The organism is Agrobacterium tumefaciens, from assembly GCF_031801495.1.
GTDB classification, from domain to species: domain Bacteria; phylum Pseudomonadota; class Alphaproteobacteria; order Rhizobiales; family Rhizobiaceae; genus Agrobacterium; species Agrobacterium tumefaciens_K.
Genome location: NZ_JAOEGC010000001.1, coordinates 628,464 through 686,134 on the forward strand (window position 1 = coordinate 628,464; position 57,671 = coordinate 686,134).

At 58.5% G+C, this 57,671-nt stretch carries 49 protein-coding genes (2 of these 49 cut by a window edge); 21 read left to right on the forward strand and 28 right to left on the reverse strand.

The annotated features are described in order from the left end of the window. Positions 1–398 carry the 3' end of an isocitrate lyase gene (locus N7578_RS03015; RefSeq protein WP_311108824.1) on the forward strand. It extends 1,195 nt beyond the left edge of the window, so the window shows 398 of its 1,593 coding nt (coding positions 1,196–1,593); its start codon lies beyond the left edge, outside the window; its stop codon occupies positions 396–398. 77 nt (positions 399–475) lie between these two features. Here N7578_RS03015 and N7578_RS03020 read toward each other — a convergent pair whose 3' ends face one another. Further along, the gene (locus N7578_RS03020; protein ID WP_311108825.1) at positions 476–928 is read right to left on the reverse strand and encodes a MarR family transcriptional regulator; all 453 of its coding nucleotides are present in this window, start codon (positions 926–928) and stop codon (positions 476–478) included. Positions 929–1,244: 316 nt separating this feature from the next. Here N7578_RS03020 and N7578_RS03025 point away from each other — a divergent pair, with 316 nt between their 5' ends. From N7578_RS03025 to N7578_RS03040, 4 genes are all read left to right on the forward strand, one after another. Then, entirely contained in the window at positions 1,245–1,793 is a 549-nt protein-coding gene (locus N7578_RS03025) for a sugar dehydrogenase complex small subunit (RefSeq protein WP_311108826.1), read from the forward strand. Between the two features lie 29 nt (positions 1,794–1,822). Next, complete coding sequence (locus N7578_RS03030; protein WP_311108827.1) at positions 1,823–3,454, forward strand: GMC family oxidoreductase; 1,632 nt, start codon at positions 1,823–1,825, stop codon at positions 3,452–3,454. Between the two features lie 2 nt (positions 3,455–3,456). After that, positions 3,457–4,896, forward strand: a complete 1,440-nt coding sequence (locus tag N7578_RS03035; RefSeq protein ID WP_311108828.1) for a cytochrome c — start codon at positions 3,457–3,459, stop codon at positions 4,894–4,896. 204 nt (positions 4,897–5,100) lie between these two features. Next, a complete protein-coding gene (locus N7578_RS03040; RefSeq protein WP_311108829.1) occupies positions 5,101–6,834 on the forward strand; it encodes a chemotaxis protein in 1,734 nt (577 codons plus the stop codon). A gap of 12 nt (positions 6,835–6,846) precedes the next feature. On the opposite strand, the gene N7578_RS03045 is transcribed toward N7578_RS03040, so the two are convergent. The 11 genes from N7578_RS03045 to N7578_RS03095 all read right to left on the reverse strand — a co-directional run bounded on the left by N7578_RS03045 (position 6,847) and on the right by N7578_RS03095 (position 18,255). Beyond that, complete coding sequence (locus N7578_RS03045) at positions 6,847–7,548, reverse strand: ParA family protein (protein ID WP_311108830.1); 702 nt, start codon at positions 7,546–7,548, stop codon at positions 6,847–6,849. Positions 7,549–7,662: 114 nt separating this feature from the next. Next, positions 7,663–8,751: a chemotaxis response regulator protein-glutamate methylesterase gene (locus tag N7578_RS03050; protein ID WP_311108831.1), complete on the reverse strand. Its 1,089-nt coding sequence runs from the start codon at positions 8,749–8,751 to the stop codon at positions 7,663–7,665. An 11-nt stretch (positions 8,752–8,762) separates the two neighbouring features. Beyond that, positions 8,763–9,632: a CheR family methyltransferase gene (locus tag N7578_RS03055; protein ID WP_311108832.1), complete on the reverse strand. Its 870-nt coding sequence runs from the start codon at positions 9,630–9,632 to the stop codon at positions 8,763–8,765. Further along, a complete protein-coding gene (locus tag N7578_RS03060; RefSeq protein WP_311108833.1) occupies positions 9,629–10,123 on the reverse strand; it encodes a chemotaxis protein CheW in 495 nt (164 codons plus the stop codon). Before N7578_RS03060 ends, N7578_RS03055 begins: the two co-directional genes overlap by 4 nt. Positions 10,124–10,125: 2 nt before the next feature. After that, positions 10,126–11,946, reverse strand: a complete 1,821-nt coding sequence (locus tag N7578_RS03065) for a methyl-accepting chemotaxis protein (protein ID WP_311108834.1) — start codon at positions 11,944–11,946, stop codon at positions 10,126–10,128. Position 11,947: 1 nt separating this feature from the next. Further along, the gene (locus N7578_RS03070; protein WP_311108835.1) at positions 11,948–12,493 is read right to left on the reverse strand and encodes a chemotaxis protein CheW; all 546 of its coding nucleotides are present in this window, start codon (positions 12,491–12,493) and stop codon (positions 11,948–11,950) included. Further along, positions 12,490–14,457 carry a chemotaxis protein CheA gene (locus tag N7578_RS03075; RefSeq protein ID WP_311108836.1) on the reverse strand — a complete coding sequence of 656 codons (1,968 nt, stop codon included), beginning with the start codon at positions 14,455–14,457 and terminating at the stop codon, positions 12,490–12,492. Before N7578_RS03075 ends, N7578_RS03070 begins: the two co-directional genes overlap by 4 nt. Then, positions 14,454–14,822 (reverse strand): response regulator, encoded by a 369-nt coding sequence (locus N7578_RS03080; protein WP_311108837.1) that lies wholly within the window; start codon positions 14,820–14,822, stop codon positions 14,454–14,456. The genes N7578_RS03075 and N7578_RS03080 overlap by 4 nt, the downstream gene beginning before the upstream one ends. Before the next feature lie 4 nt (positions 14,823–14,826). Beyond that, a complete protein-coding gene (locus N7578_RS03085) occupies positions 14,827–15,150 on the reverse strand; it encodes a hypothetical protein (RefSeq protein WP_311108838.1) in 324 nt (107 codons plus the stop codon). Then, entirely contained in the window at positions 15,140–16,261 is a 1,122-nt protein-coding gene (locus N7578_RS03090; RefSeq protein ID WP_311108839.1) for an HD domain-containing phosphohydrolase, read from the reverse strand. The genes N7578_RS03085 and N7578_RS03090 overlap by 11 nt, the downstream gene beginning before the upstream one ends. 1,094 nt (positions 16,262–17,355) lie before the next feature. Further along, the gene (locus N7578_RS03095) at positions 17,356–18,255 is read right to left on the reverse strand and encodes a LysR substrate-binding domain-containing protein (protein ID WP_311108840.1); all 900 of its coding nucleotides are present in this window, start codon (positions 18,253–18,255) and stop codon (positions 17,356–17,358) included. Between the two features lie 117 nt (positions 18,256–18,372). Between N7578_RS03095 and N7578_RS03100 the strand changes: the two genes are divergently transcribed. Both N7578_RS03100 and ppk2 read left to right on the forward strand, forming a co-directional pair. Further along, entirely contained in the window at positions 18,373–19,305 is a 933-nt protein-coding gene (locus N7578_RS03100) for a ring-cleaving dioxygenase (protein WP_311108841.1), read from the forward strand. Between the two features lie 183 nt (positions 19,306–19,488). Beyond that, on the forward strand, positions 19,489–20,397 hold the full coding sequence (gene ppk2 / locus N7578_RS03105; RefSeq protein ID WP_311108842.1) for a polyphosphate kinase 2: 909 nt from the start codon (positions 19,489–19,491) through the stop codon (positions 20,395–20,397). A 93-nt stretch (positions 20,398–20,490) separates the two neighbouring features. On the opposite strand, the gene N7578_RS03110 is transcribed toward ppk2, so the two are convergent. The 5 genes from N7578_RS03110 to N7578_RS03130 all read right to left on the reverse strand — a co-directional run bounded on the left by N7578_RS03110 (position 20,491) and on the right by N7578_RS03130 (position 26,430). Continuing rightward, entirely contained in the window at positions 20,491–21,372 is an 882-nt protein-coding gene (locus N7578_RS03110; protein ID WP_311108843.1) for a dihydrodipicolinate synthase family protein, read from the reverse strand. A 20-nt stretch (positions 21,373–21,392) separates the two neighbouring features. Further along, positions 21,393–23,012: an ABC transporter ATP-binding protein gene (locus N7578_RS03115; protein ID WP_311108844.1), complete on the reverse strand. Its 1,620-nt coding sequence runs from the start codon at positions 23,010–23,012 to the stop codon at positions 21,393–21,395. Further along, positions 23,005–23,928, reverse strand: coding sequence for an ABC transporter permease (locus tag N7578_RS03120; RefSeq protein WP_311108845.1), 924 nt, complete (start codon positions 23,926–23,928; stop codon positions 23,005–23,007). Before N7578_RS03120 ends, N7578_RS03115 begins: the two co-directional genes overlap by 8 nt. Positions 23,929–23,940: 12 nt before the next feature. Next, complete coding sequence (locus tag N7578_RS03125; protein ID WP_311108846.1) at positions 23,941–24,855, reverse strand: ABC transporter permease; 915 nt, start codon at positions 24,853–24,855, stop codon at positions 23,941–23,943. A 66-nt stretch (positions 24,856–24,921) separates the two neighbouring features. Beyond that, entirely contained in the window at positions 24,922–26,430 is a 1,509-nt protein-coding gene (locus N7578_RS03130) for an ABC transporter substrate-binding protein (RefSeq protein ID WP_311108847.1), read from the reverse strand. A gap of 386 nt (positions 26,431–26,816) precedes the next feature. Here N7578_RS03130 and N7578_RS03135 point away from each other — a divergent pair, with 386 nt between their 5' ends. The 3 genes from N7578_RS03135 to N7578_RS03145 are packed head-to-tail and all read left to right on the forward strand — an operon-like array spanning position 26,817 to position 30,090. Continuing rightward, a complete protein-coding gene (locus N7578_RS03135; protein WP_311108848.1) occupies positions 26,817–27,995 on the forward strand; it encodes an exo-alpha-sialidase in 1,179 nt (392 codons plus the stop codon). 14 nt (positions 27,996–28,009) lie between these two features. Then, entirely contained in the window at positions 28,010–28,966 is a 957-nt protein-coding gene (gene pdxA / locus N7578_RS03140) for a 4-hydroxythreonine-4-phosphate dehydrogenase PdxA (protein ID WP_311108849.1), read from the forward strand. Then, entirely contained in the window at positions 28,963–30,090 is a 1,128-nt protein-coding gene (locus N7578_RS03145) for an iron-containing alcohol dehydrogenase (RefSeq protein WP_311108850.1), read from the forward strand. Before pdxA ends, N7578_RS03145 begins: the two co-directional genes overlap by 4 nt. Positions 30,091–30,135: 45 nt before the next feature. Here the strand turns inward: N7578_RS03145 and N7578_RS03150 are convergent, their stop codons facing one another. The 5 genes from N7578_RS03150 to N7578_RS03170 form a co-directional block, all read right to left on the reverse strand. Continuing rightward, a complete protein-coding gene (locus N7578_RS03150) occupies positions 30,136–30,843 on the reverse strand; it encodes a FadR/GntR family transcriptional regulator (protein WP_311108851.1) in 708 nt (235 codons plus the stop codon). Then, complete coding sequence (locus N7578_RS03155) at positions 30,844–31,869, reverse strand: four-carbon acid sugar kinase family protein (RefSeq protein WP_311108852.1); 1,026 nt, start codon at positions 31,867–31,869, stop codon at positions 30,844–30,846. It abuts the gene before it with no gap. Between the two features lie 321 nt (positions 31,870–32,190). Next, positions 32,191–33,342, reverse strand: coding sequence for a PatB family C-S lyase (locus N7578_RS03160; protein ID WP_311108853.1), 1,152 nt, complete (start codon positions 33,340–33,342; stop codon positions 32,191–32,193). Between the two features lie 32 nt (positions 33,343–33,374). After that, positions 33,375–34,739, reverse strand: coding sequence for an amidohydrolase family protein (locus N7578_RS03165; protein ID WP_311108854.1), 1,365 nt, complete (start codon positions 34,737–34,739; stop codon positions 33,375–33,377). Beyond that, complete coding sequence (locus N7578_RS03170) at positions 34,736–35,398, reverse strand: aspartate/glutamate racemase family protein (protein ID WP_311108855.1); 663 nt, start codon at positions 35,396–35,398, stop codon at positions 34,736–34,738. Before N7578_RS03170 ends, N7578_RS03165 begins: the two co-directional genes overlap by 4 nt. 213 nt (positions 35,399–35,611) lie before the next feature. Here N7578_RS03170 and N7578_RS03175 point away from each other — a divergent pair, with 213 nt between their 5' ends. After that, positions 35,612–36,313 carry a GntR family transcriptional regulator gene (locus tag N7578_RS03175; protein ID WP_311108856.1) on the forward strand — a complete coding sequence of 234 codons (702 nt, stop codon included), beginning with the start codon at positions 35,612–35,614 and terminating at the stop codon, positions 36,311–36,313. Between the two features lie 19 nt (positions 36,314–36,332). On the opposite strand, the gene N7578_RS03180 is transcribed toward N7578_RS03175, so the two are convergent. Further along, positions 36,333–38,126: an ABC transporter ATP-binding protein gene (locus N7578_RS03180; protein WP_311108857.1), complete on the reverse strand. Its 1,794-nt coding sequence runs from the start codon at positions 38,124–38,126 to the stop codon at positions 36,333–36,335. A 154-nt stretch (positions 38,127–38,280) separates the two neighbouring features. On the opposite strand from N7578_RS03180, the gene N7578_RS03185 reads away from it, so the two are divergent. From N7578_RS03185 to N7578_RS03220, 8 genes are all read left to right on the forward strand, one after another. Next, a complete protein-coding gene (locus N7578_RS03185) occupies positions 38,281–39,138 on the forward strand; it encodes a rhodanese-like domain-containing protein (RefSeq protein WP_311108858.1) in 858 nt (285 codons plus the stop codon). A gap of 252 nt (positions 39,139–39,390) precedes the next feature. Next, entirely contained in the window at positions 39,391–40,953 is a 1,563-nt protein-coding gene (locus tag N7578_RS03190) for an ABC transporter substrate-binding protein (protein WP_311108859.1), read from the forward strand. Between the two features lie 93 nt (positions 40,954–41,046). Then, positions 41,047–42,057 (forward strand): ABC transporter permease, encoded by a 1,011-nt coding sequence (locus N7578_RS03195; RefSeq protein WP_311108860.1) that lies wholly within the window; start codon positions 41,047–41,049, stop codon positions 42,055–42,057. Positions 42,058–42,061: 4 nt separating this feature from the next. Further along, entirely contained in the window at positions 42,062–42,901 is an 840-nt protein-coding gene (locus N7578_RS03200; protein WP_311108861.1) for an ABC transporter permease, read from the forward strand. Between the two features lie 12 nt (positions 42,902–42,913). Then, the gene (locus tag N7578_RS03205; protein ID WP_311108862.1) at positions 42,914–44,299 is read left to right on the forward strand and encodes an ABC transporter substrate-binding protein; all 1,386 of its coding nucleotides are present in this window, start codon (positions 42,914–42,916) and stop codon (positions 44,297–44,299) included. A gap of 30 nt (positions 44,300–44,329) precedes the next feature. Next, positions 44,330–44,713 (forward strand): VOC family protein, encoded by a 384-nt coding sequence (locus tag N7578_RS03210; protein WP_311108863.1) that lies wholly within the window; start codon positions 44,330–44,332, stop codon positions 44,711–44,713. Continuing rightward, positions 44,710–46,773 carry an SUMF1/EgtB/PvdO family nonheme iron enzyme gene (locus N7578_RS03215; protein WP_311108864.1) on the forward strand — a complete coding sequence of 688 codons (2,064 nt, stop codon included), beginning with the start codon at positions 44,710–44,712 and terminating at the stop codon, positions 46,771–46,773. Before N7578_RS03210 ends, N7578_RS03215 begins: the two co-directional genes overlap by 4 nt. An 84-nt stretch (positions 46,774–46,857) precedes the next feature. After that, positions 46,858–47,886, forward strand: a complete 1,029-nt coding sequence (locus N7578_RS03220) for a CorA family divalent cation transporter (RefSeq protein WP_311108865.1) — start codon at positions 46,858–46,860, stop codon at positions 47,884–47,886. A gap of 50 nt (positions 47,887–47,936) precedes the next feature. Here N7578_RS03220 and N7578_RS03225 read toward each other — a convergent pair whose 3' ends face one another. The 5 genes from N7578_RS03225 to N7578_RS03245 form a co-directional block, all read right to left on the reverse strand. Then, positions 47,937–49,034 (reverse strand): branched-chain amino acid aminotransferase, encoded by a 1,098-nt coding sequence (locus N7578_RS03225; protein ID WP_311108866.1) that lies wholly within the window; start codon positions 49,032–49,034, stop codon positions 47,937–47,939. A gap of 248 nt (positions 49,035–49,282) precedes the next feature. Beyond that, the gene (gene katG / locus N7578_RS03230; RefSeq protein WP_311108867.1) at positions 49,283–51,463 is read right to left on the reverse strand and encodes a catalase/peroxidase HPI; all 2,181 of its coding nucleotides are present in this window, start codon (positions 51,461–51,463) and stop codon (positions 49,283–49,285) included. After that, a complete protein-coding gene (locus N7578_RS03235; protein ID WP_311108868.1) occupies positions 51,460–51,930 on the reverse strand; it encodes a Fur family transcriptional regulator in 471 nt (156 codons plus the stop codon). Before N7578_RS03235 ends, katG begins: the two co-directional genes overlap by 4 nt. 232 nt (positions 51,931–52,162) lie before the next feature. Then, positions 52,163–53,455 (reverse strand): L-rhamnose catabolism isomerase, encoded by a 1,293-nt coding sequence (gene rhaI, locus N7578_RS03240; RefSeq protein WP_311108869.1) that lies wholly within the window; start codon positions 53,453–53,455, stop codon positions 52,163–52,165. A 51-nt stretch (positions 53,456–53,506) separates the two neighbouring features. Next, a complete protein-coding gene (locus N7578_RS03245; protein ID WP_311108870.1) occupies positions 53,507–55,603 on the reverse strand; it encodes a bifunctional rhamnulose-1-phosphate aldolase/short-chain dehydrogenase in 2,097 nt (698 codons plus the stop codon). Between the two features lie 198 nt (positions 55,604–55,801). On the opposite strand from N7578_RS03245, the gene N7578_RS03250 reads away from it, so the two are divergent. Next, entirely contained in the window at positions 55,802–56,632 is an 831-nt protein-coding gene (locus tag N7578_RS03250) for a DeoR/GlpR family DNA-binding transcription regulator (protein WP_311108871.1), read from the forward strand. Positions 56,633–56,678: 46 nt separating this feature from the next. Then, positions 56,679–57,671, forward strand: partial view of a rhamnose ABC transporter substrate-binding protein gene (gene rhaS / locus N7578_RS03255; RefSeq protein WP_311108872.1) — the 5' portion only. It continues 18 nt past the right edge of the window; the window shows 993 of its 1,011 coding nt (coding positions 1–993); the start codon lies at positions 56,679–56,681; its stop codon lies beyond the right edge, outside the window.

Genomic DNA, 57,671 nt, shown 5'->3' on the forward strand with positions numbered 1-57,671 from the left:
AGGAGGGAAGGGATGTATCCTCTTACGACAGGGCCAGGTTGATGAGTGTCGACTATGACGCGTCTGAACTGGGACTCGAGGCTGATGAACGGATCCGTACGTTCCAGCGTGATGCCGCTAAGCGCGCCGGTATCTTCCACCATCTGATTACGTTGCCGACCTATCACACGGCCGCGCTATCTACGGACAATCTTGCGAAGGAGTATTTCGGTGATGCCGGAATGCTGGGATATGTAAAGGGTGTCCAGCGGAAGGAAATTCGTGAGGGCATTGCCTGCGTCAAGCATCAGAACATGGCAGGCTCTGATCTTGGCGACGACCACAAGGAATATTTTGCGGGTGAAGCAGCTCTCAAGGCTGGTGGTGCTCATAACACCATGAACCAGTTCGCGGCGTAAGCCCCGGACAATCAGGCGGGGCGTATAGCAATACGTCCCGCCACTCCTGTTTCGCCGGACGTCAGGCATTCATAGGTTCAATCCGGCTCGTCTATCTGCTCGAGAACACGGCTGAAGGCGCTCAGCTGGTCCATCAGATGCACAAATTCTGTTTCTCCCAGCGCCGCATGGAACCGCTTGCGTGCGCGACGGGCTGCTGCGCAGACAAGCTTCAGCATTTCCTCCCCTTCGGGCGTAATGTAAAGCAGGCGCGCCCTTTTGTCTTTTGGATCGACATCACGACGGACAAATCCTCTGCTCTCCAGTCCCTCCAGACATTTTGTGACGGATGAGCGATCCAGCGCGATACGCTCTCCCAGGACATTCTGGTGGATGCCGGGCTCGATGTAGGCGAAAGCCAGCGCGCTATATTGCGTGGGCGTAAAGCCGAGGTCTCCAGCTTCTTCAGTAAATATGGCCAGAGCAACCTGCTGACAGCGGCGAAGGAGAATGCCGTGTGAATGCAGGATTTCTTGAGCGGTAACGATCAACGCGACGTGCCTCCCTTTGCGCAATTGACAAATATAAATTTGTGGCGTAGCTGATAATCAGCTATCCAACATTTTTTGATGTAGGGAAAAGCTTCGCCATCGGCTCGCCGGATGGACGATATTTTCCGTACGACGTTTGTGATTCAAAATGCCCGAAATGCTCCAATCCCGGCTTGTTGCCAGTCTTTTGCGCCTTGCGTTACGCGGCGCGCCCTAGTCGGTGGAATTTGCCCGACATGCCGTTTCCGCGCAACGCGACAAACAAGCCAAAACGCCCTTTCGCGGCAAAAGTTTTCCCTTCTCCACGGTAAAGAAAATGGCAGCTAAGCAATCTTATGCCTCTCAGGGCAAGTTCATGATATCGCGTCGCGGCATGTTGCTCGGCGGTGCCACCTTGTTTGCGGGCAGTGTCGCTGCATCGCTCTGTCCCGGCCTCTCGTTAGCAGCGACCGACGCTGGCGCACACGTCCAGTTCATGCAGCTGTCCAATCTGCTGATCCAGCACCAGCTCAATCCAGCTGTCGGCCAGCGTATAGCCGATACGGCAAGCAGCGCGTACACGAATTTTCCGCAGCTGCTCGATGCGATCATCGCAATCGCCGACAAAAAGAAGGCCACTCAGGTTGAGGACTTCTTCTCCGATATTCCGGAAGGCGAGTTGAGGGATTTCGCTCTCTGGGTGATCGCGGCGTGGTATTCCGGCTGTTCCTCCGAAAAGCGCAATGCGACCGTTTTCACCTATGAAGAGGCGCTGACGTTCAAGACCACCAGCGACATCCTCACCATTCCTTCCTACGGCATCTCCGGCCCCAATCTGTGGACCCGGCCCAACCTGCCGCTCTCGGCGCCGATGCCGAGCTTCTGACGAAACCCACCAAAGAAAAGACGTTTCCCATGGTTACCAAGAACAGCGCCGACGTCGTGATCGTCGGAACGGGCGTCGTCGGCGTCGTGATAGCCGAGCAGCTGCTGGATGCAGGCCATTCCGTCCTGATGATTGAAGCCGGTCCGCGGGTGACGCGCGCCGAAGTCGTTGAAAACTGGCGCAACGCCCCGCTTGGCGTGAAGGGCGATACCTCCGTCGCCTATCCGTCGCGTCCATGGGCGCCGCACCCGATGGGCGGTGAAAAGCCCGAAGATGCCTACCTTCAGCTTAGCGGCCCGGACAGCTACGCCCAGACCTTTATCCGTTATGCGGGTGGTTCCACCTGGCACTGGGCAGGTACGTCCTGGCGTCTGACGCCGGAGGATATGCGCCTCAAATCTCTATACGGCGTCGGTCGCGACTGGGCTTTCGACTACGATAAGCTGGAACCCTACTACGTTCGTACAGAAAACAAGCTCGGCATCTGCGGTCCGTCTGATCCCGCTCTGCAATGGCCGCGTGTTGCCCGTTCCGCTCCTTACCCGATGCCAGCCCTGCCGTTCTCGCCGGGCGAGGAACGCTTCACGGAAATCGTCAAGACGCTCGGCTACAACAATATTCCCGTTGCACAGGCGCGTAACAGCGGCATGCCATACGATGGCCGTCCGGCCTGTTGCGCCAACAACAACTGTGTTCCGGTCTGTCCCGTCGCCGCCAAATACGATGCCGAAACGGCATTGCTGCGCCTCGAGAAAAAGGGCGCGGCATTGCTGGTCGATTCCGTCGTCTACAAGGTCGAGACCGACGCCCGGAACAGGGTCGAAGCCGTTCATTATTATGACCAGCACAAACAGACGCATCGTATCAGTGGCAAGCTGTTCGTGCTCGCCTGTAACGGCTTGGAAAATCCGAAACTGCTTCTGATGTCGAAAGATGACCGCAATCCGAACGGCGTCGCAAATTCATCCGATCAGGTGGGCCGCAATATGATGGACCACCCGCAGCTGACATTGACGGTGACTACCAAGGAGCCTTTCTGGTCAGGCATCGGTCCGGTCGTCAATTCGGGCATTATGGAGACGTCGCAGGGTGATTTCCGCTCGGAACATGCCGGTGCCTATTTCCGCTACAACAACTTCGCCCGCAATCGTTTCGTCACGTTCGCCGCGCTGAAAAAGGGCTTGGTCGGCAAGGCGCTGGATGAGGAAATCCGCCGCATGACCGCCTGTACGGCCGATGTCGTCGCAGCCCACGAAGTTCTGCCAGATCCGAACAACCGGCTGACGCTTTCCGACAAGACCGACTGGCTCGGCCTGCCGAAGCCACACATTCACTACGATGTCGGCGATTACACCCGCAAATCCGCGGAGGTCTATTCGCTGCCGATCGGCAAGCGCATTGCCGAAGCTATGGGTGCGACCGACGTCAAGATCAGCCCGAAATTCAATCAGAGCAAGCACATCATGGGTGGCACCATCATGGGCAACGATGCCGCGACCTCGGTGGTCGATGCGGACTGCCGTGCGCACGACCACGAAAACCTGTTCATTCCGGGCGGCGGCGCAATGGCGTCCACCGCCTGCGGCAACAGCACCATCACCATGGTCGCACTTGCCATCAAGGCGGGTGACGCCATCGTTGAACAGATGCGGGGCGCATGACAATGAAGACCGTAAAAACTCTCGCGCTTGCCGCACCGTTGGCGCTCGCCGCGTTTTCTCCCGTTGTCGCGACGGCTCAGGAATTCTCCAAGGAACTGATCGGCAAGGGGCGCTATCTCGCCACTGCGGCCGACTGCGTTGCCTGTCATACCAACCACCATGGCGGCAAGCCGATGGCGGGTGGCTTGCCGATGGCGTCTCCGGTCGGCACGATCATGTCGACCAACATCACGCCATCTAAGCAGTTCGGCATCGGCAACTACACCGAAACCCAGTTCTCCGATGCGGTGCGCAAGGGTGTTCGTGCCGATGGTGCGAACCTCTATCCCGCCATGCCCTACGTGTCCTATTCGATTATGACGGATGAGGACATTCACGCGCTCTACGCCTATTTCATGCAGGGCGTCGAGCCTGTGGAGGAAAAGGCTCCGGAAACCAGCCTTTCTTTCCCGATGAATATCCGCGCCTCGATGATGGGTTGGAACCTGCTGTTCCGCCCCAGTGAGATCCACTCGGATGATCCCAGCCAGTCGGCGGAATGGAACCGCGGTAAGTATCTGGCCGAAGGCGCAGCTCACTGCAGCACCTGCCACACCCCACGTGGCCTGTTCATGCAGGAAGAGAAAAGCGCCAACCTGACCGGCGCTCAAATCGGGTCCTGGTACGCTCCCAATATCACCAATGACAATGTGCATGGCATCGGCAGCTGGAGCCAGCAGGATCTGGTGACCTATCTGAAGACCGGCAAGCTGGACAACCGGGCGCAGGCTGCGGGCAGCATGGCTGAAGCTATCAGTTACAGCTTCCAGCACATGACCGACGCCGACCTCAACGCCATTGCGACCTATGTCCGTAGCGTTGCTTCCGTGAACGCATTGCAGCCTTCAGGCCCCACGCGCTTCGATCAGGGCAAGGCTGGTAACGATCTGGCCGGATTGCGTGGCAAGGATTATGCCGAAAGCCTGAAGGGCGATCACGCGGGCGCGCAGATCTTTGCCGCCAACTGCGCATCGTGCCACGGTTACAACGCTCAAGGCACGAAGGACGGCTATTACCCGAGCCTGTTCCACAATGCGGCCACGGCTGGCGACAACGCGACCAACGTGATTGCCGCCATCCTATATGGCGTCGACCGTCACACGGAGAGCGGTCATGTGTTCATGCCCCCCTTCGGGGATCAGACCAACGCCGTCGTATCGTTGGACAATACCGAAGTTGCATCGCTCGCAAATTATCTGCTGAAGGACTATGGCAATGCGAAGCTTTCTGTCACCCCAGATGATGTTCAGGTTATCCGGGAAGGTGGACCCAAGTCGAACATTGTGCAGCTTGCGAGGATCGGTATGGGGGCAGGCGTGGCTGTTGCCGTGATACTTGTAGCGGGCCTTCTGTTCTTCCGCCGCGGCAGAAAGTCTGCCATGCGGGCAGGTCTGTCGGGATAAGCAGCTCACAGGACCAATCCAGACATGCAACCGTGCCGCCGCGATCCGTGGATTGCGGTGGCAGAGATTTTGTCGGTGCACATCGTCCTGATAGGAATTGGTCAACCAATTGCACCGTTAACATGCGATCAACTTAAAATATTCACCGTCTGTTTCTGAGCTCGCCCTATCCTTGCAGTACTTAACGACAGGAAGCATGGCGACGTGAGACATTTATCAAAAGCTGAAACGCATGACCCGCACGCCTATTTGACCACGCGCCTGGCGCTTGCGCAGTCCCGTATCGAGCAGAGCTTTCTCGATGGCGGGTCTGTACTCGTTTCGGTGATGGATATCCTGACCGAGCTCATTGCGATCCTGGATCGCATGACAGGTTCGATGGATGGCGATACCGCCGACGTCGCAATGTCCAACATGCAGAAGACGATCGAGGATCTGCTTCGCCTGCCGGATACCGCGGCGGCGCGTCAGGCAGCATTTGTCGAGATGAGTGGCCTGTGCAAATCGGCCAACGTTCAGGTCAACGATATCCGCGAGACGATCCGCTATCTGAAAACCTTCGCCGTTACCGTGAAAATCACCGGAGCGGGTATCGCGGAGTTTTCCTCTTTCGCGGAAGAAATCCGCGAGCGTATTCACTTCGGTGGCGATGAAGTCGGCAAATTCGCGCAGTATCTCGATGTCATGGACAAGCAACTCGCCAAGGCGCGTGACGTTTCGTCAGCCATCGGTGTCGATTTCGATGCGACGATCCCGGAGATCGTCAATGGTTTGAGAACGAATTCGGGCCGTATCGGCGAGCAGCATCGCGACATGGCGGCGATGGCTTCGAAGGTGAAGTCTATTGCACGGGGCATTCAATCCAAGATCGCCTCGACGCTTTCCTCCCTCCAGATTGGTGACATCACCCGTCAGCGTATCGAGCATGTTCAGACGACACTGGCACTGCTTGAGGATTATCGGCAGTCCGAGGGGGCGACGGCTTTGACTGCTGGCGAGATGGACGCCCTCTATGATACGGTTTTTGAGCTGGTCAGCGCCCAGATCGACGAGATGGCGGCGACGTTCGGACAGGACTGCCGCAAGATTTTTACCGGAATCTCCAGTTTTGCCGACGATGCAGCCAACATTCTTTCTCTGCGTGACAGGCTGGTGGAAGATGCGGACACGGATGGCGGCAGCGCGCTGCAGCTTCTTGAGAAGGATATCACCAGAGCTTGCGATCTCGCGGGAAGGGTGCAGGAGAGCATGGCGGACGCCAACGCCGTCGTTTCGTCCGTCACCACTACGGCGCAGGATTTGTTGCAGGGAATTGAAGTCTTGCGCTCGATCAAGATGGAAATCCATTACATGGCTTTGAACTCGAACCTGCGATGCTCGAAGTTGGGCGACGAGGGGCGGTCGGTCAATGTCGTCAGCGGCGAACTGCGCGTTTTTGCCGACAAGCTCGAAGCGCCAGCCGACGCAATCGTCGCCGATCTTCATCGGATCGAGGGCGTGATTGGAAGCCTGATGACGAGCGAAAGCCAAAGCTCCGGCGATCTACGGGAGCCATTGAACGATGCGCTTCAGTCCGTAAGCCGAGCGAAAACGCAGATGGAAACCGGGCTTCATGATCTGGCGACGGAAGGGCAAGCGGTCTTCAGCCGTATCAGCGCCGCCGTCGTCAAGCTGGATTTCGAAAGTGAACTGGGCGACGTTCTGGAGGAGTGCCGTCAGGTGGCGTCGCAACTCACAACGGGCGGGTCGCGCGGCATTGCCTCGTTCGAAGAAAAGATCCTGCCGTTCTCATCGCGGCTCTACAAACTCTATACGATGGCGCAGGAACGAGAAATTCACACGCGCTATCTGCCTGTCGATCTCGCGCCGCAGCAGGTGGAACCAGCCGCTGCTGTAGTGGACGAAGACGACGATCTTTTCGCCGACGCGCTGTTCTGATGCCTGCCGAAATCAGGCAGCCTGCATCATCTTGCCTGCTGCCATTTTCTGCGAAGCTTCCAGCAGGCGGAGTACCTCGTCCGCAAACGCTTCCGCGTTCTGCATGGCTTTGTCGAGATTGCTGACTTGGCCTGACTTCATCATGTGCAGGCATCCCTGAAACTCGAACATGTCTCGGAACGCGGACCGCTCGAAGATCGGCGTGTCGAGAACGCGGACATTGCGTTGCGCCAGAAGTTCTCGCGCTGCCAGCAGCGCGCGTGTGGTGACGAGCGGATTGACGCGGGTCAGCACCACCGAGTGATCGATACGGATATTTGCCTTCTCATGGAGATAACGCAGCAATTCGAGGACCTGCGCGCCGCCCTGTGCATCCATGGTGCTGCCCTGCACGGGAATCAGCACATGGTTGGAAAGGCCGATTGCGGTCGCCAGCAGAGGCGACTGCGCGCCCGGAAGATCGATTATGACGTAATCGAACGCCCTGCGGCTGTCGATGACATGCTGTTGGAGCGTGTTTGCCGTTACATAGGTTATGACGGAGAAGTCCACCCGCATGTCGGCCTTTTCCCGCCAACGTGAAATCCAGCGCTGTGGATCTGTATCGATAACGCAGACCCGTGCTCCACGTCTTGCGAGTTCGGACGCCAGCAGAAGAACCGCAGTGGTTTTTCCTGCGCCGCCCTTGGTGTTAGCAAACGTGATGACTGGCATGGCATGATCCGGAAATCTGGATGGAGACAGTCATGCCTCGCGGAGCACACCTGTTGCATGGTGTTATCCCATCATTGGCGAGTTTGGTTAATGCCGGGTAAAAGGGCCAGGCAATCAGCGCCGGCGATCTTCGGCCAGAATTTCGAGGGCGATCTTGTCGAGCGGCACGATCTTGTCGACGCCGCCGTGGGCGATCGCTTCTTTTGGCATGCCGAAGACAACGGACGATGCCTCGTCCTGCGCAACGGTAAATGCGCCCGCCTGATGCATTTCCAGCATGCCCCGCGCGCCGTCATCACCCATGCCCGTCATGATGATGCCCATGGCGTTGCCGCCTGCGGCACGGGCTGCCGAGCGAAACAGCACATCGACGGACGGTCGGTGCCGCGACACCAGAGGGCCGGTGCGGACGGAAACGTGATAACGAGCGCCCTGCCGCTCCAGAAGCATATGCCTGTCGCCGGGCGCTATCAGCACGTGGCCACGCAACACTGGATCGCCGTCTTCCGCTTCCTTGACTTCGACATCACAGAGGCTGTTAAGGCGTTTTGCGAAAGCAGCGGTAAATCGTTCCGGCATGTGCTGGACGATGACGATACCGGGGGAGTTTGCCGGTAGTCTCACCAGCATTTCGCGCAGTGCTTCAGTGCCTCCGGTTGAGGCGCCTACACAGATCACCATTTCGGTGGTGCGCGCCATGGCCTTGCCGGAGGGGGGCGGCAATACCGCATCGGCAGTCAGTTTCGCCTGCGGACCGCTTGCGGCAGCCGAACGAATTATCGGCCGGGCATTGCCGACGCGGGCATGGGCAGCACTTTTGACAACTTCGCAGATACGCGCCGCCTGCTCCGCCAAATGATCGGCAGCCGCAATCTTTGGTTTCAGGATGATGTCGACGGCTCCCGCCTCCAGTGCCTGAAGCAATGTTTCCGATCCGGCTTCCGTGAGTGAAGAGCACATGACCACGGGGATCGGTTTTTGCGACATGATCTTGCGCAGGAAGGTAATGCCGTCCATGCGTGGCATCTCCACGTCAAGTGTAATGACGTCAGGGATTTCTTCCTGAATGCGTTTGGCGGCGACAAAGGGATCGGATGCGGCTCCGATCACTTCAATCCTCGGGTCACTCTCCAGAACCTGCGTCAAGGTCTGCCGGACGCTGGCGGAATCGTCGACAATGAGAACGCGGATCTTTTTCGACATGGCTCCTGCCGTCATTGCTTTTTGAAGACGGTATTGGCGACCTGATGTAACGGGAGGTCGATACCGGTTATTGTTTCGGAATGGCCGATGAAGAGGTAGCCGCCCGGCGCCAGACGCTTGCACAGTTCGGTCAGAACGTGCGTCTGTGTCTTTTTGTCGAAATAGATCAGGACGTTACGGCAGAACAGAAGATGCACGGCGTCGCCAATCTGGTACGTCTTGTCCATCAGGTTCATGCGCGCAAAACCGACTTTCGAACGCAGGCTCGGTACGATGCGCACGTCCCGGCGTTTGCGTTCAACCGGCTGCATGACATATTTCCGCATCATCTCGGCCGGAACCGGATCGAGAAGTTCACGCGGATAAATTCCGCTGTGGGCCTTCCTGAGCACGTCCGTCGATAGATCTGTAGCGAGAATGCTGAAATTGTTGATGACCTGTTTTTCCACAGCCTCGGCCAAGACCATCGCCATGGTATAGGGTTCCGCACCGGTCGAGCAGGCGGAACTCCAGGCCCGGATGCGTGTGTGGCCTTCAGCGGCGAGCGTGGGAAGCGCGAACTTCTCCATGTAGTCGAAATGGTTCGGCTCGCGGAAGAAATCCGTTTTGTTGGTCGTCACCACGTCGATCAGGTAGATCGCCTCTTCTTCCAGACCATCTTCCCGAAACAGGAAGTTGCAATATTGCCCAAAGGTGGCGTGACCGGTGGCGCGCAGCCGTTTGCGCAGTCGCCCTTCCAGCATGGTACGCTTCGTGTCCGGCATCTTGATGCCGCTGTAATTGTAGATGTATTCCGAGAGCAGCCGGAAATCCCGCTGGCTCAGGCCGTCGTGAGACGAGGCAGAGGCGATGGAGGCGTTCACGGCAGCGGCACCCCTCATGCCGCCTGAACCGGCTTGCCACCCTGCCGGGCGAGAGCGTTTTCTTCATTCGAAAACAGCTTGGCGAGGTCGATGATGACGACAAAATCACCCTCGCGGCGAACGACGCCCGCGATGTAGTCGGAATTCCAGTGGACGCCGATATCAGGAGCCGTTTCCATCTGATCCTGACGGAACGGCGTCACCTCGAAAACCTTGTCGGCAACCAAGCCGACAGCAAGTGTGCGAGACGGGAAGGGAATGTCCAGCACCAGCACGCGGGTGTGCGGTGTCCGCACGCCGCGGCTCATGCCGAGCCGCAGCCGCAGGTCGATGATGGGCACGCCCTGCCCACGCACGTCCCTCAGGCCCAGCAGATATTCAGGGCTATGGGGAATTTTGAAGGTGTCCTCATAGTCGAGGATTTCGCGCACGACTGTAACGGGAACCGCGAAAACCTCCTCACCGAGGCTGAATGTTACGAACTGGCCTTCTGGAGACGTGCTGGCCATGGTCAAGCGCTCTCGCGGAAATCCGCATCGTCAGCGTCGGGGCCACCCATGGACATGTCCAGTGCGAAGCCCTTGGCGCGCGCCTGCTGGCCCGAGATCGAATTGTCCGTATACGCGTGGCGAGCAGGTTGAGCTTTTGCCGCCGCGCGCACCGGCGCCGCAGGTTTTGCAACAGGGCGACGGACAGCCTGAGCCGGGCGGGCAGAGGAACCTGCGCTGTCGACCTTGAAGAAGGCGATGCTGCTCTGCAACTCTTCGGCCTGCGCTGCCAGTTCTTCCGACGTCGCCGACATTTCTTCCGACGCGCCGGAGTTCTGCTGTGTCACCTTGTCGAGCTGCTGGATCGCCTCGTTGATCTGTGCGGCACCGATATCCTGCTCGCGGCATGCGGCGGAGATCTCAGCGACCAGTTCGGCAGTCTTGCGGATATCCGGAACCAGACGGTTCAGCATATCTCCCGCATCTGTCGCGACCTTGACCGTCTCGCCGGAAAGCGAGCTGATCTCGGCTGCTGCGGCCTGGCTGCGCTCTGCGAGCTTGCGCACTTCCGACGCAACGACGGCGAAGCCCTTGCCGTGTTCACCTGCACGGGCTGCCTCGACAGCGGCGTTCAGAGCCAGAAGGTCGGTCTGACGGGCAATTTCCTGCACGATCGAAATCTTCTCTGCGATGGTACGCATCGCGACCACGGCGCGGTTGACGGCTTCGCCGCTGGCTTCGGCGTCCTTCGACGACTGGCGAGCGATTTTTTCCGTCTGTGCGGCGTTATCGGCGTTCTGTTTGATGTTGGCAGCCATCTCTTCCATCGAGGCCGAGGCTTCTTCGGCAGACGATGCCTGTTCGGTCGCGCCTTGGCTCAGCTGTTCGGAGCTGGCCGACAGTTCCTGGCTACCGGAGGAAACGTTGTCAGAGGCGGAAAGGGCATCGGCAACGATACCACGCAGACGTTCCACCATCCGCTCGAGAGCGAGGCCCAGCGTATCCCGTTCGGAAAGCGGCTTTGGCATGACCGTCAGGTCACCATCGGCGATGCGGTCAGCGATGCTTGCCGTATCACGGAGGTTGCCGGTCATGGCGTTGATACGGTTCACGAGATCCTTGATCTCGTCGTTCGTCTTGATCTCGACGTTCTGGTTCAGGTCGCCGACAGAGACGGCTTCAGCAACCGTCATGATCTTGCGCAGGCCGCTGCTTATACCGAGGGCGATCCACAGTGCTGTTGCCGCCGCAATGAGTACTGCAAGCGCCGATGCACCGATAAGAAGGGTCCGGGTCTGCTCGTAGTCATCGTTTGCTGCCTGCTTCGCCAATTCGAGACGATCGCGGTTCATCTTTACGCCTTCATCCAGTTTCTGGGTCATGGCGTTCGCTGCTACGCGGCCATCGCCCGACGAGAACGATGCTGCAAGCGACGCGTTGCCCTGCGCGACCAGTTCACGAACGTGATCGTCGCTGGCTTCGAAAGCCTTGGTGATTGTCTGAAGGTCTGTCCAGTAAGCGCGTGTTTCTGCGCTGGCGCTTGCCGCCATATCGGCGAGCATCGCGTTGATCTGATTGCGGCTCTCGTCTCCGGCTACCTTGTGGCGCTGGGTTTCTTCGGTGGACGTGGAAAGAATGACGTTCTTCTGCGAGCGGACCGTTGCCAGTGCCAGCGCATTCATCTGATGCACCTTGTCGAGACGGACGACCGTTCCTTCGACAACCTCGTCCATTGCATTCTTGGCAATGCCGAGACTGTAGATGCCATAGCCGGCCGTTCCGGCGAGCATCAATATCAGGAAGCCAAAGGCAGCTGCCAGCTTCATCTTGATCGTAAATCGCATATCAATGCTCCTTGGAAAGTTCGATGACGTTGCCGCGTACGCTGCTCGCGCCCGGTCCCGCGTCGCGGTGTGTTTTGAAAATTGCCGTCAGATTGGGAAGAATGACGAATTCACTGCCGCGCTTGATGAGGCAGTGGATGTAATCCGCGCGCCATCGCATCCCCACGCTGGGTGGCGGTTCGCTCGCGGCCCTGTTGAATGTGGTGACTTCGTTCACCTTGTCTGTTCGGATGCCGACAAGTGTCGTTTCGTCATCAAGCAGCAATTCCACAACGACGATACGGCTGTCGATGGTGCGTTCCGTGGCTTCCATACCAAACGCGAGACGGATATCCGCAAGCGGGATTACCTTGCCGCGAAAGTTGATGACGCTCGCCACGAAGGGCTTTGCTCCAGGAACTGCTGTTTCCGGCAGAAGGTCCAGGATTTCCTGCACTTTCACGGCTTCGATTGCGAAGGTTTCGCCGGCGATATTGAAGGTCAGAACCTCGACCTCGCTGAAATCGCCCCAGAATTCATCGGTTGTTCTCAAAAGAGGCTGGTTCATCCCGCCGCCCGCAATTGCGCCTCCTGGTGCTGCCCCGCTGCCACGAGGTGGGCGACATCGAGGATAAGTGCGACATTGCCATCACCGAGGATGGTTGCACCCGAGAAGGTCGCGACGTCATGGTGCAGTTTGGACATGGCCTTGATGACCGTCTGGTGATCGCCGATGATCTGGTCTACGACGAGCCCGACACGTTCGGAGCCCGTGGAAACCACCACGACTTTCTGGAATTCTCCCGGCGCCGTTCCAGTATTGAACAGTTCGCGCAGGCGAATGAACGGAACGAGACTTTCGCGCAGCGAAATGAAGGAGCGACCGCGTGAACGGATATCGTCGTCTGGCGAGAGTTCCAGGCATTCTTCCACCGCTGGCAGCGGAATGACGTAGCAACCGTTGCCCACACGCACCAGCAGGCCGTCGATGATCGCGAGCGTCAACGGGATCGACAGCGAAATTTCCGAGCCGGCGCCCGGCGTGCTGACGATGTTGATCGAACCGCGCAGCGCTTCGACGCTTTTTTTCACAACGTCCATGCCGACACCGCGGCCGGAGAGATTTGTGACCTCGGCAGCCGTTGAGAATCCGGGCTGGAAGATCATCTGTAGGAGTTCCTGATCGGTGACCTGCGCATTGGCGGCCAGAAGGCCGGAAGCCTCCGCCTTGGCCCGCACGCGTTGCCGGTCGATGCCCCTGCCATCGTCCCGGATCGTGATGGTAACGTCGCCGCCGGACTGGCGGGCAACAAGGGTAATGCGACCCGTGGCCGATTTGCCTGCAGCGATGCGCTCATCGCTTTTCTCCAGCCCGTGGTCGCAGGAGTTGCGGACGAGGTGCACGAGGGGATCGGCGAGGCGTTCGATGACGGCCTTGTCGACCTCGGTGCTTTCGCCTTCCGTCTCAAGCTCGATCAGCTTGCCCGTCTCCCGCGCCAGATCGTGAATCAGTCGGCGGAAGCGACCGAAAAGCTGGGATATGGGCACCATGCGAAGCACCATCATGGTGTCACGCAATTCGCCTGAGAGCCGTTCGACATCCTCGGAAACAGAGCGCAACAGGATATCGGCGCTGCCGCCGGCCAGCTGTGAGAGCCGCGACTGGGCGATGACGAGTTCGCCAACCCGGTCCATCAACTCATCCAGACGCTCTGCCGGCACACGAACGTTTTCAGCCGTCTTGCCGTTTTTGGGATCAGCCGTTGCCTTCTTGATTTCCGGTAGGACCTCCGCAACGACTGGAGCTTCTTCAACCTGCGCCGTGATCTCACGGATATCGATCTCCATATCGTCCATGACGAATATGAACACGTCATCGATTGCCGACTGAGGCTGTCCGGTCGTCAAACGGACCGTCCAGCCAAGATGTAGATCACTTGGGTTGAGGGTATCGAGCGCCGGTACTGTCGAGGTATCTGCGACGATCTCGCAGTCGCCGAGTTCCTCCAGCTCATCCAGGAGACCGAGCGGGTTTGTTCCGTTCGCCATCGCGTTGGCAGGCAAGCGGAACCGGATTTCCCACGTGGTGGTTTTCGGCTTTGCCGTTTCCGGTGTCGCGGTCTGGACGGGAACATGTGTGATGACGCCGCTTCTGTTGCCGTTGCCGACGGCGGCATGCAGCCTCGCAAGCAGCCGCTCACCGCCGTCACCCGGAACACCGTGCGGGTTCTCAACCAGCGCCTGCATGTGATCCTGCGCTTCAAGCACTGCCGCTACGAGTTCGCTGGTGGCGGGGACTTCGCCCTTGCGCACCCGGTCGAAGGCGGTTTCGCAATGATGGGTGAAGGCGGCAAGAGCCTCGAACCCGAACATCGCTCCGGACCCCTTCAGAGTGTGCAGTCCGCGAAAAACAGCATCGATCTGATCCTGATCGGTCAAATCATGCAAGAGGTCGAGCAGTCCACCCTCGATCTGCTCGAAGAGCTCCGCCGCTTCCGTCCTGAAAACCTGAATAGGGTCCAGCGTGGTCATTTTCCGAGAACCTTTTTCACGATCTTGACCAGATGTTCGGCGTCGAATGGTTTGGTGAGCCAGCCTGTCGCACCTGCCGCCTTGGCGCGGGCCTTCATGTCGGCGTCGGATTCGGTGGTGAGAAAGATGATCGGGATACCCGTATGGGCAGGCGACTGCCGAAGCGCCTCGATCATTTCCAGACCGTTCATGTTGGGCATGTTGAGGTCTGTAATGATCAGGTCGAAATTCGCCGACTTCGCTTTGCCCAGACCATCCTGGCCGTCCACCGCCTCGGTGATCTGATAGCCCGCGCCTGTGAGGGCGATCTTGGTCGTCATACGGATGCTGGCTGAATCGTCGACAGTGAGAATATGTGCGCTCATGATATTACGTGTCCTTTCCATGCAGCCAGAACTGGCGGGAGGCGTCATCCATCCGCGACAGGAAACCGCCCCGTCGCAATGTCTGCAGAACCTGGCCGTCTGCTGGGTCTTTCAATGTGATTGTCTTACGGTTTTGCGCCGCGAACTTGCGGGAGGCTTCCATCAGTTGCACGAAGCTCAGGTCCGCGTCGGCATCCGCCGGTATCTCGACCACCAGCGTATCGGTCTTGCCGAAGGCTTCCAGAAGCAGGCCATGTGCCGACGCAATCGAGCGGATGGAAAGCGACTGAGGCATCGTCAGCGTATTGTTCGCGATGCTAAAGGACATTGGGGAACTCCCGAGAGGTTTGGATCGTCAGGCTGTCGTCGTCGTCCGGCGTCTCGATGCCTGGAACATCGATACCCACGAGTTCCTGCCCTCTCATCAGCTTCTCGATGACTGGCCATTGCCGTTGGAATGCCGCCACACAGGCGGGATCGAAATGGCTGCCGCTCTGCGCGATGATGTGCGCATGTGCCTCTTCGTGCGACCATGCCTTCTTGTAGGGGCGCTCGGAGCACAAGGCCTCGAAAACATCCGCAATCGCAACGATGCGGGCTTCCAGGGGGATGAGCTCTCCGGCAACGCCTTCGGGATATCCGGTGCCGTCCCATTTCTCGTGGTGTCCGCTGGCAATCGCTTCCGCGATGCGCAGAAGATCGGAGGACCCGTTCTCGAGGATTTGTACGCCAATGCCGACATGTTTCCGCATTTCGGCGATCTCGTCCGGGGTCAGACGACCGGGCTTCAGCAAAACACTGTCGGAAATTCCGATCTTGCCGACGTCGTGCAATGGGGCCGCAAGATAGATCATGCGGCAATGCTCGTCATCGAGGCCCAGGTCCTTGGCCATCAGCATGCTGATGTGTGCCACGCGGGAAATGTGCTCACCGGTGTGGCCGTCGCGGAACTCGATCGCGCGCGCAAGACGCCATATGATTTCTTCTTCGCGGGCGGCGAGTTCACGGGTGGCTTTGCGTACCTCACCGACAAGCCTGATTGCCTGCCCGGCGAGATCACGCTGTGCACGTCGCAGATCCAGCAAATTGCGCACCCGCGCCTTCAGTTCTACGGGATCGAAAGGCTTGTTGATGAATTCCGTGATACCGGCTTCTATCGCCTCGATGAGGACCGGTCGGCCGGTTTGGGACGTTATCATGATAACCGGCACGTGCATGAAGTGTTCGTGCGCCTTGAGTGCCCTGACGAGCTCGATCCCATTATATTTGGGCATCGTGTAATCTGCCAGAAGCAGATCGACGGCGTTGTAGCTGCAATATTCCAGCGCCTCCGCAGGGTCGGTAAACGCTACGATTTTCCTCACGCCGGGAAGGCCCCGGATTGCGGCATCCAAGGCAACGACAATTGATTTGCTGTCATCGACCAATACGATTTGCACATGTCCTCGCTATCGCTGGATTGCGGACAGATTTGCGTGCGAAATCCTCCGCAGGCGCGGAAGAAATTCGACGGATTGATAAACATTCTTTGGAGAAGTGCTGATCGCTTCATGTGATCAGAAAAATGAAGCTGCTGCACGAAAGCAGTTAATTCGCGCAACCAATTGTTATGGATAAATTGACCATATGTTGATTAACAGTGAATTAAGTTCACGTCATAAACGTCGCCTGATGCGTGTAAAATTTGTATTGGACGCATCGGCCTTGGTCGAATGAAGGCATTTTTGTGGCGATTTGAAACGGCGAGACGACAGCCGGATGTTCGGCCTTGCGCGAGAAAAAGGCATCCCGCTACAGGTCCATTGAGGCATCCCTTGCATGTTATTTACGATGAAAATTTTGACGTTAAAAAGACTGAATATGATATAAAAATGCAGAAAATCAGGGCTTTATTCGATCATCGAGTGCTCTTGCGGTCTTGCCCATGGTTGTTGCCCGTTGCTGCGGGCTTTGATGATGAATACCAGTCTCGTCGATCTCCCGCACGCGGTCATGATACTATTTCAAAGATGCCGGTTCGCTGCGCATTGGAGGGATTTCGCCAATGTTGACATTTTTGTGATTGCACGCTTCGGGTGTTATTTTCCGGTGAGCGTATCGTTCAAAAATGCCGATTGACCTTGGTGATCATAGCAGTGAGTTTTTATCCGCGATTAAGGCAATAAAGCTTCAAACCGCATTGGCTGTCGCGCTGAACGGACGAGAATGGCCATCAAGGGTGTCGCGATGGAGAATGACGGACCACGACGACGGTTTTGCCGTCTTAGCTGCGCTTTGCTTGAACGAAACGAACATCAGACGGGCAATCGTGCATCGCCACAGACAGGCTCGGATCGTGCATCCTTCGAACAGTTGATGAAAGACCATCTGGACTCCGAAGGCGATAGCCGTGGTGTGGGCGCGGACGCATCCCTCGGTTACTTTGGCGCTCCGGTCGATACGGCGTCTCTCGTTCCAAACGGCGATGCCTTGAAGGGAGACGTCACACTTGCGGGCTGGCTCAGTCGCTTGCGTTTGTTATGTGGAGCAAGGGCTAGTCCAGCATCACCATGTGTGGCGGCAGTTGGTCTTCGAAAAACTTCGAGAACGTCGCGATACGAGGCGGTAGTGCCTGATAGGGCGGATAATAAAGGGTCAGCCAGAGTTCGGGTGGTGCCCAGCCGGGCAGAACATGCACCAGCCTTCCACTGCGGATATGTTCCGCGATGTTAAAGCCCGGGAGCATCGCCACGCCCATGCCATTGGCGGCCATATCGGCAAGAACCTCGCCACTATTGGCGCTGAACGAGCGACCGGCTGAAATGGTAAGGCTCGATCCACCGTCTGACAAAACCCAGTTTTCCCGCCTGCTTTCGCCACTATAGGCCAGGCAGTCGTCCGGCGTTAGCTCGCTTGGGTGCTGCATGTCCGCGAAGCGGCTACCCGGTGCCGCCACCAGGATTCTCGGCACGGCCCTGATCTTGCGCCAGATCGTGAACTTGTCCGAAGGTGCCGAAGAAATGCGGATCGCCAGATCGTAGTCGTCATCGACAATGTTCACCAGACCATCCGAGAGGGAAATCTCGAAAGCCATCTTGGGGTACAGGTCTTTGAAGCCAGACAGGATCGGCGGCAGCACCGTCTTGCCGAGCCACGTCGGTGCACTGATCCTCAGGCGGCCCTGATCTGCCTTGTGCGCATTCTTGACATCCCGTCGGGCATTTTCGAGTGCCTCGACGGCAGGCTGGATCTGCGCGGCAAAAACCGCGCCATCGGTTGTCAGGGAAACCTGCCGGGTGGTGCGGACGAACAGCTGTACGCCGAGATCGTCTTCCAGTGCGGCAATGGCGCGGGTGACGGCAGCGGCCGTCATGCCCAGTTCGCGGGCCACCTGCGCGAAATTGCGCTTTTCGGCGGCCATGAGAAATATCTTGAGAGCTTTCTGGTCGTTCATGACTATTGTTTCAAAAATAGCAATTCATTCGGGAATAATATTGCAATTCTCGAAATTAATCAAGTGGTCTAAATCATGTCCATCGAAACGGATATACGGACAAGGACCGCATCGGCCATGATCAAAGACATCAAGGGATTGCACCACGTCACCTCCATGGCGTCGGATGCCCAGCAGAACAACCGGTTTTTCACCGAAACGCTCGGCCTGCGCCGGGTAAAGAAGACAGTCAACTTTGACGAGCCAAGCGTCTATCACCTCTACTACGGTGATGAAAAGGGTACGCCCGGCACCGTAATGACCTATTTCCCCTTCGCCAATATGATGGGCGGTCGCCCGGGCGTCGGCGAAGTCGGGGAAACACAGTTTTCCATTCCCAAGGGGGCTGTCGGCTTCTGGAAGGACCGTCTCGTTGCCAGCGGAGCAGGCGGCATTCAGGCCGATACGGTCTTCGGGGCCAATCGCCTCCGCTTTACAGGTCCCGATGGCGATGGTCTTGCGCTGATCGAAACGGGTGACGACGCCCGCACGCCATGGGTTTCCGATGGCATTTCCGAGGATAACGCCATCCGCGGTTTCACCGGCGCGCGTTTCAATCTACACGACACGGCGGCGACTGCGGAGCTTCTCCGTTTCATGGGGTATGAAAAGGCGGAGGCTGAGGGCGATGTCACGCGGTTCATCATTCCGGGTGGTAATGGCGCGGATACGATCGACCTCGCAGCGCTTCCGAAAACGCCGTTCGCCCGACCGGGCGCAGGCTCGGTTCACCACATCGCTTTCGCGGTCGAAAACCGCGAGAAGCAGCTGGAAGTGCGCAAGGCTTTGATGGATACCGGCTATCAGGTAACGCCTGTCATCGACCGCGATTACTTCTGGGCGATCTATTTCCGGACGCCGGGTGGGGTCCTGTTCGAAATCGCCACCAACGAACCCGGGTTCGACCGTGATGAAGATACGGCGCATCTCGGCGAGGCTCTCAAGCTGCCGAGCCGGTATGAGCCGTTCCGCAATCAGATCGAAGCGGGGCTGGCTCCACTCGCCGCATAAGGCGTGTACCTGCTCTGCGTCGGCAGTCACTATCGCGAAAGTTCTCCCGCGATATGGCTTCCGGCGTCGAGCAGTTTTACATCGGTGACAGCGGGCGTCTTTCATGACGCCCGCCTTGTCATGTGATTGTCGCATGAGCGTGTTTGATGACAGGGTTCCAACCACACACGTGACGGAAGAACCATGATCGAAATCTCTCAGTTGAACCGCATCAAGGCAGAGATCGCCGACAGCTTTGACGAAGAGCTGGAAATGCAGATGGAAGAGGAAGAGCTTGATCGGCTGGTCGTCGAAGGACTGTCCGAACCGGCTGCGCAGACATTGGAGCGCAAGGTTTACTTCCGCGAACTTTTCCGCCTCCAGCATGAACTGGTGCGGTTGCAGGGCTGGGTGCAGCACAAGAAGCTCAAGGTGGTCGTGCTGTTCGAAGGACGCGATTCAGCAGGCAAGGGCGGCGCAATCAAGCGCGTGACCCAGCGTCTCAACCCGCGTGTCTGCCGCGTCGTGGCGCTTCCCGCACCGACCGAGCGCGAGCGCAATCAGTGGTACTTCCAGCGTTACGTCCCGCATCTGCCGAGCGCCGGCGAAATGGTGCTCTTTGACCGCTCATGGTACAACCGTGCCGGTGTCGAGCGCGTCATGGGATTCTGCACGCCCGACGAACTCGAAGAGTTCTTCCGCTCCGTTCCCGAATTCGAGCGCATGCTGGTGCGTTCCGGAATCGTGCTCGTCAAATACTGGTTCTCGATCACCGACGAGGAGCAGGAATTCCGTTTCCGCATGCGCATCCATGATCCGCTGAAGCAGTGGAAACTATCGCCCATGGATCTTGAGAGCCGCATTCATTGGGAAGAGTACACCAAGGCCAAGGAAGAAATGCTGGAGAGAACGCATATCGAGGAAGCTCCGTGGTGGGTGGTCCAGGCCGTCGACAAGAAGAAGGCACGCCTGAACTGCATTGCGCATCTTCTCAGCCAGATCCCATATGAGGACGTACCGAAACAGTCTATCGAGCTGCCGGACCGCGTTCGCAACGACGATTACATCCGCCATCAGGTTCCGGCAGACATGTACGTTCCTGAGGTCTACTGACCGCGGGCCGACCGAGGGATTGCCGGATAGAGCCGACCGCTGTCGCCCTATCTTCAGCAGGGCGCCAGCATCATACGGTGAAGCGTCGGTCGGTCAGAGCCGACCGTAGCGTTCCAGGATCGAGCGGATCCGATTGTCCTGTTCGTCATTCGGGAGCAGGGCAGGCTGGCGGCTGGCGCCGACGGAGCTATCCTGGAGGTAGAGCGCGCGTTTGACCATTGCCGGTGCAAAACCGAGCGCATACAGATCGGTACGAAATGCCGTATAGATCGCCTGCTGACGCTCGGCTTCAGCAATATCACCCCGATTGAAGGCGTTCAGGATATTGGCCAGAACGTCCGGCATGGCGTTGCCGAGGCCGGAAATGCAGCCAGCGGCACCATTCTGCAGCGACCAGAGGACGAGGTGGTCCGGCCCGGAATAGACTTCGAATCCTTGGACCTCCTTGGACACTTGCAGATAGGCTTCAAGCGTCTGCTGAGCGCCACCGGAGTCCTTGATGCCCGCAATGTTGCCATGGTCAGCAAGCTTGCGCGCCGTTTCAGGTTCGATGTGGTTCTGTGTGCGGGCGGGGATATCGTAGAGATAGACCGGCGTTTTTACCGCATCGGCCACCGTCGAGAAATGGCGGATCAGGCCATCCTGTGTGCAGGCGATGAAGAAGGGCGTGATGACGGCTATTCCGTCGACGCCGATGCGGTCGAACTCGCGGGCAAGTTTGATCGTCTCGAATGTCGCGGGCATTCCCGCGTTGACGATGACCTTGACGCGACCGCCCACCTCATCGACGACCTCTTCGGTCAGCCTTACCTTTTCCTCGAAGGTCAACGCTGTGAAATCGCCATTTGTACCGGCGCACATGATGTTGTTTCCGGCGGCCACCTGGCGGCTGACCTGCGCGCGCGTTGCCTCGTAGTTGATCGTTTCGTCCTCGTTGAAGCAGGTCACGAGGGCAACGAAAGCTTGCTTGGTCATGGATAGGCTCCGGAAATCTGTCAGTTGATGCTGGCAAGCCGCTCAGGGCGACCATTCGAATGGGTGTCTGGGTCTGGATCGAGGCTCGCAGCCAGAAGTGCACGGGTATATTCCTCGCGGGGGGCCTCGAAGACCTGCCTGACCGTACCGATCTCGACTGCCTGCCCCTTGCGCATGACCATCACATGGTCCGCGAAGTCGCGCACCACAGGCAGGTCGTGGGCGATGAAAATGAAGGAAATACCCATCTCCCGGCGGAGCTTGTCGAGAAGCGCTATCACCTGTGCCTGCACGGAAACATCGAGGGCGGAAACGGCCTCATCGCAGACGATAAGTTTCGGCTCCAGCGCAAGCGCGCGTGCGATGGCAATGCGCTGGCGTTGGCCGCCGGAGAACTGATGTGGATAACGGCCCATATGCTCAGGCAGAAGGTCCACCTGACGCAAGAGTTCACCAACACGCTCGCGCCATTTCGCTTTCGGCAGGATTTCCGGGTGGATCACCCAGGCCTCGGAAATGAGCTGGAAGACGGTCATACGCGGATTGAGGGATTGCGTGGGATCCTGAAACACCATCTGCAGATCGCGACGTAGCGCATAGAGGTCGGCGGGCGACAGCTGGAACAGGTCGCGGCCGTTCCACAGGGCGCTTCCCGAATCCGGTTCATCCAGCCGCAGGAGAATGCGCGCAAGTGTCGATTTTCCCGAGCCGCTCTCGCCGACGATCGCCAGCGTTTCACCTGGCATAAGGTCGAAAGAAACGCCTTTCAGCGCATCGAATGCGCCGTATCGCTTACGCACGTCACGCACGCGGAGAAGGGCCTCGCCGGTCGCCTGCGGCTCATGCATCTCGCCCTTGCCGGGCGCGGCGTTGATGAGTTTTTTCGTATAGGGGTGCTGCGGGTTCTTGTAGACATCTCGCACTGTTCCTGTTTCGACCAGTTGACCCTTTTCCATGACGACGACGCGATCCGCAATCTCGGCGACGACGCCGAGGTCATGGGTAATGATCATCACGGCCATGCCGGTTTCCTGCTGCAATTCCTTCAGTAGCGAAAGGACTTCGGCCTGAACCGTCACGTCGAGGGCGGTCGTCGGTTCGTCGGCGATCAGGAGGTCAGGCTTCAGCGCCAGCGCCATGGCGATCATCACACGCTGGCGCTGCCCGCCGGAAAACTCGTGCGGATACTTCTTCATCGCCACATCCGGTTCGGGAATGCCGACGCGTCCAAGCAATCGCAGGGCTTCGGCATCAGCCTTCGTGCGCGAAAGGCCGTGGGTCGTCATGGCCTCGGCTATTTGCCAGCCGACTGTATAGACAGGGTTGAGATGGCTGAGCGGATCCTGAAAGATCATAGCGATTCGCTTACCGTTGATCTCGCGGCGCGCGTGTTGGGAGATCGACAACAAGTCCTTGCCGTCGAGCAGGATTTCCCCGGAGGTTATCTTGCCGGGTGGCATGTCGATGAGGTTCATGATCGCCGATGACGATACCGATTTCCCCGAGCCGCTTTCGCCCAGAATGGCGAGGGTTTCCCCGCGGTCGACGTAATAGGAAATGTTCTTTACCGCATGAACGACGCCGGTGGCGGTATGGAAATCCACCGAGAGGTTGCGGACTTCGAGCAGATGGTCAGCCATCCTTGTGACCTTTCATTTCCAGGCGCCAGCGCTGAACCGGATCAAGTGCGATACGCAGCCAGTTCGAAAGCAGGTTGAGCGACATTGTGGTGAGAATAATCGCAAGGCCTGGCCAGAACGACAGCCACCATGCATTGGTCAGATACTGTCGACCTTGCGAAATCATCAGGCCCCAGGTGATATCCGGCGGCTGGATGCCGATGCCGAGGAAGGAAAGCGCGCTTTCGGCCAGCATGACATAGGCGAAATCCAGCGTGGCGAGCGTTGTCAGCGTCGGCAGAACCACCGGCAGGATATGGCGGAAGAGAATGCGCTTGTTCGATGCGCCCATGACGCGGGCGGCCTGCACGAACATGCGTTCGCGGACTTCCAGCACTTCTGCGCGTGTCGTGCGGATGTAAACGGGAATACGGGTGATCGCGAGCACCAGCATCAGGTTCAGGATCGAGGAGCCGAGCAGGTAGAGCACGATGACGGCAATCAGCAGCGACGGGAAGGACATGATGACGTCCGCCAGCCGCATGATGATCTGGCCGACGCGTGGCGAAGAAAAGCCGGCGACCAGGCCAAGCACCGTACCAGCGACCGACGACAGCAGAACGGCTCCGGCGGCTACCATCAGGGTGTTCTGTGCCGCCACGATGATGCGCGCCAGCAGAGGCCGGCCAAGGGCGTCGGCACCCATCCAGAAATACCATTCCCGCGCCCATTCAAAGGGCGGAAGGTTTCGGCCGCGCAGGTTCTGTTTTGTCGCCAGTTCTCCCAGCCACGAAGGACCGATGATGGCGAAGACAAGCAGGATCAGCAGGAAAATGACGGCACATAGGGCGAATTTGTCTGCCAGAAGCATGCGCCACATGCGGATCAGGAAAGACGGTTCGGCGGTGACCGGCGTTTCAGCGGTGGAAAGGCTCATACCGGTTCCTCCTCAGTGGCGAATTCGGGGATCGAGCAGGGCGTAGGCAAGGTCGATCAAGAAGTTCATGATGAAGATCGCAAGGGCCGTCACGAGAATAGCCGCGAGCACGACGTTGAAATCACGCTGGAGGATGGAATCGATCATCAGCTTTCCGACGCCGGGAAAGCCGAAAATCGTTTCCACGATGACAGCGCCGTTCAGCAGGCTTGCGGCTTGATCGCCGATGACGGTGATGACCGGCAGCATGGCGTTGCGCAGGGCGTGCACGAAGATGATCGGCCGCGACTTCACACCCTTTGCCCTGGCAGTTTTGACATAGGCAGAGGACAGCGCCGTAATCATCGAGCCGCGCACCACCTGAACGATGATGCCGAAGGGGCGGACGAACAGCACGGCAATCGGCAATATCCAGTGCAGCACGGAGCCGGTGCCTGAGGTGGGCAGCCAGGCAAGGTTGACCGAGAAAACAACGATTGCGACGATGGCAAGCCAGAAATCCGGGACGGAAGCGCCGACAAGTGAAATCATCGAGGCTATGCGGTCGAAAAAACCGCCGGAGCGGAACGCGGCGAGCGATCCGACGACGATTGCGGCACCCGTGACAAGCGACATTGTGATCGCTGCAAGCCACAGGGTCCAGACGAATGCTTCGAGAACGACATCGAGTGCGGGACGCGCCTTGCGCAGGGATTCACCGAGATCGCCGGTCACGACGCTGCCGACATAGCGCATGAATTGCACCATTAGCGGATCGTTCAGGCCGTGCAGTTCACGAAACTGCCGTTTCATCTCTTCGGATGCCTCGACGGGCAGGAACAGCGACGCTGGATCGCCGGTTAGCCGGGACAGGAAAAAAACGATCACCATGAGGCCAACCAGCGAGATCAGGCTCGCTATCGAGCGTTTCCGGATGAAGCTGAACATGTGCGCCCTCTTTCTGCTAAGACGGCGGGCAGTAGCCCGCCGTCATTTCTGTCTTGAGCGAATTGGTTACTTGATGCCGATTTCAGACAGTTGCAGCATCGAGTTCGTTGCGATGGTCGGTTTGAAATCCAGCCGTTCGGAAACTCGCGAGAAACCGACCATATGGAAGAGATCGACGTCTGCAACAACATCATCGTGCAAATAGGCAAACAGCTCGGACCAGAGTTTGGCGCGCTCGTCGCCGACGGCCGCTGACGCACGCTTGATAAGGTCATCCACCTTCGGATCGGAGAAGCCCGACTGAGTGCCGTCTGATGCATATTTGAAGAACATCGTGAACGACGGGTCGCCCTTGGAGTTGTCGTGCATTGCAGCGACGATGATCGGTCCGCGGCCTTCCTTGAAAGGCTTGGAATAATAGCTTTCGTGTTCAGCGACTTCAACGAACTTGAGATCGGTCTTGAAGCCGACTTCTTGAAGCTGGGATTGGATCGCTTCCATGATCTCGGTCACGTTCGGGAAGTTGGCCGTGCGGGCGATGATGGTGATCGGGGTGTCCACCTTTACTCCATCGGCCTTTGCCTCATCGAGAAGCTTCTTAGCGCCATCGGGGTCGTACGGGAAGACCTTGACGTCCGGGTTCCAGCCGAGTGTCGTTGGCGGCACAAGTGCGGTCGCCAGAACCGCGCCTTCGGGAACCAGCGTGCCGATGAATGCCTGACGGTCGATTGCAAGGTTCAGGGCGCGACGGACGCGAACATCGTTCAGCGGTGCGATATTGTGGTCGAGGCGAAGATAGACCGTTTCACTGTCGAGGTAGGAAAAATCGGTTTTCTTGTTTGTCGCGTCGAGCTGCGAGATGGACGGTGAAAGATCCGCCTCGCCCGCCTGCACCATCGCCGCACGAACCGAGGGATCGGCGCGGAACAGATAGGTGGCTTCTGTCACCGCCGGTTTGCTACCCCAGTAATCGTCGCGGGATGTCAGAACGATCTGTTGACCCGGCGTCCAGTTGCTCAGCTTGTAGGGACCGGTACCGACCGGCTCGCGGATGAATTCCAGAGGCGTTTCTTCCGGAACGATCGTGACCAGCGACATCAGCAGAGGCAGGATCGGTTGGGCCGGATCCGCCTTGAAATCGATGGTGTAGTCGTCGACGATCGTGGGCGTGATCGTCATGCCGCCGAAATAGCGGCGGGATTCGCAGGCGTTCTTGTCGCTCATGATGCGATCGAAGCTGTGCTTTACATCCTTGGCGTCGAAGCCGGTGCCGTCGGAGAACTTTACGCCCTGACGCAGATGGAAGCGCCAGCTGCCATCGGCATTCTGTTCCCATTTTTCGGCAAGGCGCGGCATGACGCCCTTGTTGTTGCGAACATCAAGCTCCGTGAGGGTTTCGCTCACATTCTGCATGATGATGCGACCGATATTGGAGCGCGTTGCCATGCACGGCTCAAGAAGGTCCGCTTCTTCGGCAAGCACGATCTTGATCGGCCCGGAGGCAGCATGCGCAGGTGTTATCGCAGATAGCGCGCTACCCATCAGAAGCGTCGCAAGCATGAGGGTTCGTTTCATTTCATTCTCCTCCCAGATCAGAAACTCGACTGCCGGTTTCGGTTGCTCCGCTAAGGTGACGACTGAATGTCAGCGCCCGCAGGCGTCACTTCAGGTCGCTAACAGCGGTGTTGCCTCCTCCCAGGCAGATATCCATCGGCTCTCGCCTTTAGCCCATCATGGTGTGGGCCGGCTTCGGGCCTTCGATGGCAAGCATTCACCGGAACGCAAAGTTTGTCAAATTAATTTCTTTATGGATTTAAAATCAAAAAGCTAAAAGAAATTTTTATTATTGAAAAACATATAGTTATGTGTAATTTCTTTGGTTTAATTGTTTGGTTTTCTATTTTATGAAACTTGACAACTTTTGCGTTCTGACGTTTCTGTCATGGCAGGAGGAGGCTAAAATGACCCCTGAAGACATCGCTAATGCCATGAATGGAGACGTTCGCCGGGTTTCGGATACCCGGCATGAGGCGTTTCTGAACTCCCCCATGATCCAGAATCATGCCAGTTTCCTGCATCTCCTCGAAGACGGTTCGCTGATCTGCGCCTGGTTTGGCGGTACGCTGGAAGGGAAATCCGACATTTCCATATTCGCATCCGTGCTGACGGCTGGATCGGAACATTGGGGGGAGCCGCAACGGCTGAGCTTCGATTCCGAGCATTCCGAGCAGAACCCGGTGTTTTTCACGGCCCCAGATGGCACCTTGTGGCTGTTCCACACGTCCCAGCCGTCCGGCAATCAGGATGAATGCCGAATTCGCATGGCGCGTGTTAGCAGAGACGTTTCGGCTCCCGCGGTACTGAAGGCGGAGGCGGGGCGTTTTCTGGATCTGCCACGCGGCAGCTTTGTCCGTGCACCGTTGAGAATTCGCGATGACGGCGCGTGGTTACTGCCGATTTTTCGCTGTATTCCGCGGCCGGGCCAGAAGTGGAACGGCAGTCATGACAATGCGGCCATCGGCATATCCACGGATGGAGGCCAGAGCTGGCACCTCGAGGATCTGCCGGAATCGACCGGATGCGTTCACATGAGTCCCGTCAAAACCGGTGACGAGAGCCTGGCTGCGTTCTTTCGCCGGCGTCAGGCGGATTTCGTCTATCGTACGGAGAGCGTGGACGGTGGACGTACATGGTCTGTCCCGCACGCGACCGACGTGCCGAACAACAATTCCTCCATTGCTGTCATTGGCCTGGCGGACGGGCGCCTCGCGATGATCTGCAATCCGACGAACGCGGAACAATCCAGCCAGCGGCGCGCCTCACTTTACGACGAACTCGGAGAGGATGATGACCGTCCGGATGCCGATCCGACGGGCGGATGCGTTCCGATCTGGGGCGTGCCACGTTCACCGGTCAGTGTCTGCCTGTCTGACGATGGCGGCCGGACGTTCGGGAAACGTATCGTCATCGAAGACGGCCCGGGCACCTGCCTTTCGAACGATTCAACGGACGGACGCAACAGGGAAATGTCCTATCCCTGGCTGCTCGAAGGCCGGGACGGCAGCCTTCACATCGCTTACACCTATTATCGACGCGCAATCAAATATGTTCGTCTGGCGCCCGGCTGGGCTGGAGCTTGAAGCAGGAGAGTTTGATGACCAACATCATCGGTATCACAATGGGCGATCCTTGCGGCGTCGGTCCCGAGATCATTGTCAGGGCGCTTGCCGAAATGTCTGCGGACGATCGTGCGGCAACACGGGTCTACGGCAATCTCGCCACGCTCGAAGCGGCGCGGCAGGCGCTCGGAGCTTCAATCGATCTGGCGCCTTTCGTCGTCGATCTGCCGATTGCGGGTGCTCCATTGCCGTGGGGCAAGCTGCTTCCCGAAGCCGGTGATGCGGCTTTCAGGTTCATCGAGCGCGCGGTTCGCGATGCCGAGGCCGGTAAGATCGGATGCATCGTGACGGCCCCGATCAACAAGGAAGCCCTGAACCTCGCAGGCCATCATTACGACGGCCACACCGGCATGTTGCGCAGTCTGACCGGCTCGTCGGCAGCCTACATGCTTCTGGCATCCGATCGCCTCAAGGTCATTCATGTGTCCACACATGTCTCGCTACAGGAAGCAATCCGTCGTGCGACCACCGAGAGGGTTCTGAAGACCATACGGGCCGGAAATGACCACCTCAAGCGCATCGGCTACGAGCGTCCGCGGATTGCCGTGGCTGGTATCAATCCGCATTGCGGTGAAAACGGGCTGTTCGGCACCGAGGATGACGACCAGATCGCTCCGGCAGTGGCTGCCGCACGGGCGGAAGGCATAGAGGTCAGTGGGCCGATCTCCGCCGATACGGTTTTCCACCGGGCCTATTCCGGGGCTTTCGATCTGGTGGTGGCGCAATACCACGATCAGGGTCACATTCCGATCAAGCTGGTAGCCTTCGATACGGCTGTGAATGTTTCGGTGGACCTGCCCATCGACCGCACGTCCGTGGATCATGGCACCGCCTTCGATATTGCCGGCAAGGGCATCGCCAATCACGGCAACATGAACTCGGCCATCGCCTACGCCCGCAAGCTCGTGGATGGCCCCAACAAGCAAGGATGAGTCCCATGACAATTGCTCCAATCGTCATTCATCAGCCCAGGCGGCTTGTTGTCGGGGCTGGCACCATCTCGAAGGTAGGGCCGTGGGCGGAGAACGTCGCCAGCACTCTGGTCATTGCAACCGGCATCACCTCTACCTTTGTCGAGCGGCTGGGTCTGTCTGGAAAGGTCGATGTCTTCGATGCCATTCCGGGCGAACCGGATATTGCAACTCTGGACGCTGCGCTGGAAAAGGCGCGCGACTGCAAGCCCGACCTGATCGTCGGGCTGGGTGGTGGCTCCGTCATGGATGTTGCCAAGCTCGTTGCCGTTCTCTGGGATAGCGACCAGACCCTTGCGGAGGTTGCTGGACCGGACAGGGTTGCCGGTCGCAATACAAGGCTGGTCCAGATCGCCACGACGGCCGGAACGGGGTCGGAAGCGGGTATCCGCTCACTGATCACCGATCCGGTGAAGGGCAGCAAGATCGCGGTCGAAAGCCCGTTCATGATTGCCGATTTGGCGGTTCTCGATCCCGAGCTGACCTATTCGGTTCCGCCCGCGGTCACTGCCGCGACGGGTATCGACGCCATGGCGCATTGCGTCGAAGCCTTCACCAACCGCAAGGCACATCCGATGATCGACGGCTTTGCGCGCATGGGGTTCGAACTCGTCGGCAAATATCTAGCGCGTGCCGTCCGGAATGGCGAGGATACCGAGGCGCGTGAGGGGCTGATGCTGGCGTCTTATTACGGCGGCATTTGCCTCGGCCCGGTCAATACGGCCGCAGGTCATGCCATCGCTTATCCGCTCGGAACCTTGCTGCATCTGCCGCACGGTCTGGCCAACGCGATCATCTTCCCGCATGTGCTGTCCTTCAATCAGCCCGTTGTGGCTGCCAAGACTGCGGAAGTGGCGCAAGCGCTCGGGCTGGGCGAAGGTCTGGATCAGATCAGCCTTCGGCAGTCGGCTGTTGCCTTCTGTGCCGATCTGGGTGTCGAAATGTCCCTGAAGGCGCACGGGGCAACGGAGGACGATTTATCGCGCTACGCCAAGGATGCGCATGCGATCCGCCGGCTGATGGATAACAATCCGGTCGACATGAGCGTTGAGGACGTTCACGCGATATACAGGCAGGCATTTTAACGCCTGATGCCGTATTGACCCGGTAGCGGTTCGCTGCCGGGTCGATCAATCCGTATGGGAAGACTGGAACAGGCGGTCACGCGATCCCACCAGATGGTCGTGCATGAGCTTTCTTGCCTCCTCGCTTTGTCCGGCCGCGATTGCGTTGGCGATCGCCTCATGTTCGGCAAATACCCGTGTCAGACCGGAAGCCTCGCGCTTGACCGATGCACCGTGGAATTTCATCCCGACGGCAATGTGCTCCTTCAAGGCTTCCATGGCTGTCGAGAAATAGCTGTTCTTGGCCGCGCGTGCGATGGCCAGATGAAACTGGTAGTCCGCATCGACGCGGTGCGATTGCCGGTTGGTGGCGTCGCGCAGAAGCTCGAGCGCTTTCTGGATGCTGGCAAGCTTTTCCGCATCGTGGCGCAAAGCTGCTGCAGCTGCTGCCGCCGGTTCGAGCGTAAGCCGGAATTCGTAGCAGTTGAGAAGATCGGCGACGTTCTCTAGCTGCCCGAAGCCGAGCGGCTCGCGAAGACCGAGCGCGCGCACGAAGCTTCCCGCGCCTCGACGGGAATAGATGAAACCCTGCTCGCGCAAACGCCGAAGCGCCTCTCGCACCACGGGACGCGAAACTTCAAATTCGACCGCGAGCTCATGTTCGGTTGGCAGCCGCTCATCAGGCTTGTAGGCGCCGGACTTGATGGCCCGATGCATGCGTTCGAAAACGAGATCGGGAAGGCCTTTGCGTGCCGTTCCGCTGACAATTCCCATCTAGCCGATCCTCCCGAGAATCGATTCTGCAATATTTTTCAGGGTATCCGGATGACCGAACCCGCCTGATTTCGTTATGACATATCGCCCATCAATCTGGCCAACGCCAAGTCCCGGCACGCATTCACCAAGAAGCCGGAAGCGCGAAACATTCATTTCATGCATCACGGCTTCCGCCGTTGCGCCACCCGACAGCAGGAGCGTCGTTGCCGGCCCAGGCATGTACGGCACGACACTTAGCGCCAGTTGTCTGGAAACCTCCTGTGACGAGCATTCTGTGCCACCGGGCGTTGCCTGGACAAGTGTAATCGGCAAGGTGTGTGGATAACTCCCCGTAACGCCGTTCGGAGCCTCGATATGGCTGATTCCGCCAAGTCCGCGCAAGGCATCGATCTGCGCGAGGGTAATAGGGTCACGGGATCCCACCACGAACAGGGCTTGCCCGGCGGGTAGCTCCGTCAGCGCCGCGCTGCTTCGTCCCGTCATGCTTTGGGCCAACGCTTCGGCAAGACCCCTGGCGCCGATCAGCAGATCGACCCCGGCCGTATCCGGAGATTCCAGTGCGCTCGTTATGTCCTGCTGGGTAATTGTATCGGGGATCAGGCTCTTTTCAGCATGCGGCCCCAGCTTTTCCCTGATCGAGATCGGTGTGGGGACACCGAAACCGCAGACATGGCCGTCAGCAACCACACGTTCGAATTCAGGTATGGCCGGGGCAACGAGTGCGAGATCGAAGGGCGTTTCGTCAAGCTCGGCAGCAATGTGCCCCTTCAACCGGGAGTCGATCTTCTTGAACAGACGGGCCGCCTTGGGCAGCAGAGCTATAACCTGCTTCGTGATCGCGCGGGCATTTTCCACGCTGCCGTCCCTGCATGCCAGATCGATGCTGAGGACGTCTGGGTGGTCCTGCAGGGCTGCGGCAATTCCATCGACTGTAATGGCAATTTCGGTCGAAAGGCCGCGGCCCGCAAAGGGTGCGGCGGCGTCCAGCGCGCCTGTCAAATCATCGGCCAGTATCGCCAGCATGCCAACCATTCTCCATATGTTGTAATCTTTATAATTATATAAAATCGTTTAAAGTCAATCTATAATAGGAGAGCGCAAACAACATGTGTGACATCTGCGCTGAACGCGCGACGCGCCGGCAGACGGGCGGAAATGTCAAGTCGGGTGAGAAGCAGCTGGAATGATGATGCTTTTGGCTGGCACAAGGCAGCAATGCACCGGTCTTGCTGACGGGTGCAGCCAGTTTCCTGATTGTGGAGGTTCAGGGCGCCAAAGCAAACATAATGCGGCGTCCGGCCAGTGCCGGACACCGCGGTTTCAGTGGAGAAGGGCTGTCAGCCCTTACTTTCCTGCAGAGGAGAGTGCCTGTTCCATGCGGTCTAGCCCTTCGGTCAGAAGGGTTCTGGGGCAGCCGAAGTTGACACGAAGATAGTGGCGGTAAGCTTCGCCAAATTCGTGCCCCGCGCTGAAGCCGACCTTCCCATGTTCCAGGAAAAAAGCCTGAGGATCCGGGCTGAGGTTAAGTTTGCTGCAATCGAGCCAGGCGAGGAATGTGCTTTCGGCTTTGATCAGGCGGATATCCGCGAACCGGCGCGCGACTTCCTGCGAGAGATAGTCGCGGTTCGCCTGGATGTAGCTCAGCATCCGCGTCTTCCATTCGCCTGCCTTTGCGTAGGCGGCAAGCGTGGCCTCAAGGCCAAGGATATTCACGCTATCGACCATGCCGAGGCGTGATGCGGCAAATTTCTCGCGTGTCGCCTTGTTCTTGATGATTGCGAAGGCGGTTTTGAGGCCAGCGATGTTGTAGGCCTTGCTGCCCGCCATCAGAGTGATCGTACGGTTGGCGGCGTCGTCGGAAAGGCTCGCAATCGGCGTATGGTGGCGACCGTCCAGCAGCAGTTCGCAATGGATTTCGTCAGATATGATCAGCGTGTCGTTCTTCCGGCACAGTTCGGCGATCGCCAGCAGTTCATCACGGGTAAAGACCTTGCCGGTCGGGTTTTGTGGATTGCAAAGCAGAAACGCCTTCGATTGCGCCAGTTCCTCGGCGAACGTGTCGAGGTCGATCTTCCAGCCGTTCTCGGTTGGGGTGAGCGGCGCTTCTTTACGAATCAGCCCCCAGTGACCTGCGGCATTCAGAATCGGGCGATACACGGGTGTCTGCACCAGCAGGCCATCGCCCGGCTGTAGCATAGCCTTCAATGCCATGTTGAAGCCCGGCTCCACACCAGGCAGGAAGACGATTTCTTCCGGCAGAACGTCCCAGCCGTATTTCACGCGCATATCGGCGACGATCTGGGCGCGCAGTTCATCCTTGGCGACGCCGTAGCCAAGGATCGGGTGCTCAAGCCGGGCACGAATGGCCTCGACGATTTCCGGCGCGACCTGAAAATCCATGTCCGCAACCCACATTGGCAGCACATCGGCGGAATATTTGCTCCACTTGGAGCTGCCGGAGCCCATGCGATCATATACGGTGTCGAAGTCGGTCATGCCTGTCAAAATCTCCTTGTCTCTTCCGTCGCCTATTCGAACCAATGGGAGTGGCCGCGACGGACATATTGTCCGGCGCCGGGCTGGTTGACGACGGCGCTGCCGTCGAAGGCAATGTTGCCGCCCAGATAGGTGCGCGAAACCGTTACGGAGAATTCCCGGCCATCGAAGGGGCTCCAGTTCAATTCGTCATGGGCTCTGGATGAATCCCAGACCTGCGGTGTTCTGGAAAGGACCGTGATGTCGGCGTCAGAGCCGATCCTGAGCGAACCTTTTTCCGGCCACAGACCGAAGAACCTGGCGGGGCGCTCGCAGAGCTGTTCCACCGTTATTGCAGCTGCATCCAGCCCCCGGCTTTCCGCGGCGGTATAGAAGGCGGGCAGCAGGGTTTCCAGTCCCGGCACCCCGGCGCCCGCGTCAAAGATCGACGGGGTGAGCTTGTTGTCGATCGGCCAGCTGGAATGGTCCGAGCTGACGAAGGCGACGCGCCCGGCAAGGATTTCTTCCCAAAGGGCATCGATCTGCCCTGGGCGGATCGGCGGATTGACCTTCATTCGCGCACCGAGTTCGGCGCCGTCTTTCGCCGGGTCGAACCAGAGATAATGCACGCAAAGCTCGCCCGTGGCGCGGAAACCGTCAGCAAGGTAATTGTCGACCAGCTGCAGACCCCGAGCGTTCGACAGATGAACGATGTGGGCATGAGCTCCAGCGCTTGCGCCGAGTTCGAGGAACTGGGCGGTGGCGGCAAGTTCGGCTGCTGGCGGGCGGCTGTCGGAATGTGCCTCGATGCCGTCGCGGCCTGCCGCTTTTGCCGCCGCGATGCGGGCGCGAACGATCTCCTGATCCTCGTTGTGCACACCAAGCGGGATGACCGTTTCCGCCAGTGCGCCGAAGGTTTCCAGAATCTGGTTGGTGGCAATCCTCGGGAAGCGGGTGGGGCTGCTTTCGAACGTCGAAATCTTGAAGGCCACGACGCCTTTTTCGATCAGAGGTTCGATCTCGGAGGTTGACTGATCCGGCATGATGGTGCCGTAAAGCGCCACGTTGGCGTGCGCGTGTTCGCGGATAGCCGCCACTTTGTCTTCAAGGCGGGCGATGGAGTTCAGCGGCGCAGGATTGTCGTAAGGCATGTCGACGATCGTGGTGACGCCGCCGGCGACAGCCGAGCGGGTAGTCGAGCGAATGCCGGGCAGGCCGCCATAGCTCGTGGCGTGGGTCTGGCCGTCGATGACACCGGGAATGACAAGATCGTCACCGGCATCGAAGCTGTCGGTGGAGGCCGGTGCCTCCCCGGTGCCGATGGCGACGATCTTGCCGTCCTTGATCCCGATCCATGCATTTTCGAGTGGACCTTCAGGCAATACCAGCGTGCCACGTACTGTCAGATCGAGTGTCATCTTGCGGCCTTCCTATAATCGAGATCGAGATTGGTCGAGGCCAGCGCCACGCCTGCCTGCACCGGGTCGATGACAGGAATGCCCAGACTTTCTTGCAGCGCATGGCGATAGTTACCAAGACCGGCACAGCCGAGGATCACCACATCGGCACCATCTTGGTCACGCAGCAGGCGTCCGGTGCGGGACACAACTTCCACCACGTCGCTTGCCATCAGCTCCACGACGGTCTTGTTGATGGAGCGGTCGCCCGCCAGACGTTTGTCGAGTTCAAGTGCTTTCAGATAACGCAGGTGCCGGTCGATGGAGGACTGGCCGAGAGAGATGATACCGAAACGGGAGCCTAGGCCAAGCGCAGCAATGTATGCGGATTCGGCAATGCCGAACACCGGCCGGTTCACCAGTGCGCGAACCTTCGCAATGCCGGGATCGGAGAAGCAGGCCAGAACGAATGCGTCTGCCTGTGAGGCGGACACAGCCTCGATGATATTGGGAATGACCTGAGCGACGTGATCGTCTGTTTCGATGCCCGGAGGCGACTTCGAAAGCTCGATGCATTCTATGTGATGACGGCTTGCCGCACGCACCGGGCCGAGGCATGCTTCCATCGATTTCGTGACGGAAACGGAACTGTTTGGATTGATGACAAGAATCTTGGGCACGTATTCATCCGTGGGATATGGCGCAACGGAAAGGTATGTTGCGCAAAATAGATATACCACGTAATATATTACTGATTGCGTCCGTGTCAAAGCCTGTTTGGGTCGATTGGCGGAATCGAATTCCGTGCTAGAAGTTATGGCGTGTACTGTCCGGTGACGGAAAAATAGGCGGTTGAGCGTCGGTGTTTGGTCCCGGCAGGTGCGGAGACGGATTTGGACAGAATTGAAAAACCGGCGTTTTCATCGGAAAAACGAGGAAAGTCGCTTACCGAGCAGGCCTATGCGATATTGCGCGAACGCGTGATTACCGGCGAGTTGGCGCCGGGTGTGGATGTTTCCGAGCCGGAACTGGCCGAAGGGCTTCAGATGAGCAAGACGCCGGTGCGTGAAGCGCTGGCGCGACTTTGCGTCGAAGGCCTGATGGAGGCATTTCCCCGTCGCGGCTATCGCGTCACGCCCGTTACGTTGAAAGACATGAACGATCTTTTCGCCGTTCGCGGTTCGCTTGAGGGAACCGCTGCCGCACTCGCTGCGCAAAACCTGACGAACGAAGAACTGGATGCGCTCGATAGGCTGGCGGATGCCACCTATATCGTTGGTGAAGACATCAGCACGAAAACCTTCGTCACGTCGAATGAGATGTTTCATGCTGCGATCGCCCTCGGGTCAGGGAATGCGCGTCTGCATTCGCTGGTGATGAGCCATCTGGAAGAATGCGCCCGGCTGTTTTATATGGGCACCCGCATTCGCGACATCAATCCGGAAACGACGAACGATCATCACCGTATCGCTGCGTTTCTCCGCCAGCGAGACAGCGAAAAGGCGCGGCTTGCAATGATCGAGCACAATGAAAATACCCGCAAGGGATTGCTGGCAGCGATTGTTGCCAACCCTCAATCCGGTGTTTCGCTCTAGACCCTTAACTGATCTTCGGTCAGTCTTCTTTGACGAGATGACCGGGTGCGTGCTCCCGGTAGGTCGCTTTGACCGGAACGTAATCGGCTGGCCTCACGGCGCTGCCGATCTCCATGTCAGGGCGTTGCTTCCGAAAGTGGCGTCTTGCCGGGTCCGCAATCGGTACGGCGTCCAGCAGGCGTTTTGTGTAGGCATGCTGCGGGCTGCCAAAAATCTGGGCGCGTGATCCGATCTCGACGATTTCGCCCAGATACATCACTGCTACCCGATGGCTGACGCGTTCGACCACCGCCATGTCATGACTGATGAAGAGGTAGGCGATCTTCAGGTTTTCCTGAAGTTCGAGCATCAGATTGACGACCTGGGCCTTGATCGAAACATCTAGCGCGGAAACCGCTTCGTCCGCAACGATCAGGCTGGGATTGAGCGTTAGAGCGCGGGCGATACTGATGCGCTGGCGTTGCCCACCTGAAAATTCATGCGGGAAGCGCCGAGCCATGTCCGCCTTCAGGCCGACCCGTTCCAGCAGGTCGACTGCCTTGAACTGTGCATCTTTTTTCGTAGCAAGTCCGTGCGCTATCATTGGCTCGGCGATGGCATCGCCGACGCGCATGCGTGGATTGAGGCTGGAAAACGGATCCTGAAAGATCATCTGCATGCGTTGACGCTTGCGCGTCAGCTCGGCGGCGGAGAGGGCGCGAACGTCCTGCGCGTCGATGCGGATGGTTCCGCTGACCGGTTCCACAAGCCGCAGGACCGAGCGCCCGGTCGTGGATTTGCCGCAGCCGGATTCGCCGACCAGTGAAAGTGTCTCGCCCTGATTGACCTTGAACGAAACGTCTTCCACGGCATGGACACGCGATGTAACGCGTCCAAGTATGCCGCTTCTCACATTGAAGCGGGTGATGAGGTTTTTGACTTCAAGCACGGGCATCTGCTGTGCGGGCGTGACTTCACGCTCGGGGTGCTTTACGCCGGTTTCCACGTCGATCAGTGGAAAAGTCGCAGGATTTTCCCGTCCGGACATCGATCCGAGTTTCGGGACGGCAGATAGAAGCGCGCGCGTGTATTCGTTGCCGGGGGTCGCGAAAACATCCTCGGTGGCGCCGGTTTCGAGCGCGCGGGACCGGAACATGACGACGGTTCGGTCGGCGATCTCTGCAACGACGCCCATGTCATGGGTAATGAACAGGACGCCCATTTTCTCTTCGTCCTGCAACGTCTTGATAAGCTGCAGGATTTCCGCCTGCACGGTCACGTCCAGGGCCGTGGTCGGTTCGTCGGCAATCAGCAGGGTCGGGCGACAGGAAAGCGCCATGGCGATCATGACACGTTGGAGCGTTCCGCCGGAAAGTTGGTGCGGATATTCATCGAAGCGGGCTGTTGCAGACGGTATGCGGACGCGCTCGAAAAGGCTGATGGTTTCCGCCCGTGCCTCAGCCGCGCTCATGGGTCTGTGGCGACGAATGGCCTCGGCAATCTGTCGACCCACCGTCAGCACAGGGTTGAGCGACGTCATGGGTTCCTGGAAGATCATCGCGATCCGGTTGCCTCTGATGTCCTGCATCTCGCGTTCAGGCAGGTTCAGGAGATCGCGGCCCTCCAGCTTGATGCTGCCGCTGATCCGTGAGGTCTTTTCCGGAAGAAGCCGCATGATCGACATGGCCGTCACGCTTTTTCCCGATCCGGATTCGCCGACGATGGCGACCGTTTCTCCCGCGTTCACGGAGAGGCTCACATCATTGACCACGGGCAGCCATACGCCGTTTCGCCGGAAAGAAGTAGTCAGGTTTTCGACTGAAAGAACGGGCAAAAGAGCAGGCTCCTGCGGGGTTTCTACCAAAAAACGGCGGTATCGACGGGAATGTTTTGTAAGATATTACGTAAGATATTTCATCTTGCCAATAAGCTTGCAATGAACGAGGATGATTTAGGCCTGCGTGTACATTCAGGGGAGACACTTTGTCATGTCGGATGACGTTCGCAAATCCGTTCTTCTTACGCCGCTGGAGCTTGATGGACTGCGTAAATCAGGGGCCGATGTGACAGTTCTCGCTGTTCACTCGATAAACCCCTATACCGGCCAGTCCACGTTCAAGGGTGAGCGCATTATCGGCGCGATCGATACCGAAGCCTATTCTGATTTCCAGTCGCCGCCGTCATTTGAACGCGGCCAGCGTCCTCTTCCTGATATTGCGGTTTTGCAGGAAGCTGCGCGCCGCTGGGGGCTGCGCCCCGAAAGCACGATTGTCATTTACGATGGTGATCGCAGCATGACGGCGGCTCGGGCTTGGTGGGTGCTGAAGTGGGCGGGGCTTCCGGATGTGCGGGTCCTTGATGGCGGTTTTCCCGCATGGCTTTCCGCCGGGCTACCGACAACCGAGGCGGCAGCCGTGCCTCAGCCCAGCGAGATTGTTCTGTCCGCGGGCCACATGCCGGAATTCGGTGCCGACGAGGCAATCCGGATCGGGGAGGAGGGGGTGTTACTCGATGCGCGCATCCGACCGAACTACATCGGTGGCGCGGTGCCGGATGGTCAGCCCGCACGGGGACATATTCCTTACGCGGTCAGCGCGCCTGCTCCAGACAATGTCACCGACTACGGCAACTTCACCGACAGCGACACGCTCAAGGAAATGTACAGGGTCCTGGGCGTTGATGGCACCTGTCGGGTAGGGGTTTATTGCGGTGCAGGGATGTCCGCCGCCCATACCGTTCTGGCGCTTGCGGCAATTGGTATACCGGCGGCAATGTACCCCGGTTCGTGGTCTGCCTGGGTTTCTGATCCGACTCGCCCGGTCATCACCGGCGCTGATCCCTTTTAGTCATAGAATGCTCAAATTCTGAGCATTCGTGGGGTGATATTCTCCCATCTTGGATGATTGGGAGGTATATTTTGCGCGCTCGGCACAAAAAATATGCGATAATTCTCTTTGTTTAAAATCGCGGCAAGTTGCCTTTACAGCTTTTGATCCCATTGGTATATTTCGTAGTATATCAGCGTCGACCCGGCTTCGGGGTGGGCTGAATTGCGGAACGGGTTCGGCGAGCCCATGGCCAAGGGAAGGTTTCTGAGTATGAATATCTGGAAGGGTGTAGCCGCGGCGGTTCTTGCCGTGCCTCTGGTGTCCGCAGGTTTTTCCGCCTCGGCGCAAGATCAGTCCAAAACGCTCGTCGTCGCGGTACCGTCCGATCCGGTGGGGGTTGAGCCTGGCGCCAATAAAGCAGAGCCGATCGGCAGCGAGATCATTCTGAATGTGTTCGACACGCTGGTCGCCTGGACCGCACCGGATTTCCAGAAGCTCGAAGGCCGTCTGGCGACAAGCTGGACGATTTCTCCTGATGGCAAGGAATTTTCCCTCAAGCTGCGCGACGGCGTGAAATTCCAGGATGGAACGCCTTTCGATGCTGCCGCTGTAAAGTTTTCACTGGAGCGTACCAAGGCAGCCAACCCTTACGTGAAGGCCACGTTCGATCTCATCAAGGACATTGCGGTCGTTTCGCCTTCCGAGGTGAAGATCACTCTGTCCGCGGCCTATCCCGCATTCCTGTCCATCCTTGCACAGCCGCAGGCCGCAATTGTCAGTCCCACGGCTGTCGAAAAGCTGGGCGACAAGTTCGCGGCTACGCCGGTCGGCACCGGTCCGTTTGTCTTCAAGAGCGCGCAGGCTGATACGAACATAGTTCTCGAGGCCAATCCCGATTATTTCCGTGGCGCTCCGAAGCTGTCGAAGATCATCTACCGTGTCGTTCCTGATGCCTCGACACGACGCCTTGAGCTTGAAAGCGGCGGCGTCGATATCGTGCAGCAGCAGGGCCAGCTTTCCGCGATTGCCGCTGAAGATATCGAGGCGCTGAAGCAGAATAAGGACGTGAAAATCCTTGAAACCTCCAGCCAGATCATCCGCCAGCTCGAGTTCAACAACAGCAAGACCGATGGTCCGTTCGCGGATATCAAGGTTCGCCAGGCGATCACGCATGCCATCGACTACGATGGCCTGCTGCAGGGTGTTTTCGGTGGTACGGCTGAGCGCGTCTATGGACCTCTGACCAGCAACAGCTGGGCGTTCAATCCGAAGATGAAGGAGCTCGCTCCGAAATACGATCTCGAGCTGGCCAAAAAGTTGCTGGCCGAAGCCAAGGTCGATCCGTCCAGCCTCGATCTGAAGCTCTACAGCTTCCAGGGGCCGCTCTGGGGTGCAGTCGCGACCTTCGTGCAGGCAAACCTTGCGGATGTCGGTATCAACGCAACGATCCAGCAGACTGAATTCCCGGCGCTGCGTGCGCTGCAGACCTCCGGCCAGTTCGATGTGGCTCTCGATGGCCGTCAGCCCTGGTACAATGATCCGGACGCCCACATCACCATCGGTTATCTCTCGTCGCTTGCCAACACGGCCATGACGTTCCGCATGCCGGAAGACAAGGCTCTGGATGACCTGATCCTCAAGGCGCAGCAGACCTCCGATATGGAAGCGCGCAAGCAGCTTTACTTCCAGGTTCAGGAAGAAATCGTCAAGAAGGTTCCGGGCGCCTATCTCTTCAGCCCGAAGCTGATCGTTTTCTCGCGCGCAAATGTCGAGGGACTTGTGGTCAACAGCGCGCCGCCGCTCAACGAGTACTGGTCCGTCTACAAGAAATGATATGAACTTTTGCAGATCGATGGGCGGCCTTCGGACCGCCCGTCTCCCCGCTTCCCGTCTGTGCCGGGTGGCCGAACGAGCAAGTTGGAGAGCATGGCAGGTTTCATCATACGCCGGCTGATCGCGCTGATACCCGTCATGTGCATCGTGCTGGTTATTGTATTTTCACTCGTCCGGCTCATCCCCGGCGATCCTGCTGTCACCCTTCTTGGTCCGGGGGCGACACAGGAGCAGATCGACGCACTGCGTGCCCAGCTTGGCTCCGGCCAGCCAGTCTTCATGCAGTTCATGAATTACGTGTCCGGCCTGTTTCAGGGGAACATGGGTGTTTCCCTGAAGTCCGGTCAGCCGGTCGCCCATGAAATCCTGATGCGCCTCCCCGCAACGGTGGAGCTTTCAGTTGTCGCGGTCATCGTCGCCGTTATCGTCGGTATTCCCATCGGCGTTCTGTCTGCTGTCCGCCCCAATTCGATCTTCGATCACGTCACGCGCCTTGCGTCGCTGGTCGGCGTGTCGATGCCCGCCTTTCTGCTTGCCCTCATTTTACAGCTGATCTTCGCTACCTGGCTCGGCTGGTTGCCGGTTTCAGGCCGGATGAGTTCTTTCGTGACGGCCGACACGGTGACTGGGTTCGCGATCCTCGACGGGATCATCACCGGCAATCCCGCTGCTGCGTGGAGCGCCGTCCAGCACCTCATCCTTCCAACGGCCGTTCTGGCTGCGTTCCTTGCCGCAACGCTCGGCCGTTTCGTGCGCAACACCATGCTGGATGTCATGGGGGAGGATTTCATCCGAACGGCGAAGGCCAAGGGTCTGCGCCGGGCCGATGTCGTTATCAATCACGGCCTGCGCAACTCCCTCCTGCCGGCAATTACCGTCATCGGCCTGAAGTTTGCGGAAATGCTTGGTGGCGCAATCCTGACGGAAACGATTTTCGCCTGGCCGGGCATCGGCCGTTTCATGTTCGAGGCCATCAAGAACCGTGACTATCCGGTCATTCAGGGCACGACGCTGGTTTTCGCGCTGCTGTTCGTTCTGACATCGATCATCGTGGATCTGCTCTACGGTGTTCTCGATCCGCGCGTGCGCAGGAAGATGAAGTGACACGATGCGTGAACTCCTGACATTTCTCAGACGCAACACGCTGGCCGTTGTCGGCCTTGTCATTCTCGTTGCGCTCGTTGGCTTGATTACCGTCGGTCCGATGATCTCTCCCTATACGCCGACCAAGCTGGATATCCTTCACAAGCTGGAAGGGCCGACGTTCGCGCACTGGCTCGGCACCGATGCTTTCGGGCGCGACGTGCTGACCCGCATCATGTACGGTGGCCGGGCGACGTTGACCATCGGTGTCGGCGTGGTCGCCATAGCTTTCGTGATCGGCGTTTTCTTCGGCATGCTGGCGGGCTTCGTCGGCGGCTGGCTCGACAGCATCATCATGCGCATTGTCGATGCGATTCTCGCCTTTCCTGCACTTGTGCTCGCGATTGCTTTGGCGGCGGCCTTCGGTCCGAGCCTCCAGAACGCCATGCTGGCCGTGGCGATCACGCTTGCGCCGCAGTTTGCGCGCGTGGCACGCAGTCAGGCATTGAGCATTTCCGTCAAACCCTATGTCGAGGCGGCGATCTCGCTCGGTCTGCCCACCCACCGCATTCTGCTGCGCTATATCTTCGTCAACGGTTTGGGGCCTTTGCTCGTGCAGTCGACGCTGGCGCTCGGCAGCGCCATTCTCCAGACTGCCAGCCTCGGTTTCCTCGGGCTTGGTGCGCAACCGCCGCTGGCGGAATGGGGGGCGGACGTCTCAGCGAACCTGCAATTCGTCCGTAGCGCCGCATGGGTGGCGCTGGCGCCGGGCATGGCAATCCTGTTGGCCGTACTCTCCTTCAATCTGATCGGCGACAGCCTTGCGGACTGGTTCAATCCGCGTCGTCGCAGCGAACTCGAGTGAGGTTGATCGGGCATGACAACGCTGACCATCAGTCTTGAGAAAGTCGATTTCCTGCCTCCGACACGCGTGACCGACGACACAAGCGTGCTGACCTTGAAAAACCTCGTTTTCGAACCGTTGCTGAAGTGGGACGATGGTTTCGTGCGCCCGGCACTGTTCGAGCGCTGGACGCATTCGCCGGATGGTCGTGAATGGCGCTTCTTCATCAGGGAAGGTGTAACGTTTCACGACGGCAAGCCCTGCGTGGCAGACGATATCATCGCCTTTGTCGATGGCATCCTCGAAGCCGTCGATACCTTTGGTATGAAGTGGTCCTATGCGCGTTATCTGAAAGACGCCAGGATTACCGCAGAAGGTGCAGGGATTGTTCGCGTCGAGAACCCCGAACCGATTGCCGATATCCTCGATATCTTCTCCGAATTTTACATCAACCGCTTCGACGCGAGCGGGCATCCGCTTCTCGGCACCGGCCGATACCGGGTTGCGGAGTTCGAGCCATTGAAACGCGCCGTTCTGGAACGGATCAATGGTGATGCTGGACCACAACGTATTGTCGCACTGGCTGAAAAGCATGCCGAAGCGCGTTACGAGCAATTAAGGGTCGGAATTGCCGACGCCGTGCTCAATCTCGAGCGGGTGGAAGGCCGCCTTGTGTTCGATGATGCCTTCGAATGGGGCAGGGCGGTCAATACGCTGTCGGTCATGTATTACCTGAACTGCAACGAGGGTGTTTTCCGGTCTGGAGCAGCCCGTCTTGCCGTCAATCATGCTGTCGATACGGCGGCTATGGCGGCAGAGATATTTCACGGTCTGGCCGTGCCGTCCTCAACCATTGTCAGCCCATTTCACCTCGGAGCAGCGAAAGCTGGCCTCCAGCCGATTGCCTACAATCCTGAAAGGGCGCGGCGGCTGCTGGAGGGTGTTGATGCCGGCGATACGATCAGGCTGCGAACGCCAACCTTCATGCCGGAGCGCGCGCCTGAAATGAGCCGCTTCGTGGCGGCGTCATTGGAGGCGATCGGTCTGAAGGTGGAAATCGAAACGGAATTGGACCGCCCCGAATATGCCCGCCAGATCGGCCGCAAGGAAATGGGCGATATGGCGATCTTCGATTCTTCGCCACACAGCACCTACCGCATCCTGAACGACAAGATTTCGAGTGAAACGCAGGCCGTCTGGTGGCAGGGCTATGATGACGCGGAAACAGAAGTGCTGATTAAAGCTGCCAATAACGCGGTCGAAGACGAGGCGCGGGACGTGGCCTATGCACGCTGCCTGACGCGGCTTCATCAGAACCCGCCATGGCTTTATCTGGTGCATCCGGTCGATGTCTTTGCGGCGCGCAGAGGCATCGGCGGGCTTTCAATCGATCACAAGGGCACGCTCAACATTCGCTGAGCGGCCCGTTCGCACGGTTAGGAAAAAACGATGGAAAAAGACTACGCGATCACCTTCTTCTATTACGATGATATTCACGCCGTTGCGCCGTTCTACGAGAATGTGCTCGGGTTCGAGCTGGTGCTGGATCAGGGACTGGCGCGCATCTACCGCATTGCAGGCAATGCCTATTTCGGCATCGTTGACGGCAATCGTGGACATCTGAAACATCAGGAAAAGAGCGCGGTTCTTCTCACCATCGTGGCGGAAGATGTCGAAGGCTGGCATGCCAAGGTGAAGGCAGCTGGCGTCAAAGGGCAGTCCGAGATGCTGCGCGGCACCTACTGCGAACATTTCTTCTTCGAAGACCCAGCCGGTTACGCCATCGAGATCCAGCGGTTTCATAATCCGGACGTCGCGAAGCTGTTCAAATGAGCGCAGATCTTCCCACTTTGTCGAACGCGCTGTCAGCTACCGCCCGTGCACATGGCGACACGCCTCTGTTGGCATTGCCGGACGGTTCCGTGGCCGATCTGAAGAGCGGTTACATTCCACTGCTCGTGAATTTCAGCTTCGAGGACAAGGCCGCCAAGGGTCTGCGCAAGCTGAAGGATCAGTCAGAGCCGGAGCCAGCGGTGTATTTTTCAGCGCTGGAAATGGTCCGCGATCATCCCGCCCTGCTGCTGGCGGGGGAAACAGGTAGCGGGAAGACAAGTTTCGCCCGGCATCTTGCGTACCGTCTGGCGGCCGATGATGTTGCGCCCCGCGCTCTTGCGCGCAACGATCTCGGCGCTGTTCACGAGGAACAGTGGGGTTTCGAGAATGTCCTGCCGGTTTACGTCCCGGTGGTGGGTGGCAACACGTTTGCCGAACTTTTGGATGGGGCCAGTCCCGGCATCGAAGGCATTCTTTCCAGCGACAACTGGAACGCTTCGCATGCGACGCTTCTCATAATCCTCGATGGCGTGGAGGCGGCAGGGGCCAGCGTGCTTTCCCTGCTGAATGACGCGCTGACATTTCAAGTAAGCCATCCGCGTGTCCGCGTGCTGGCGCTCGGCGAAATTTCCGCGATCAAAGGTCTGGCGCTGCCATCGGCTTTTGCGCGTTACGATCTCCTGCCATTGCTTGCGGTTCAGCGTAGGGATGCGGCATCCAGGCTGGCGGGGCTTGATCTTGGTATCAGGGGAACTGCCTTGGGTGCCGCGGCTGCCAACCCGGCGCAGTTCGCGATGGCATTGAATGCGGACAATCGCGGAGAAACAGCAGAATCGATTGTTGACGACTGGCTTGCAAAGGTTGCTGGCGATGCCCGCACGGCCACCTTCCTGAGCGGGCTGGCATTCGATGCGCTAGCCGGTACGCTTGATGATCCGACGCTTCTTCCGATCACGCGTGTCCGCCAGTTGCTTGCCGCACGGCATCTCGCTTCTACCTCTGCCGTTGAGGCGGTTCAGCAATTCCGCCGTGATCCCCGCCTGTGGCGGCCGGTGCTTGAAAGCCTTGCGCGCAGGCTTGCCGGTTCAGAGGCCGCGAACGCGTTGATCGAGGCATTGATCGACGGTGATGGTGAAGGGATGTTGCGGGGCGCGCTCTTGGCTGCCGATCTCATGACAGAACCCGGCGTCTTGCGTGAGCGTGTCGCCGCTCACCTGCTGACGATCGTGCAGGGAGGTCTGCTCTCCGCATCGGAGCGGGAACAGGCGGGCCGGAAGCTGTCAGTCTGGGGCGATCCGCGCGATCTTGAGGTGCTGGCAACTGTACCGGGTGGCCGGTTTGTTTTCGGCTCCAGCACCCATCCGAATTCCGCACCGCCGCACCATGTTGAGGTTGGTGATTTCCGCATTGGTCTCTACCCCGTTACCAATGCCGCCTATGCTGGTTTCATCTCGGAAACGGGGCGTTTGTGGCGCAGTCCCGACGGGTTTTCGGCGGAGAGACGCAATGCTCCGGCGACGGATTTGACATGGCGTGATGCCGAAGCCTATTGCGAATGGCTGACGGAGCGCTGGCGGGCAGAGGACAGGATTGGCGCTGGCGAAATCGTGCGCCTCCCGACTGAACCGGAGTGGGAACGTGCTGCCCGTGGCGATCAGCCGGATGCGGGTGACGAAACCGTCGTTTATCCCTGGGGCAACGTCTGGGTGGCCGATGCGGCCAACTCCGAAGAGGCCGGTTTCAACAACACCTGTACGGTTGGCCTTTTTCCAAACGGCCGCTCTCCGTACGGCTGCTACGATATGGCCGGGCAGATATGGGAATGGTGCACGACGCTCTGGGGCGAAGATATGGCAACGCCTAGTTTTCAGTATCCGTACTGCGATGACGGACGAGAAGAACTCGATGCCGCGCCCTCCATTCGCCGGGTTCTGCGGGGTGGATGTTTTTCCAGCGGAAAGCTGAAGGCATGCTGTACCTATCGCGGCAGTCTGGAACCTGACGGGTTCTGGCGAGGCAATGGTTTCCGCATCGTGGTTGCGAAAGTGGCGGAAGGATAAGCGGCGGAGACGCCTGTACTATTCCATCGACATCGTGACCAAACTGGCGGATGATATCGCCAATATCGTTTGGAGGGATAAGAGATGGACGCATCCGCCAAACCAGACACCACATATGGCGATGAACCCGGCATACGTTTTGCAGTCCTCCTCGATACGCAGGGAGGCAGTCGGCAAATCGATCTGCGAGCCTTGCTGAACTGGAAGCCGCAGGACGGTGTTTTATGGTTGCACCTCGAACGGGATCATCCCGCGGCGGCCGACTGGATCAACCGGGAAAGCGGCCTCGACCCTCTGATCTGTGAGGCGTTGCTGGCGGAAGAATCCCGGCCTCGCGTTGAGCCCGTGAATGACGGTCTGCTGATTATTCTAAGAGGCGTTTGTGGCGCCACCCCGATGGGCATTGTGGAAGAGAACCAAGACCTCGATCTTGTTCCCCTGCATATCTGGGCAGATGCCAACCGGCTTATAACTCTGCGGGATAGCGGTCATTACATAACCGCCTTGCGCGATATCCGTTTCGCTTTGAACAAAAAGGTCGGGCCGCGCAATACCGGCGAGTTGCTGGCTGTCGTGGGTGACAAGCTGGTCAGGGATCTTGAGCCTGTTCTCGATGCGATGGACGAAGAGGCTGATGAACTTGACGACATGATCTTTCATAAGGCCTGTGGGGAGGTTCGGGAGCGTCTGAAGCTCTTGCGCAGGAGGTCCGCTCAGTTACGCCGCTATTTGATGCCGCAGCGTGATGCACTCGTCCGCATCGAACACGATGACGCGCCCTGGCTATCGGAGCGGGACAAGCTCCGGATTCGCGAAGTGATCGACAAACTCGTCAGGTTTGTGGAATATCTAGACGCGATCAGGGATCGAACGGCCATACTTCACGATGACCTTTCGACTGTCATCGGCGAGCGCATTGCGCGCAACTCCAACCGTCTCTCGGCTCTCGCGGCGCTACTGCTGCCTCCGAGCGTGATTGCCGGTCTTTTCGGAATGAATGTCGGCGGAATTCCCGGTGTAAACGATACCTGGGCCTTCGTTCTGATCGTCGGCTTTGTTATCGCCCTTTCAGCAGGCACACTGATGTTTCTGCGAAAAGTCGACTGGTTGTGACTGGAGCGACCGGGAACCTTCGCTCCCGGTCATCGTCATGCCATCGGATTTCAGAAGAGGCGGTCCAGCCAGTCATGCGGATCGGCTGCACGTCCAAACTGAATATCGGTTAGCGCAGACTTCAGACGTTGAGTTACAGCACCGGCGTTGCCATCGGCGATCGTGAAGCCATGGTTACGGCCCTTGACCTTGCCGATTGGCGTGACCACAGCAGCCGTCCCGCAGGCGAAGGCTTCCTTCAGTCGTCCGCTCCTGGCATCTTCCTGCCATTGATCGATGGAATAGGGCTCCTCCCGAACCGTAAGGCCCATGTCGCGTGCCAGCGCAATCAGTGAGGCGCGGGTAATGCCGGGTAGGATGGTGCCGGTGAGCGGCGGCGTCTGCAGGGAGCCGTCCTCGAACACGAAGAAGATGTTCATGCCACCGAGCTCTTCTATCCAGCGGCGTTCGACCGCATCAAGGAAGACAACCTGATCGCAGCCTTCGCGTTGGCCTTCCGCCTGGGCGGCAAGGCTCGCCGCATAGTTGCCGCCGCATTTCGCAGCACCGGTTCCACCCGGAGCAGCGCGCGTGTAGTTTTCCGAAACCCAGAGCGTCACGGCCGAAGCTCCGCCCTTGAAATAGGATGCGACCGGCGAGGCAATCACCGAGAAGATATAGTCGGTGGCGGGTCTGGTTCCCAGTGCAACTTCGCTGCCGATCAGGAAGGGGCGCAGATAAAGGGACGCGCCTTCTGCTGTTGGGATCCACTCACGGTCGGCACGGACCAGCGCACGCACCGATTCAACGAACAGGTCTTCCGGCAGCTGCGGCATGGCCAGACGCTCTGCCGAGGCGCGGAATCGCTTTGCGTTCGCATCGGGGCGGAACAGCGTCGCACCGCCGTCCGGCAGGTGGTAAGCCTTCATACCCTCGAAGATTTCGAGAGCATAGTGAAGAACCATCGATGCCGGATCAAGGTCAAACCCCTTGCGCGGTTCAAGCTTCCAGTCGTGCCAGCCGCGATCCTTGTTGTAGCGCAGCGTTATCATGTGGTCGGTGAATATCTGTCCAAAACCGGGGTTCTGGAGCAGTCGCTCACGTTCGCTCGCGGATACCGGATTGGGGTGCTTTTCGACGCCAAGGGTGAGGGTGGTGCTGTCGCTCATGTCTCGCCTGTTCTTTCTGACTGACGCAAACGTGCTGTCTCGCACGCTATCAAAAAAACCCTACCTCGGGTCTTGCGATATTTGGTTGCGTTTATGTCTCGATAATAAACGATATTGGCATCAGATTCGATCTATCCGGACAAGTAGCCGAAATTCGGGATCGAGTATCCTTTAGACGGGAAAACAAACATAAGGCGCTCTTTTTGAGAGCGCCTTATGCAGTTTTATCGATTTTCTAACGGGCCGGCCTAGCGATGCAGATCGAACCGGTCCAGGTTCGTGACCTTCGTCCATGCTGCAACGAAGTCGTCGACGAACTTCTGTTTCGCGTCGGAGCTGGCGTAGACTTCTGCCAGGGCGCGAAGGATCGAGTTCGAACCGAAGACGAGATCGACACGCGTGCCGAGCCACTTCAGCTTGCCGGTCTTGCGATCCGTTCCTTCGAACAGATTCTGGGCGTCGGACGTCGCCTTCCACTGCGTGGACATATCGAGCAGGTTGACGAAAAAGTCGTTGGTCAGCGTGCCGGGCCTGTCGGTAAGCACGCCATGGGTCGAACCATCCGTGTTGATGTTGATCGCACGCAGACCACCCAGCAGTACGGTCAGTTCCGGTGCGGTCAAGGTCAGCTTCTGCGCATGATCGATCAGCAGCACTTCAGCCGGAGTGGTCGAGGACGCCTTCTGGAAGTTGCGGAAGCCATCTGCAACCGGCTCCATTCCTGCAAACGACTCCGCATCGGTCTGTGCCTCGGACGCATCGGAACGGCCAGGTGTGAAGGGTATCGTTACGTCATGTCCGGCGGCCTTTGCAGCCTGTTCGACACCGGTATTGCCAGCCAGCACGATTAGGTCCGCGAGTGACAGCTTCTTTCCGCCGCGTGCGTCTGCGTTGAATGCCGTCTGGATATCTTCCAGCACCTTGAGAACACGCGCAAGCTGTTCTGGCCGGTTGCCTTCCCAATCCTTCTGCGGGGCGAGGCGGATGCGAGCGCCGTTAACACCGCCACGTTTGTCACCACCGCGGAAGGTCGACGACGCAGCCCAGGCCGTGCCGACGAGTTCGGATACCGTCAGGCCGGATTCCAGCAGTTTCACCTTGAGCGCGGCGATATCGGCTGTATCGACCAGCGGGTGATCGACCGCTGGAACAGGATCTTGCCAGATCAGCTCTTCCTTCGGCACTTCCGGCCCGATGTAACGGGCGCGCGGGCCGAGGTCGCGGTGGGTCAGCTTGAACCATGCCCGCGCAAAGGCTTCAGCGAAAGCCTGCGGGTTTTCGAGGAAGCGACGGGAGATCTTTTCGTAAGCCGGGTCGAGACGCAGCGACAGGTCGGTGGTCAGCATCGTCGGCTTGTGCTTCTTCGAAGGATCGTGCGCGTCGGGAATGATCGCGTCGGCATCCTTGGCTTCCCACTGGATCGCACCGGCGGGGCTGCGTGTCTGCACCCACTCGTATTTGAACAGGTTTTCAAAGAAGAAGTTGCTCCACTGCGCGGGTGTCTGCGTCCACGTGACTTCCAGGCCGCTGCCTATGGTATCCGCGCCGTGTCCCGTACCATAGTTGCTTGCCCAGCCAAGACCCTGTGCCTCGATGGGTGATGCTTCCGGATCCGGTCCCTTGTGCGATTCCGCAGAAGCGCCGTGCGTTTTGCCGAAGGTATGTCCGCCAGCGATCAGCGCTACGGTTTCCTCGTCGTTCATCGCCATGCGCTTGAAGGTTTCGCGGATGAATGCGGCGGCGGAAATCGGATCACCGTTCGCGCCCGGACCTTCCGGGTTGACGTAGATCAGGCCCATTTCTGTCGCGCCGAGGGATTTGTCGAAGCTCTCAAGCGGGCGATGGGTGAGCCAGGTGGTTTCGGAACCCCAGTTGACGTCGAGATCCGGCTCCCAGGTGTCTTCGCGACCAGCAGCAAAGCCGAAGGTGCGGAAGCCCATGGTTTCCAGCGCCACGTTGCCGGTCAGGATCAGAAGGTCGGCCCAGGAAATCTGCTGGCCGTATTTCTGTTTGATCGGCCACAGCAGACGGCGCGACTTGTCGATGTTCACGTTATCCGGCCAGCTGTTGAGCGGCGCAAAACGCTGCTGTCCACGACCACCGCCACCGCGCCCGTCGCTGAGACGATAGGTTCCCGCAGCGTGCCAGGACATGCGGACAAACTGAGGGCCATAGTGACCAAAGTCGGCCGGCCACCAGTCCTGTGAATCCGTCATCAGCTTGCGTAGGTCGTTCTTGAGCGCTTCATAGTCGAGTTTCGCGAATTCCTCGCGATAGTTGAAAGACTGGCCCAGCGGATCGGATTTTGTCGAATGCTGGTTCAGCAGATCGACGCGAAGCTGATTTGGCCACCAGTCCTGATTCTGGACGGCGCGCGCGGGCTTGCCGGATGCGGCCCCTGAAAATGGACATTTTGCTTCGTCTGTCATGGTTTAAGCTTCCTCTCTTCTATGATGGTGTCACACTCGCGGCAGATGCCGCGGAATACGATGCTGGCCTCGATGATGCGCATGCCGTGCGTATCGGAGGGTTCCAGGCAGGGAGCATGGCCGACAACGCAATCCACATCTTCGATACGTCCGCATTGGATACACTGGACGTGATGGTGATTGTCCTCGATGCGCGTTTCGTATCGAGCGCTGGCCGAGTCTGGCAGATTGATGCGGCGGATAAGGCCTATGGCCGAAAGATCCTGAACAATCAGGTGAACCGCCTGCAGCGAAATTGTCGGCAGCGGTAAGCGAACGGCCTGAAAAATGGTTTCGGCATCCGCGTGCGGATGATGGTGCAGGTAATCCAGAACAGCGACGCGCTGCGACGTGGCGCGTAATCCTTTGGTCCTCAGGACTTGCGGCCATTCGTGTGCATGAATGTGGGGGTGGTGCGTTTGATCCATGGGCGCAGAATACCCATAGTTTTTAGTAATTCAATACAGCGATCTCATAAAATCTGTATCCAGAGCCTAAATGACGCATCCGTCATTGCTGGATCGCCTGAGAAACAGGGTGATTTGCCTGTGTAACGTGTGACGAAAAAAGCTCGCTGCGTCCCACGGAGCTGCTGAAAGAAATTCAGCGAGAGCCGTTATGGGGCGCAGGGAGCGGTAGAAGAATGGGTGTTGTCGGGTATCAGACGATGCCGCCTGAGCCGCCTTTCGATTGAGGGCGCTGGGCTGCGACCTGGGTGCGATAACCGCTTGCCCGATAGGTGGCGATGGGATCGATGGCGCCGCCTGCCAGCTGCCTTGCCTTTGCGAGAATGGGTTCCACATCGGTGCGGTAAGCGCGTTTCAGTGTATCGGATGCCATCAGCGCGTCGTTATCCTGCTGGAAACCATCCAGTGCCTTGCGGTCAACGAGGAGCGCCTGCGCATAGGCACGGCGGATTTCGTTGGCGCTGGAGATCAGGCTTTCGATCGGATCCGTCACGTTGTGCGACTGGTCGATCATATGGGCGGGATGAAACCCTTTGACGCCGCGATGCTCGGCATCCACGAGTTCGTTGAACACAAGGAACAGGCGGTAGGGTTCGATGGCGCCGGCATCCAGATCGTCGTCGCCGTATTTGCTGTCGTTGAAGTGGAAGCCGCCGAGTTTGCCGAACTGGATGAGGCGGGCGACGATCATCTCGATATTGGTGTTCGGCGCGTGATGGCCGAGATCAACGAGGCAGAAGGCCTTCTCACCCAGCGTATTGGCGATGAGGTAGTTGGTACCCCAGTCCTGAACGACGGTCGAATAGAAGGCCGGTTCATACATCTTGTGTTCGGAAAAGATGCGCCAGTCATCAGGCAGAGCATTGTAGATGTCGGCCATCGCCGACAGATAACGCTCGAAGCTTCTGGTGAAACTGCTCTGGCCGGGGAAGTTGGAACCGTCACCCACCCAGACCGTCAGTGCCTTGGAGCCGATGGCCTTGCCGATCTCGATGCATTCGATGTTGTGTTCCACCGCCTGGCGGCGGGTTGCCGCGTCGGTATGGCTGAGGGACCCGTATTTGTAGGAATGGCTCTGATCCGGCGCATCTGAAAACGTGTTGGAATTCATGGCGTCGAATCCAAGTCCCAGTGCATCCGCATGGGCTTTGAGCTTCTTCGGGTCTTCCTTGTCCCACGGAATGTGGAGCGATACGGTCGGCGTTGCGCGGGTCAGTTCGTTGATGACGGCGCAATCGTCAAGCTTGTCGAAAATGCCACGCGGCTCGCCCTCGCCGGGGAAGCGGGCAAAACGGGTTCCTCCGGTGCCGACGCCCCATGAGGGAACGGCGACGAAAAACTCCGAAACCGTTCTTGTGATCGCGTCGATATCGATGTTGCGGCGGGCAAGCTGGTTTCCAAGCGCCTCGTAGTCGTCGTTCAGTGCCGCAATACGCCTGTCGTTTTCATGCGCAACGACATCGGCTGCAATTTTCGTGTCCGTCATCTCTTCCTCCCCGGCAATGGCGGCTCCTCTGCCGCCGATCCGCCGTCTTTCCTATCGTGTGAAGCTCTGGGCGTTTCCGGCATCGACGTTGATGATGTTGCCGGTCGACTTGGCGGAGGCGTCGGAGGCCAGGAAGTAGATCGCCTCGGCGATGTCTTCAGGAAAGACGTTGAGCTTCAGCATCGAGCGCTTGCGGTAATGTTCCTCGAGGTCATCCACCTCGATCTTGGAGGAGGCTGCCCGCTGTTCACGCCATTCGCCGCTCCAGATCTTCGAGCCGCGCAGAACCGCGTCCGGATTGACAGTGTTGACGCGAATGCCCGCATCCGCGCCCTCGAGAGCGAGGCATCGGGCAAGGTGAATTTCCGCTGCCTTGGCAGTGCAATAGGCGGACGCGTTGGGTGAGGAGGCCAGACCGTTTTTCGATGCGACGAAAACGACGTTTCCGCCGAGGTTCTGACGCCGCAGCAGGCGGAATGCCTCCCGCGAGACGAGGAAGTAACCGGTCGCCAGAATGTCGATGTTCTTGTTCCACATCGCAAGTGTGGTGTCTTCGACCGGTGCCGAGGAGGCAATGCCCGCATTCGACACAAGAATGTCGATTCCTCCGAATTCGACGCTCGCCTCCACAAAGGCGGATATCACGGCATCTTCCTTGGTCACGTCCAGCTTTACGGTGCGAACGGCGTCCGCGCTGAAGCGTTTTTCGAAATCGCCCCTGGTATTCTGCAGTGCGTCCTCGTCGATATCGGCCAGCACGACGCAGGCGCCTTCACTGGCGAGGCGTTCGGCTGTCGCACGACCGATGCCGCCCGCTCCACCGGTGATGAAGGCGATGCGCCCCGCCAGGCTCTTTGGTTTCGGCATGCGCTGAAGTTTTGCTTCTTCCAGCAGCCAGTATTCGATATCGAAGGCTTCCTGTTCCGGCAGTCCCTGATATTCGGAGACTGTGGATGCGCCGCGCATGACGTTGATGGCGTTGACGTAAAACTCACCGGCGATACGAGCGGTCGCCTTGTCCTTTGCAAACGACAGCATTCCGACGCCGGGGATCAGGAAAATCACCGGGTTGGGATCGCGCATCTTCGGCGAATTGTCGTGCTTGCATGTCTCGTAATAGCGGCTGTAATCGGCTCGATAATCTTCAAGCGCCTGATCGAGGCCCGCGACAAGCGCATCGACGTCGGGTTTTGAGGTGTCGAGATCGAGGATCAGCGGACGGATCTTGGTGCGCAGGAAGTGGTCCGGGCAGGATGTGCCGAGCGCGCCGAGAGGTTTCAGCTCCTTTGCGTTGACGAACTCCAGCACTGCATCCTGATCGTCGAAATGGCCAAGCTTTCGCTCTTCTCGACCGATGCGGCCACGAATTTCCGGCATCAGGCGCGCTGCAATGGCGCGGCGTTCTTCAACGCCAAGATTTTTCGCAACTGCGCCACCGAAGACTGTCTTGCCTTCCGTCTCTTCGGCAAACCATTCGATTGCCCTGTTGATGATGGCAAGGGTCAGCTCGTAGCACTTCTTTGCATCGTTATCCCAGGTGAACAGGCCATGGCTTTCCAGCACCACGCCCTTGGCGGTCGGATTGGCCTTCACGAAGGCTTCGAGGTCGAGGCCAAGCTGGAAACCGGGGCGGCGCCAGGGCAACCAGCCGATTTCGTCTCCGAAAACCTGCCGGGTGAGTTCTTTTGAATTCTTCGATGCGGCGATGGCGATGATGGCATCGGGATGCATGTGGTCGACATGATCGTAGGGGACGAAGCCGTGCAGAGGCGTATCGATGGACGCCGCGCGCGGATTGAGGTTGAACGTGCAATGTGGCAGGAAGCCGACCATGCGGTCTTCGTCTTCTACCCCTTTGTAGATGCCTTTTAGCGCTTCAAGTTTGTCGAGATAGAGCGTGGCAAAGCCATCGAGCTTGATGGTGCCGACATCGCCGCCGGAACCCTTGACCCACATGACGCGAACTTTTTCACCTGTCAGCGGATCGGTTTCCAGAACCTTGGCAGATGTGTTGCCGCCGCCGTAGTTGGTGATGCGCTTGTCCGCGCCGAGCAGGTTGGACCGATACAGCAGCTTGCCCGGTTCATCGAGCTTCGCAGCGTGGGCATCATCCCAGCGGTCTTCGAGAAGGCGGGATTTTCCCGTCATGCTTTCCTCCCAGATGTCATTTCATCGCGGAACCGACCACGGCCCGCCTCCTTGGGTGTAGATATCGCGCATTCAAAATCGCAATGTCAATCATAAACGATCATAAAATTTCATTGTGCGACGCAGCATTGAATAATTTGATCGTTATTGATTGACAACGTAAAGAGATTACGAATAATTGCGATCAGGAGGAACCCGATGCACGAACGTGAACGCCACCGCATCATTTTGAGCGCCGTACAGGAAAAGCCTGTGGTGACGGTGCAGGATATTGCTGAGCTGACGGATGCGTCCGAAGCCACGATCCGTAGGGATATCGCGTCGTTACATGTTCAGGGAAAGTTGCGGCGTGTGCGCGGCGGAGCGGAGGCGGTGCACCCGCCACAGCTCGGCAATCTCGCTGCGCGACCGTTTCGCGTTTCCGAATCGGTCAATATCGACAAAAAACGCGCAATTGCGCGCAAGGCAGTGGATCTTTGTGAAGATGGCGATGCGATCATTCTGAACGGTGGCACCACGACGTTCCAGATGGTGCACTATATGGCGGCTCGCCGCTTGCAGGTGATGACCAATTCCTTCGCCATCGCCGAGCATCTGGTCAAGCATTCCAAATGCAGCGTCAGTGTGCCGGGTGGTGCGATCTATCGCGACCAGAGCCTCATCCTGTCGCCATTCGAAAACGATGCGATCCGTAATTTCTACGCCCGCCGCATTTTTCTTGGCGCTCAAGGCGTGGGCGCGCTCGGCATCATGGAGTCGGACGCGCTGGTCATCCAGAGCGAGCAGAAACTGATGCGGCAGGCCGAGGAGCTGATCGTGATGGTCGACTCATCGAAGTTCCGCAAGCGCTCGAGCCTGATCCTCTGCCCGCTGGAAAACGTCACCACCATCATCACCGATGACGGGATTTCGGACGAGGCCGCGCGCATGGTGGAAGATGCAGGCGTCGAATTGCTGATAGCCGGATCGGTGCAGGGTGCTGAAGCACCGCCGTCACCGGACGAGGAGAATTCCGCTTCGGTTGCATGAGGAGTGCCGGGCGGAGAGGAAAGTTTCAAACGGGAGGAAAAGGGAAATGAAACTTACACGCAGAAAACTGGGTCGCGCTCTGGCATTGGGCGTTGCGCTCGGGACCTTGGGGCTGGGGAGTGTCGCCCAGGCGGCCGACATTAAGATCGCACTTGTCGTCAAGTCGCTCGGCAACGGCTTCTTCGAGGCCGCCAACAAGGGCGCGCAGGAAGCTGCCAAGGAACTGGGCGGCGTCGAAATCATCTATACCGGCCCGACCAGCACAACGGCGGAAGGTCAGATTGAAGTCATCAACTCGCTGATCGCACAGGGCGTCGATGCGATTGCCATCTCCGCCAACGATCCGGACGCCGTCGTTCCTGCTCTGAAAAAAGCGGCGCAGCGCGGCATCAAGGTCATCTCCTGGGATTCGGGCGTCGCACCGGAAGGCCGTATCCTTCAGCTGAACCCGTCCTCCAACGCGCTGATCGGCAAGATGTGCCTGCAACTGGCAGCATCGCATCTGGAAGGCGGCAAGGGTGATTTCGCCATCCTGTCTGCGACCACCACCTCGACGAACCAGAATATCTGGATCGACGAGATGAAGAAACAGATCAAGGATTTTCCCGGCCTCAATCTCGTGACCACGGTTTACGGTGATGACCTCGCCGACAAGAGCTATCGCGAAGCCCAGGGGCTTCTCACCTCTCAGCCGAATGTGAAGGTCATTGTTGCGCCGACGACCGTTGGTGTTCTGGCAGCGTCTCAGGCCGTGAAGGATGCGGGCAAGATCGGTCAGGTTTACGTGACCGGCCTCGGTCTTCCATCGGAAATGGCCGGTGCCATCAAGTCCGGTGCGACGAAGGAATTCGCCATCTGGAACCCGATTGACCTCGGCTATTCCGCGACCCAGATCGCCTATCGTCTGGTGAAGGGTGACGCTGACGGCAAGCCCGGCTCGGAAATCGAAGCTGGTCGCATGGGCAAGATCAAGGTGGGTGAAAACAGCGAGGCCGCGATGGCTGATCCGTTCGTTTACGACGCCAAGAATATCGACCAG

Excerpts from the sequence above, each read along its gene's own strand:
- N7578_RS03025 (WP_311108826.1), top strand. The coding sequence starts at position 1,245 with ATGGCAGCTAAGCAATCTTATGCCTCTCAGGGCAAGTTCATGATATCG.
- N7578_RS03030 (WP_311108827.1), top strand. The coding sequence starts at position 1,823 with ATGGTTACCAAGAACAGCGCCGACGTCGTGATCGTCGGAACGGGCGTC.
- N7578_RS03035 (WP_311108828.1), top strand. The coding sequence starts at position 3,457 with ATGAAGACCGTAAAAACTCTCGCGCTTGCCGCACCGTTGGCGCTCGCC.
- N7578_RS03045 (WP_311108830.1), bottom strand. The coding sequence starts at position 7,548 with ATGCCAGTCATCACGTTTGCTAACACCAAGGGCGGCGCAGGAAAAACC.
- N7578_RS03050 (WP_311108831.1), bottom strand. The coding sequence starts at position 8,751 with ATGTCGAAAAAGATCCGCGTTCTCATTGTCGACGATTCCGCCAGCGTC.
- N7578_RS03055 (WP_311108832.1), bottom strand. The coding sequence starts at position 9,632 with ATGAGGGGTGCCGCTGCCGTGAACGCCTCCATCGCCTCTGCCTCGTCT.
- N7578_RS03060 (WP_311108833.1), bottom strand. The coding sequence starts at position 10,123 with ATGGCCAGCACGTCTCCAGAAGGCCAGTTCGTAACATTCAGCCTCGGT.
- N7578_RS03065 (WP_311108834.1), bottom strand. The coding sequence starts at position 11,946 with ATGCGATTTACGATCAAGATGAAGCTGGCAGCTGCCTTTGGCTTCCTG.
- N7578_RS03070 (WP_311108835.1), bottom strand. The coding sequence starts at position 12,493 with ATGAACCAGCCTCTTTTGAGAACAACCGATGAATTCTGGGGCGATTTC.
- N7578_RS03075 (WP_311108836.1), bottom strand. The coding sequence starts at position 14,457 with ATGACCACGCTGGACCCTATTCAGGTTTTCAGGACGGAAGCGGCGGAG.
- N7578_RS03080 (WP_311108837.1), bottom strand. The coding sequence starts at position 14,822 with ATGAGCGCACATATTCTCACTGTCGACGATTCAGCCAGCATCCGTATG.
- N7578_RS03085 (WP_311108838.1), bottom strand. The coding sequence starts at position 15,150 with ATGTCCTTTAGCATCGCGAACAATACGCTGACGATGCCTCAGTCGCTT.
- N7578_RS03095 (WP_311108840.1), bottom strand. The coding sequence starts at position 18,255 with ATGAACGACCAGAAAGCTCTCAAGATATTTCTCATGGCCGCCGAAAAG.
- N7578_RS03100 (WP_311108841.1), top strand. The coding sequence starts at position 18,373 with ATGATCAAAGACATCAAGGGATTGCACCACGTCACCTCCATGGCGTCG.
- ppk2 (WP_311108842.1), top strand. The coding sequence starts at position 19,489 with ATGATCGAAATCTCTCAGTTGAACCGCATCAAGGCAGAGATCGCCGAC.
- N7578_RS03110 (WP_311108843.1), bottom strand. The coding sequence starts at position 21,372 with ATGACCAAGCAAGCTTTCGTTGCCCTCGTGACCTGCTTCAACGAGGAC.
- N7578_RS03115 (WP_311108844.1), bottom strand. The coding sequence starts at position 23,012 with ATGGCTGACCATCTGCTCGAAGTCCGCAACCTCTCGGTGGATTTCCAT.
- N7578_RS03120 (WP_311108845.1), bottom strand. The coding sequence starts at position 23,928 with ATGAGCCTTTCCACCGCTGAAACGCCGGTCACCGCCGAACCGTCTTTC.
- N7578_RS03125 (WP_311108846.1), bottom strand. The coding sequence starts at position 24,855 with ATGTTCAGCTTCATCCGGAAACGCTCGATAGCGAGCCTGATCTCGCTG.
- N7578_RS03130 (WP_311108847.1), bottom strand. The coding sequence starts at position 26,430 with ATGAAACGAACCCTCATGCTTGCGACGCTTCTGATGGGTAGCGCGCTA.
- N7578_RS03135 (WP_311108848.1), top strand. The coding sequence starts at position 26,817 with ATGACCCCTGAAGACATCGCTAATGCCATGAATGGAGACGTTCGCCGG.
- pdxA (WP_311108849.1), top strand. The coding sequence starts at position 28,010 with ATGACCAACATCATCGGTATCACAATGGGCGATCCTTGCGGCGTCGGT.
- N7578_RS03145 (WP_311108850.1), top strand. The coding sequence starts at position 28,963 with ATGAGTCCCATGACAATTGCTCCAATCGTCATTCATCAGCCCAGGCGG.
- N7578_RS03150 (WP_311108851.1), bottom strand. The coding sequence starts at position 30,843 with ATGGGAATTGTCAGCGGAACGGCACGCAAAGGCCTTCCCGATCTCGTT.
- N7578_RS03155 (WP_311108852.1), bottom strand. The coding sequence starts at position 31,869 with ATGCTGGCGATACTGGCCGATGATTTGACAGGCGCGCTGGACGCCGCC.
- N7578_RS03160 (WP_311108853.1), bottom strand. The coding sequence starts at position 33,342 with ATGACCGACTTCGACACCGTATATGATCGCATGGGCTCCGGCAGCTCC.
- N7578_RS03165 (WP_311108854.1), bottom strand. The coding sequence starts at position 34,739 with ATGACACTCGATCTGACAGTACGTGGCACGCTGGTATTGCCTGAAGGT.
- N7578_RS03185 (WP_311108858.1), top strand. The coding sequence starts at position 38,281 with ATGTCGGATGACGTTCGCAAATCCGTTCTTCTTACGCCGCTGGAGCTT.
- N7578_RS03190 (WP_311108859.1), top strand. The coding sequence starts at position 39,391 with ATGAATATCTGGAAGGGTGTAGCCGCGGCGGTTCTTGCCGTGCCTCTG.
- N7578_RS03195 (WP_311108860.1), top strand. The coding sequence starts at position 41,047 with ATGGCAGGTTTCATCATACGCCGGCTGATCGCGCTGATACCCGTCATG.
- N7578_RS03200 (WP_311108861.1), top strand. The coding sequence starts at position 42,062 with ATGCGTGAACTCCTGACATTTCTCAGACGCAACACGCTGGCCGTTGTC.
- N7578_RS03205 (WP_311108862.1), top strand. The coding sequence starts at position 42,914 with ATGACAACGCTGACCATCAGTCTTGAGAAAGTCGATTTCCTGCCTCCG.
- N7578_RS03210 (WP_311108863.1), top strand. The coding sequence starts at position 44,330 with ATGGAAAAAGACTACGCGATCACCTTCTTCTATTACGATGATATTCAC.
- N7578_RS03215 (WP_311108864.1), top strand. The coding sequence starts at position 44,710 with ATGAGCGCAGATCTTCCCACTTTGTCGAACGCGCTGTCAGCTACCGCC.
- N7578_RS03220 (WP_311108865.1), top strand. The coding sequence starts at position 46,858 with ATGGACGCATCCGCCAAACCAGACACCACATATGGCGATGAACCCGGC.
- N7578_RS03225 (WP_311108866.1), bottom strand. The coding sequence starts at position 49,034 with ATGAGCGACAGCACCACCCTCACCCTTGGCGTCGAAAAGCACCCCAAT.
- katG (WP_311108867.1), bottom strand. The coding sequence starts at position 51,463 with ATGACAGACGAAGCAAAATGTCCATTTTCAGGGGCCGCATCCGGCAAG.
- N7578_RS03235 (WP_311108868.1), bottom strand. The coding sequence starts at position 51,930 with ATGGATCAAACGCACCACCCCCACATTCATGCACACGAATGGCCGCAA.
- rhaI (WP_311108869.1), bottom strand. The coding sequence starts at position 53,455 with ATGACGGACACGAAAATTGCAGCCGATGTCGTTGCGCATGAAAACGAC.
- N7578_RS03245 (WP_311108870.1), bottom strand. The coding sequence starts at position 55,603 with ATGACGGGAAAATCCCGCCTTCTCGAAGACCGCTGGGATGATGCCCAC.
- N7578_RS03250 (WP_311108871.1), top strand. The coding sequence starts at position 55,802 with ATGCACGAACGTGAACGCCACCGCATCATTTTGAGCGCCGTACAGGAA.